This is a genomic window from Pseudomonas sp. LS2P72, from assembly GCF_054897865.1.
This window is the reverse complement of the sequence record NZ_CM142708.1, coordinates 5365646-5418871: the sequence shown is the minus strand read 5'-3', so window position 1 is coordinate 5418871 and position 53226 is coordinate 5365646. Positions and strand designations below refer to the sequence as shown.

The following is a 53226-nucleotide window of genomic DNA, read 5'->3' as shown; positions in this document are numbered from 1 at the left end:
AGCAGTTCGGCAATGACGGCCAACCGTTGTTGCGCGAAGGGCAAGAGGTCATGGTCGCGCCGCTGCCGCTGTACCACATCTATGCGTTCACGGCGAATTGCATGTGCATGATGGTGTCGGGCAACCACAACGTGCTGATCACCAATCCGCGAGACATCAAGGGCTTCATCAAGGAGTTGAAGAACTGGCGGTTCTCGGCCCTTTTGGGACTCAACACCCTGTTCGTCGCACTGATGGACCACCCGGATTTCAAGACCCTGGATTTCTCCAGCCTCAAACTCACCAACTCCGGCGGCACCGCGCTGGTCAAGGCTACGGCCGAGCGCTGGGAACAGCTCACCGGTTGCCGCATCACCGAAGGTTACGGCTTGACCGAAACCTCGCCGGTGGCCTGCACCAACCCGTACGGCGACAAGTCGCGGCTCGGCACGGTCGGTCTGCCGGTGCCGGGCACCACGCTGAAAGTCATCAACGATGAAGGCGTCGAGCAGCCGCTGGGCGAGCGCGGCGAACTGTGCATCAAGGGCCCGCAGATCATGAAGGGCTACTGGCAGAAACCCGAAGCCACCGCCGAAGTGCTGGATGCCGAGGGCTGGTTCAAGTCGGGCGACATCGCGGTGATCGACCCGGACGGTTTTGTACGCATCGTCGATCGCAAGAAAGACATGATCATCGTCTCGGGCTTCAATGTGTACCCGAACGAGATCGAAGACGTGGTCATGGCTCACCCGAAAGTCGCCAACTGCGCGGTGATCGGTGTGCCGGACGAGCGTTCGGGGGAGGCGGTGAAGCTGTTTGTGGTGGCTCGTGAATCGGGGGTCAGCCTTGAAGAGCTGAAGGCTTACTGCAAGGAAAATTTCACGGCATACAAAGTGCCCAAGCACATCGTCTTGCGTGAGTCGTTGCCGATGACGCCGGTGGGCAAGATATTGCGGCGGGAGTTGCGTGATATCGCCTGATCGTTGAATGGCCGCGCTTCGCACGGATCGCGAGCAGGCTCGCTCCCACAAGGTTCTCGGTGATCCTGTGGGAGCGAGCCTGCTCGCGATTTTTTTTGAAAGCCCCGAATTCAGGGGCTTTCAGCGATATATAGGTTTATTGCTCTAAAATGACTGCTTGTTATTCTCGAGTCATTAAAGTGACTGTAGAGGCTGCTTTTGGCTCTAGTCGGCCCTTGGCAAAGCTGCTACTCTCGGCGCGCTTTGTGACTTCTCGGCCTATGTAAAAAGCCAGACTCACCAACAAACACACACCAATAATAATCGCATCAAATGCGGTGATGAATTCGCGTTGCTGAGGAGTGGGCTTCCATGATCGAAGACTTTTGGAAGGATAAGTACCCTGCCGGGATTGCTGCCGACATCAATCCGGACGAGTATCCGAATATTCAGGCGGTGTTGAAGCAGTCCTGCCAACGCTTTGCCGACAAACCGGCATTCAGCAACCTGGGCAAGACAATCACCTACGGTGAACTGTACGAATTGTCCGGTGCCTTTGCCGCTTACCTGCAACAGCATACCGACTTGCAGCCGGGCGATCGAATCGCCGTGCAGCTGCCCAACGTGTTGCAGTACCCGGTCGCCGTCTTTGGTGCCATCCGCGCCGGGCTGATCGTGGTCAACACCAACCCGCTGTACACCGCGCGGGAAATGGAACACCAATTCAACGACTCCGGTGCCAAAGCCCTGGTCTGCCTGGCCAACATGGCGCACCTGGCCCAGCTCGTCGTGCCGAAAACCGGCGTCAGGCACGTGATCGTCACCGAAGTGGCCGACCTGCTGCCACCGCTCAAGCGCCTGCTGGTCAACAGCATCATCAAGTACGTGAAGAAGATGGTCCCGGCGTATCACTTGCCCAAGGCCATCAAGTTCAACGACGTACTGAGCAAGGGCCACGGCCAGCCAGTGGCTGAAGCCAACCCGGCCAGCAGCGACGTTGCCGTGCTGCAATACACCGGCGGCACCACCGGCGTGGCGAAGGGCGCGATGCTGACCCACCGCAACCTGGTGGCGAACATGTTGCAGTGCAAGGCGCTGATGGGTTCCAACCTCAATGAAGGTTGCGAGGTCCTGATCACGCCGCTGCCGCTGTACCACATCTATGCCTTCACCTTTCATTGCATGGCGATGATGCTGATCGGCAACCACAACATCCTGATCAGCAACCCGCGCGATTTGTCGGCGATGGTCAAGGAACTGTCGAAGTGGAAGTTCAGCGGTTTCGTCGGGCTGAACACGCTGTTTGTCGCCCTGTGCAACAACGAAGGCTTTCGCAAGCTGGATTTCTCGGCGCTGAAAGTCACCCTGTCCGGTGGCATGGCTCTGCAACTGGCCGCAGCCGAGCGCTGGAAAGCGGTCACCGGTTGCGCCATCTGCGAAGGTTACGGCATGACCGAAACCAGCCCGGTGGCCACCGTGAACCCGATTCAGCACATCCAGATCGGCACCATCGGGATTCCGGTGCCGTCGACCCTGTGCAAAGTCATCGACGATGCCGGCGTTGAACAGCCGTTGGGCGAAATCGGCGAGCTGTGTGTGAAAGGTCCGCAAGTGATGAAGGGCTACTGGCAGCGTCAGGACGCCACCGATGAAATCCTCGACAGCGAAGGCTGGTTGAAGACCGGTGACATCGCGCTGATCCAGCCTGACGGTTACATGCGCATCGTCGATCGCAAGAAAGACATGATCCTGGTCTCCGGTTTCAACGTGTACCCGAACGAACTGGAAGACGTGCTCGCGACCCTGCCGGGCGTGCTGCAATGCGCGGCCATCGGCGTGCCGGACGAGAAGTCGGGTGAGGCGATCAAGATCTTCATCGTCGCCAAACCGGGCGTGACGCTGACCAAGGAACAGGTGATGGAGCACATGCGCGCCAACGTCACCGGCTACAAAGTGCCGAAAGCCGTGGAATTCCGCGATGCGCTGCCGACCACCAACGTCGGCAAGATCCTGCGCCGCGAGTTGCGCGACGAAGAGCTGAAGAAGCTGGGTGTGAAGAAAGTCAGCGCCTAGTCAAACAAAAGCCCCGGTCGTTTTGGCCGGGGCTTTTGTTTATCTGACAGGTAAAGCTCAGCGCCTGTCAGACCGCTTTCGCGAGCAGGCTCGCTCCCACATGTGATCGCATTCTTTCTGAAGGAACTCGGTTAAATGTGGGAGCGAGCCTGCTCGCGATGCTTTTGGGTTACTGACGGAACTGCGCGAAATTGACGTTGGTACCCGCCGGGCGCATGTCCTGGAGGTAAGAGTCCTTGTCGGCGCTCAGTTCCAGGCTCAGGGCCGCTTTGCGTTTACCTTCGTTGCGCACCACCAGGCCTTCGAGCTTCTCGCGCAGGAATACCGTCGGCACTTTCAGGTGCAGCAGTTCGTCGGTATCCGGGGTGTGCATCAGCAGGTGAACCCACTCGTACTGACCAACGGCCAGGCGCGCGACCGGAATATCGAACCACCAGATGTTGCGGTTGCGGTTCAATTCGGTGAAATGGCAGTTGTTGACGCCAAGCACAGCACCACCAAGTTCCTGGTTTCTGCGGGCAATGGCCTGCTTTTTATCGAGTTTCATAACATTCCTACGGGATTGGATCTTCAGCGTCATGGCCTGAATACGTTGCGCATTCTCGGGGGTTGGTCGGCAAACATAAAGCCCAACCTGCACTGAACGATGAAATGTCGCCGTGAAAATAAATGAAACTCCGCGCAAACGCCTCCGGTCAATCCTTGTGTAACGACTTTTTTCCGTTGAATTGTTCACAGGAGAAACACCATGAGCAGCACTGGCGATAAAGTAAAAGGCATGGCCAACGAAGCCGCCGGCAACGTCAAGCAAGGCGTCGGCAAGGCCACCGGTAACGACAAAATGCGCAGCGAAGGCGTCGCTCAGGAAAGGAAAGGCGAAGCCCAGCAAGCGGTCGGCAAGGCCAAGGATGCGATCAAGAAAGGCGTCGACAAGGCTTGATTCGGCCTTTGATGAGCAACAGAAACGGCCATCCGCGGATGGCCGTTTTTGTGTCAGCCTGAACTTGCACAAGGAAATTGTTTCAAACTCGCCAAGTAGGCTACTTTGATGTAGAAAACGGCCCCTGAGTCGCCACGACTTCGAGCAAATTTGCGGCGAAAGGAGACGCTAATGTTTTTCCCACACATGAAAGGTCAGCGCCTGCACCGTGTCATGGTGCGCACGATCACCGAGTTCGTCGACGACGAGATGTCGACCTATGCCTCGGCGTTGGCCTATCAGATGCTGTTCTCACTGTTTCCCTTCATCCTGTTCCTGATCGCCCTGATCGGTTTTCTGCACCTGCCGGACTTCTTCTCCTGGCTGCGCCTGCAATCGGAACTGGTGCTGCCGCCCCAGGCGCTGGAACAGGTGAACCCGGTCATCGACCAGCTCCAGCAATCCAAGGGTGGCTTGCTGTCGATCGGTATCGTGATTGCCCTGTGGACCGCCTCCGCGGGTGTGCGGCTGATGATGAGCGCGATGAACGCCGCCTACGACGTGGTCGAAGGCCGACCGGCGTGGAAGCGTTTCCCGCTGTCGATTTTCTACACCATCGGCATCGCCGGCATGCTGCTGATCGCCGCCGCGCTGATGGTGCTCGGGCCGCAGGTGATGGGCTGGATCGCCGCGCAAGTCGGCCTGGAAGACTTCATCGTGACGCTCTGGACCATCGTGCGCTGGCCGGTGGTCGTGATTCTGTTGATGATGGCGGTGGCGCTGATTTATTACGTCATGCCCGACGTCAAACAAGAGTTTCGCTTCATCACCCCGGGTGCGGTGTTGTCCGTGGTGGTCTGGATCATCGCTTCGCTGGGCTTCGGTTTCTACGTCAAAACCTTCGCCAACTACAACGCCATGTATGGCAGTATCGGCGCGATCATCGTGTTGCTGCTGTACTTCTATATTTCCGCCGCCGTGCTGTTGCTCGGCGCGGAAATGAACGCGGTGATCGAGCACATGTCGCGCGAGGGGAAAGACCCTGGCGAGAAGGTCCCTGGCGAGCACGGCCCCGGCCCAGAAGAAAAACACCACGTTTCGGGACTGGGTCGGGATCACTCGATCAAGCCGAGCACTGACGAAGTCATCAAATGATCCGTGAAATTCTGAAAATGGGCGACGAACGCCTGCTGCGCATCGCCCCGCCGGTCCCGGCCGAAATGTTTGACAGCCCGGAGTTGTGGCAACTGATCGACGACATGTTCCAGACCATGGAAAGCGTTGGCGGCGTTGGCCTGGCTGCGCCGCAGATCGGCGTCGACCTGCAACTGGTGATCTTCGGTTTCGAGCACAGCGAACGCTACCCGGACGCCGAAGCGGTGCCGCAGACAATTCTGATCAACCCGCTGATTACACCGTTGAGCCCGACGCTGGAAGAGGGTTTCGAAGGCTGCCTGTCGGTGCCCGGCCTGCGCGGCGCGGTGGATCGCTATCAGCACATTCGGTATGAAGGTTTCGACCCCAAGGGCAATCCGATCGTGCGCGTTGCCGAGGGCTTCCATGCGCGCGTGGTGCAGCATGAATGCGATCACCTGATCGGCCGGTTATACCCGTCGCGCATCAGTGACTTCAGCAAATTCGGGTTTACCGAAGTGATGTTTCCGGATCTCGATCCCAGCGCAGACGATTGATTCGAAAACACCACAAACCCCTGTGGGAGCGAGCCTGCTCGCGATGAGGCCAGGTCAGCTAATATTGTTGGCGACTGACACACCGCCATCGCGAGCAGGCTCGCTCCCACATTAGATCTTCTTAAGGCTTTAGAGCGTTATCTGGCCGGTTCCAACCCCATGGCGATCATTGGTTTGCTCCGCGCATAACGGCTCAAACGTTCCGCCATGGAGTAGGGCAGTGGCGGGTCGAAGGTAAAACCGCGACGTTCATAAAACCCGCGCAAGTCCGGATGACAAAACAGCCACACCGGGCCTTCAAGCTCCTTGAGCGCCTCGGCGATCAACGCCGCAGCGATGCCCTGTTCACGGCAGGCCGGATCGACAAACAAACCCGTCAGCCAATGCCCGTCCGCCACCGGTCGCAAACACAGGGCGCCAATGATCTCTTCGCGCCTGGCCACCCAGAGTTGAGCGTCGCGGACGGCTTTCATCGACGATTGGTGCGCGCGATAAAACTTGTTCATCAAGGGCCATAAAGGCTCGGCGAGCAGGGTGTATTGGGTGTTGGGCATGGTCTTCGACTGTCGCTGCGCAAATCGGGCGATTATAAAAGAACGCGAGCGCGGGGATAGGTGTATACCTGAGCTCACATCCCGTATGAGTGGAGTACGTATCATGGCCAAAGGCATGAATTCAAAAAAAGCGGCAAAGAAAAAACCGGCAAAAACCGCCGATGAAAAGCGCGCGGACAAGAAGGCCAAGAAGGTGGATGTGTTCGGTCATTGATCCCGCGACAAGGGGGCCCGGCCCTCGGGCTCCCGCTGCTACTAACGAAATAACCAAATAATCTGCAAGAAAACCCTGCGCCATTGCACAGAAGGGGACTGGTCCCCGATCTGAGCAACGCCATGCCCCATTACTTCGATACCGCCCACCGTGAAGAAATCGAAACCCTGCGCCAACGCCTGACCGCTCGTACCGAGTGGCCGACCTGGCTGTTGCTGGTCGGCGTGTACGCTGGTTGGTTCAGCATTGTTTTGGGGAGCCATCGGCTGGGGCTCTGGTGGAGCACTGTGCTGTTGATTCCGCTGGTGGTGCTCTGGTTATCGGTGCAGCACGAATTGCTTCACGGTCACCCCACCCGCTGGACATCGCTGAACAAGTTCCTCGGCTACGCGCCGTTCGCCGTCTGGTATCCCTACACCCTGTATCGCGACAGCCATTTGCTGCATCACCGCGACGAAGACCTGACCCTCCCGGGTCGCGATCCGGAAAGCCGTTACCTGAGCGCCGAGCAGTGGCAGGGCAGTTCACTGTTCGAACAGAGTCTGCACTGGCTGAACAAAACCGTGCTCGGACGCTTCATGCTCGGCGCGCCCATGGCTCTGCTGGCGCTGGCGAAGGAAGAACTGCAGCGGCTGATCAACGGTGAGCGGCAGGCCTGGTTGATGTGGTTGAGCCACGGCACGCTGACCCTGCTGATGTTGCTGTTTATCGCCCGCTACAGCGTGTTGCCGGTGTGGCATTACCTGTTGCTGATCAGTGTGCCGGCGCTATCGATTGCGATGATTCGCTCCTACTATGAACACCGTCCCCACGCCGAGCCCGAGCAAAGGACGGTCATCAATGAAGCTGCCTGGCCGTGGCGCTGGCTGTTTCTCAACCTCAATCTGCATTTGGTGCATCACGACTTGCCAGGGCTGCCCTGGTACGACTTGCCCCGCGCCTACCACGCGCGTCGCGAGCAATGGCTGGCGCGCAGCGGCGGGTTTCTGGTGCAGGGTTATGGCCAGTTGTGGCGTCAGCATGGGGTGAAGGCCATCGACAGCCCTCGGCATCCATTTCACTGATTTTCATGATCGACACCACCCCCTGTGGGAGCGAGCCTGCTCGCGATAGCGGTGTGTCAGGCAACTTCAATGTTGAAGGTAATGGCCCCATCGCGAGCAACCTCGCTCCCACAGGGGAACTTCGTTGTATTGGGAAATTTTGATGACTGAACACATCGCTGAATTACTGATGTACGTCGCCCCGGAGCCGATCCGCGAAGCCAACGAGCGCTGGCTGACGCGAATGCTCGAGCGACTGGCCGCCACCCGCCGCAACGCCGAGGGCCTTTCGCTGATGGACCTCTGGCTGTCCCCGCACTTGCTGCTGACCCAAACCTGCGGCTACCCGCTGATGACGGCGTTGCGCGGTCGGGTCCGGGTCATCGGTCGTCCTCGCTATGAACTGCCGGACGCCAATGGTGGCAACCATTGCAGCCTGTTGTTGAGTCGCGTCGATGATCCACGGCGCAGCCTGACGGACTTTCGCGACACTCGTGGGGTGATCAATGGCGAAGACTCCAACAGCGGCATGAACCTGCTGCGTCACCGACTGGCACCGTTGCAGCGAGAGGGGCAGTTCTTCGCCAGTGTCGGTATCAGCGGCAGCCACCGCGAAAGCCTGCGCTGGTTGCGTGAAGAGACAGCAGACCTGGCGGCCATCGACAGCGTCACCTTCGCCTATCTGGCGCGGCACGCTGAAGAAGAAGTGGCCGGCCTGCGGGTCATTGCGCGAAGTGCGTTCAGTCCGACCTTACCGTTTATCACCGCTGCGACCGTCACCGATGAACAGGTCGAGGCGCTGCGGCAGTTGATGAATACGACGTTGCAGGAATTGCCCGACGTCGCTGAAGTCCTTGGGCTGCAAGAGGTGTTGCCGGCCGGCGAAAGCGTCTATCAGATTGTGCTCGACTATCAGCAAGAGGCTGAAGCGCTGGGGTATGGGCAATTGCGGTAGGCGGTGTGACAAGATCGCAGCCTCGTTTCACTCGACAGCTGCTACAGGAAATCGGTGTGCATCTGTAGCGGTTGTCGAGTGAAACGAGGCTGCGATCTTTTGATGTTTAATGCCCTAATAGAATATAAAAATGCTTTTTAAGTATTATTAATGAATAAGGCTCCTTGCTAGGATCGCGTCACCGGATCACCGGACATTCAGCGACCCCTAACCCTTGGAGCCTCTATGTCCGGCACCGACCTTTCCCATCGCAACGACGTGGGCGGATTGTTCCGCGCGCATTACCCCTGGCTGTGCGCACGCTTGCGCCAGCATCTGGGTGCCAGTTCCAGCGTCGAAGACATCGCTGCCGAAACCTTTTTACAGCTGCTCGAATCGCCGGGGCTGACCCCGATCCGCGAGCCTCGCGCCTTGCTCACCACCATTGCCCAGCGGTTGATCTATCAACTCTGGCGCCGCCGTGAGCTGGAGCGCCAACACCTCGATCAGTTGCAATACCTCGATCAGCCGCAAGCGATCTCGCCCGAAGAACGGGTGCAACTGACCCAGGCCTTGCATGGCCTCGACCGTACGCTTGAGCGCTTGCCGGGCAAGGTTCGCGCAACCTTCCTGTTGTCGCGAATCGACGGTCTGACCTACCCGCAAATCGCCGCTGAACTGGGCATTTCCCAACGTTCGGTCAGCGTTTACATGACGCGTACCCAAGCCCTGTGCGCCCGGCACAGCGCCAACCAATCCTTGAATTCCCTGACCCGGAGGTCCGCATGAGATCGATCAAAACCCTGCTCGGCAGTTCACTGCTGGCCCTGAGCCTTGTGGCTACCCACGTTCCCGCGGCAGAAAAAACTGCGCCGATCCACTTCGGTGACATCACTTGGGAAAGCGGCAGCCTGATCACAGAAATCCTGCGCTTAATAGTCGAGAAAGGTTACGGCTACCCGACCGATACCTTGCCGGGCAGCACCGTCAGCCTCGAAGCGGCCCTGGCCAGGAATGATATTCAAGTGATCGGCGAAGAGTGGGCCGGGCGCAGTCCGGCGTGGGTCAAAGCCGCCTCGGAAGGCAAAGTGTTTGGGTTGGGCGACACGGTCAAAGGCGCCACCGAAGGCTGGTGGGTGCCGGAATACGTGATCAAGGGCGATCCCGAACGCGGCATCAAACCTCTGGCGCCGGAGCTGAAATCCGTCGCCGACCTGGCGCGCTACAAGGACGTGTTCCGCGACCCGGAAGACCCGAGCCGAGGACGCTTCCTCAACAGCCCGACCGGCTGGACCTCGGAGATCGTCAACAGTCAAAAACTCAAGGCTTATGACCTGACCGACAGCTTCGTCAACTTCCGCACGGGTTCTGGCGCCGCACTGGATGCCGAGGTGGCTTCGTCGATCCGTCGTGGCAAACCGGTGCTGTTCTACTACTGGTCGCCGACGCCGCTGTTGGGGCGTTTCAAACTGGTGAAACTCGACGAGCCGGCCTTCGACGCCGAAGCCTGGAAGACCCTGGCCGACGCCAACAACCCGAATCCAAAAGGCACGCGTTCGATGCCGGCAAGCCTGGCAATCGGGGTGTCCGCGCCATTCAAGGCGCAGTACCCGGATCTGGTGGCGTTCTTCGAAAAGGTCGACCTGCCGATCGATCTGCTGAATCAGACGCTCGGCCAGATGAGCGAAAAGCGCCTGCAACCGCGTCAGGTGGCCGAAGCGTTTCTGCGTGATCAGCCACAGATCTGGAAGGGCTGGGTGCCCGGTGAAGTGGCCACCAAAGTGAGTGCAAGTTTGTAATTTTCCGTCTGATGTTTTGTAGCGATCAATAGATTGCTATCGCGGGCAAGCCTTGCTCCTACAGAGCGAACGACCTGAATCCTGTAGGAGCAAGGCTTGCCCGCGATTGATCTAACGCCCTACGCCATCTCCACCGCCAACGCAGCCTTCACGGCGGGCCGCTGATCAACCCGCGCCTGAAACCGCACCAACGCTGGCCACTGATTCAAACCGGTGCCAGCCAGGCCTTGGCGTTGATTGAGGAAACCCTGGGCGTTCAACTGTTCAGTCGGGAGAATCGCCAGACCTTGCCGACGGCAATCGGCCTGACTGTGATCGAACAGGCGAGAACCATGCTTGGTGCTCTGGAAACCATTCGCAGTACTGTCGATTCCACCAAAGACATTCAGCGCGGGACGATTCGCCTGGCCAGTTTCCCCATGGTATTGGCGACTTTCCTGCCGCCGCTGCTGCGTCAGTTCAATCGGCTTTATCCGGTATTCAGGTGGTCGCGCTGGAAGTCAGTGACGATGAAGTGGAAACACTGCTCGGCGCCGGTGCAGGCGCTGATGAGTCTGCTGGCCGAGAAATGACTCATACCGAAGCTGAACCGATTTTGTCCTCAATACTGGCCGACTAGTGGCCTTGCTTACCTGCCTCACCTGTCTATGCTGACTCCTGACTAACTATGTCGACCGCCATGAGAAGGCCGTCATACAGGTTAAAAGTGTGCGCAACCCAAGGCACCGACGCTGAACAACACGGAGCTGTCCGGTCAATGGAATGTCTTATCAGAACGTTAGGGCTGGCCCGATTCCGGGCTATCAAGAGAAGGATGTCTTGATAAGAGCGTTGCAGCATGGACTCTCCGATTAAACATCATTGATCACCTGACCAAGTCCTTCCTGTGGAGGGACGCGTGTGCCTGTTCCTTGGAACGTAGTGGTGGAGCTGTTGAAAGACCAAAGACCTTTCATCAAACAAAAGACCGCGCTGAAGGTGATATGACTATGTTTAACCGACGTCACAAGACCGACCTGCTGGAAATCGAACGATTCAGTTGCGCGCTGACCGAGGCTAACGCGAAGTTGGCGGCGGTCAGCCGCTCGATGGCGATGATTGAGTTCACCCCCGAAGGGATCGTGCTCGATGCCAACGACAACTTTTGCAGTGCCATGGGCTACAGCGCCGAAGAATTGCGCGGTAAGCATCACCGGATATTCTGCGAAGAAGCGTTTTATCGAAGCGAAGCCTACGCCAAGTTGTGGCGTGACCTGGCCCGTGGCGAACCGGTGAGCGGGACCTTTTTACGCTTGAACAGGAGCGGCAAGGAGATCTGGCTCGAAGCCAGCTATATGCCGGTGTTCGGCGCTGATCGTCAGGTTAGGAGTGTGATCAAAGTCGCCACTGACATCACAGCCAGGACTTACAAGGAACACGAAAACGAGAGCATGCTCGCGGCGATCGGTCGCTCCATGGCCGTGATCGAATTCACCCCGGATGGCAAAGTCATCACCGCCAACGACAACTTCTTGAAGACGATGCATTACTCGCTCAACGAAGTGGTTGGCCAGCACCACAGCCTGTTTTGTCATCGTGCCGACGCCGAATCTCAGGCCTACAAAGCGTTCTGGGCCTCGCTCAATCGCGGCGAATATCACTCGCACCGTTTCGAGCGCAAAGATAAGCACGGTCATACGGTTTTCCTTGAGGCCTCTTACAACCCGCTGTTCGACACCAAGGGTCGGTTGTACAAAGTGGTCAAGTTCGCCAGCGACATCACCCACCAAGTCACCACCCTGCAAACCGCCGCGGAATCGGCCCACAGCACTTCGGTACAAAACGACGCCTGCGCGCAGAAAGGTTCCCAAGTGGTTCAGCAAACGGTGCAGATCATCCAGGACATTTCCCGCGACCTCAACGAAGCGGCGCTGAGCATCGATGCGGTGAGCAAGCAGTCGGACATCATCGGCACCATCGTCCAGACCATTCGTGGCATTGCCGATCAAACCAACCTGCTGGCACTCAACGCCGCGATCGAAGCGGCCCGTGCCGGGGAGCATGGACGCGGGTTTGCGGTGGTTGCCGACGAGGTTCGCAGCCTGGCCGCACGCACCAGTCAGGCGACGCTGGAGATTGTCGATGTGGTGCGCAGGAACCATGACTTGTCGTTGAGTGCGGTGTCGAGCATGCAATCGAGTTTGAGTCGCACCGGGTTAGGCGTGGAACTGGCGAACGAAGCGGGGGAGGTGATTCTGGAGATTCAGCAAGGGTCGCGGCATGTGGTGGATGCGATCAGTCAGTTCAACTCGACCTTGCAGATTAGCTGACTACCCGTGAGATTTGCCCCTCGAGAAGTTCATGCTTCAGAGGGGCAGTCTTAAGACGAATCATCGACCTTCGATATTGAATATCCCTTCTACAATATTCAAAGTTTCTTTTTCGCCCCCGCTTGGTTGGTGAGTAGCCGTGAGGCTAAATGTGCCGCTGCAATTGCCGTCTTTGACGTTAATCATCAATTCTCCCTCATCGACAAAGAACCCACGCCGGCCATAAATGAAATTAGCATTACTATCGGTAAGTTGGATTGTATAAGTACCATCTCCGAGCTCAGGCTCGATGATGAGATTAAAATAGCGGCCGCCCTCGATGATGTCGTTGAAGTGAATGGAACTTATCTTTTTCGGAAAGAACGAGCGGTACTCAATTCGAAAGAACGAGCCATTGAAGGCTGGCGCCACTTCGTTACCATCCTTCATGAATTTTGCGGTGCAGGTTCCGCTAAAATTTTGTGGTGACTGGTTTTGGGTAGCGGTTGTAGTTGTAGTTGTAGACATGTGAGTCTCCATTCTCTTGATCGTTAGTGCGAGCAATGATTGCCGCAACAGGTTGATGATTTACCTGTCCCTAACGACTGTCTACTGTCAGAAATAACAGGTAAGAGGCTTTAATCAGGTAAAACCGATGAGCGGTCATCGAACCAAAAAAGAAAAGGGTCCCGAGAAGGGTAATGTCGATCAGTTAAGCCAAAACGCGATTCGTAGCAGCTGGCGAAGTTTGCGTTGCGGCTGAAATGGCTTAACCGATCGGCATTACCCGAGAAGGGACCCTTTTTGGGTGTATCGATCGCGTTAAGGCAAAGCGAGAAATTTATCGACCACCTGCGGGCCATTAGCCTTTTCAATGACGCCGTTTTCTTTGTCGGCCCAGTTGCCGAAGCCGAAAAAGCGCGGGAGCCGCTCAAGGCAGGCCGTTGCAGCCATGTTTCAAAAATCCCGGGCGTTGTGCCAATCGCTGAAAATACTCGTCGATGGCCGGGTAGTCGGGACGCTCCATCGGTGTCATCAGCCAGCGGTTGATCGACAGCCCGATGACGATGTCCGCCAGCGTGAAGTGCGGCCCGGCGACATACGCTTTGGTGGCTGCGAGCTGATGCTCGAGGATGCCCATTTTCTGATTCCAGCTGTGCACACCGGCTGCAATGTGATGCGGGTCCCGGAATTCCGGATCTTTGCGTACCAACGCCGTGAACGCGTAGCTCCAGGAGGCATTGAGCTCGGTCGATTGCCAATCCATCCACTGTTCCACCCGAGCGCGGGCCGCCGGTTCGTGGGGCAGCAGATCGGTGTTGTGGTGTTTACCGGCCAGATAGCGGCAGATGGTGTTGGACTCCCACAGCACGCCGGCCTCATCGATGATCACCGGCACCAGTGCGTTGGGATTGAGCCTGAGAAACTCCGGCGTGTGGGTCGACGCATAACCGCCACCCCAGTCTTCACGTTCGTAGGCAACACCCAGTTCCTCACAGGTCCACAGGACTTTTCTGACGTTGATGGAGGAGGCTTTACCCAGAATCTTCAGTGCATGTTCCATTGAGCTACTCCGTTAGCGATTCGACGCTTCAGGAATCTAACAGACACTCAGCGTTTTCAAACCGGATCCGGCAGCGCCGAAGTTGGCAAACCAAACGTGCGATCAAACAACCAGTTGAAGGCGAAGGTGTAGCACGGGATGAAAATGATCAGCGCCGCGTCCAGCAGGAAAGCTTGCACCAGGCTGATGTTCATCCACCAAGCGATCAACGGGATGAGGAACACTATCAAGGTTAGTTGAAAACCCACGGCATGGGCGATGCGCCGTTTAACGGTGCGCGTTCGTGAGGGTTGACGGCTTTCCCAGCGCTCGAACAGCGTGGTGTAGATGAAATTCCAGGTCACCGCGATGGTGGTGATGATCACGGCCAACGGGCCAGTGCTGCCGGGCGAGGTGCCGGACAGCAACGCCAGCCCGAGGGCAGAGAAGGTCATGCCGATGACCTCGTAAAGCGACACGTAGATCAGTTTTCGTTTAACGCCTTGCATGGGACTTTGCCTCTTTCTGCGAACTTGTAGCCAGGAGCACTGGCGAAGGCGGCGAAAGATAGCTTCAATAGGACTGACAGGAAAAGTCAGTAGCTTTCAGTTTTATTGATAGGACGACGGATGAATTTCAACAGTGACAGCATCGAGTTGTTCCTCGCGGTGATCGAGCGCGGCTCGTTTTCCGCTGCCGCTCGGGCGCTGGGTAAAGTGCCGTCGGCGGTGAGCATGGGCATCGCCAACCTGGAAGCCGAGCTCGGTTATCCACTGTTCGATCGCAGCCATCGCGAGCCGGTGCCGACGGCGATGGCCTGCGCATTGGTGCCTCACGCGCGATTGATCGCCGAGCAACTCAAACAGCTGCAAGTGCATGCGGTCGAGTTGTCGCTGGGGCTGGAAAGCAAGTTGTCGATCGGGGTCGTGGCGGACATCGACAAGGGCCGCGTGATGGCGGCGATCAAGGTCATCGCCGAGCGTCATCCTCTACTGGAAATCGAAATGCTCAGCGCGCCGCAGGATGATGTGCTGGCGATGCTCCACAGCGGCCGGGTCAGCGTTTGCCTGGCGTTCGCCGGGCTGAGCATGAACGTGCTGGAGCGGTTTCAGTTTGTTGGCACCGAACGGATGATCGCCACGCTGGCGGCGGACAATCCATTGTTTCAAGGCCAGGATTTGTTCCTGGAAGACTTGGTCCACGTACGGCAAATCATCCTCGCCAGCCGCGACCTGCCGATCAGCGAAACCCGGCCGCTGGTGGCTGAGTCTTACTGGCGCACCGACACGTTGGCCATGGCGCTGGAAATGGTCGAGGCCGGATTGGGCTGGGGCAATTTTCCGCTGTCGGTGGTCCAGCCGTTGCTGGAGGCCGGTAGGCTCAAACGCCTGAGCTTCCGCAACATCGAGAACGGATTGGTGCTGCCGGTGCATGCGGTGTGGCTCAAGAGTCAGCCATTGCAGAAAGGCGCGTTGGCGTTTGTGGAATTGATGGGGCGAACCTAGTCGAAAGGCCTGTCTACGTCAGTGAGGCAATAGGTGGGTCCAGATCGGGGTCGAGCAGGCACTAGGGATGGTCTGATCGAGGATCGGTTGCCTGAGAATCCAGCCTTGAAGCTGATGGTCGATGAGGACCGGGGTTGGTTCGATGCATTCACCCTCAGGAGCAACCGCGATTTGATCCACCGACACAAACAGCGGCCCCGGCAGATCGAATACCGTCTCGGACTGACGCAACAGGCCCGAATCTTTAGCGGCAAAACATGCGTTCCTGCGCCCGCTGAGATCGGTGGTCATGACGCCGACATCTTCCAGACTTGCATGCCAAACATTCATCACCACTGCCGGTCCCTGACCTTTTGGATGAACGGCGAGACAGCTTTTGATTGCGGGCATGAAGCGAGGGTCACTCAGAAAGTGCGTCCAGTCGTTTGACTCTGAGGCTTGCACTTGAATCGTCTGACCGAGCGAGGAGGCCAGCAGGAGGCCAAAGATGATGTTGCGCATGTGAGTGTCCGCCAGGAATGGAGTTTTCGGATTCTGCACTTAACCCTCATCGGGTGGAGGGTAAAAGTTATTTCGAAATACCGATAAACAAGCCCGGGCTGCTGCGTGTGGGGCTGATCAAACAGCGTCAGGTACTCTCGCGCACTTTCAACTCAAACCCCATGTCCTGCACTGGTTTCGCCACCGTATTACCCGCCATCAACGTCAACATCTGCTCCGCCGCGCGGCGTCCGATGGCTTCTCGCGGGGTGCTGATGCTGCTCAGACGCGGGACCATGTGCGCTGAGGCCGGCAGGTCGTTGAAGCCGAGGATCGCCACTTGTTCGGGGATCTTGATCCCGCAGCGCATGGCTTCGAGCAGTGCGCCTTGGGCCAGGTCGTCGTTGCCGAAGAAGATCGCATCGACATCGGGATGAGTGGCGAGCAGTTGCAGGAACAGTTCGCCACCGAGACCGACGGAGGACGAGCGAGGTGTCAGCACTTCCAGGTCCGGGTCATACAAACCGGCCTTTTGCAGGGCTTTGCGGAAACCTTCGCCGCGCAGCAACGTGCGTTGATCCAGTTGCGCGCCGATGTAGGCCAGGCGCTTACGGCCGCGTGACAGCAAATGCCCGGCCGCGGTCTCGCCAGCCGCGAGTTGCGAAAACCCCACGCAATTCAGGCCGGCGGCGCTGTCCAGTTCCATCATGTACACGCAGGGAATGTTGCTGGCCTCGATCATCCGGCGCGAGCTTTCGGTGCGGTCGAAACCGGTCAGCAGCAAACCGCGAGGCTGATACGCCATGTAGTTGCGCAGCAGGTTTTCTTCTTCATCACGTGAGTAGTGGAAGTTGCCGATCAGCACTTCGAAGCCTTTTGGGCGCAAAACCTGATGAATGGCTTCCAGCGTGTCGATGAACAACAAATTGGACAGCGATGGCACCAAAACCACCACCGAATGGCTCTGGGCCGAGGCTAACGCGCGGGCGGCAGGGTTAACCACGTAGTTGAGTTCAAGCGCCGCTTTCTGCACTTTTTCCACCAGTTCGGTGGCCACCGTGCTGACCCCGCGCAGGGCGCGAGAGGCGGTGATCGGGCTGACACCCGCCAGGCGCGCGACTTCGTTCAAAGTGGGGCGGCCAGTGGTGCGCGTATTTTTATCGTTTTTAGAGGAGATCATCGGACGGCTTGCCAAACAAAATTCGAGGCACTAAGGTAGCGCTGTCTCGACGCAGCTGCAAATGCGTGAGCGGGGTTTGCCTGATCCCCGTTTTTTGGCGTTGGGAACGAACATGCTGCAACCCACAAAAATGACAAGAAGGCGTCGGCAACTTCTGCTTTTTCTAGTGTCATAACTGGCAAAGGTAGCGCTGTCTGCGCGCTGAGGTGTTACATGAATCATCCCATCACCGCCCTGGTCATCATGGGCGTTGCCGGTTGCGGCAAGACTTGCGTCAGCGAGGCCTTGTGCCAACTCAGCGGCGCGACCGCCATTGAAGGCGACACTTTCCACCCTGCCGCCAATATCGAAAAGATGAGCGCGGGTATCCCCCTGAACGACGACGACCGTGCCGGCTGGCTCGACAGCCTGTGCGATGAATTACGCCGCATCGACGCCAAGGGCGAACGCCCGGTGCTGACCTGCTCGGCCCTCAAACACATTTACCGCGAACGTCTGCGCAGCGCCATGCCGGGCCTGGGCTTCGTGTTCCTGGAGCTGACCCCTGAAGTTGCCGCCGACCGTGTCTCCCATCGGCCGGGCCACTTCATGCCATCGACCCTGATCGACAGCCAGTTCGCCACCCTTGAATCGCCTGTTGGCGAGCCCTTGACCCTGGCTCTGGACGCTTCGAACCACAGCGTCGACCAATTGGCGAAGCAGGCTCATGACTGGTGGCAGGCTCATGGCCTGAAACACGCCGTATGAGTTTTGCCCGAAGAGATAGCGCTGTCCTGATGGCTTGCGAATTCCCCGTTTTAATAACAACAACAACCAGGAGACACCCCTAATGTTTGGCATGTCCCACGAGACGTTCCTGCTGCTCGATGCAGTGGTCACGGTGATCGGGCTTATTGTCCTGATCACCAAGTTCAAGTTTCACCCGTTCATTGCCCTGATCATCGCCGCAGCCTTTCTCGGGCTGACCTCCGGCATGCCGATCGGCACCATCATCAAGGCGTTCCAGGACGGCTTCGGTGGGGTGCTCGGTTTCGTCGGGATCATCCTCGCGCTGGGCACCATGCTCGGCAAAATGATGGCCGAGTCGGGCGGGGCGGATCAGATTGCCCAGACCCTGATTCGCGCGTTCGGCAAGGACAAGGTGCAGTGGGCGATGATGTTCGCGGCCTTCCTGGTCGGCATTCCGCTGTTCTTCGAAATCGGCTTCGTGCTGCTGATTCCGCTGGTGTTCATCGTGGCCCGGCGTACCGGCGTGTCGATCATCAAGATCGGTATCCCGCTGCTGGCCGGTCTGTCCGCCGTGCACGGTCTGGTTCCGCCGCACCCGGGCCCGCTGCTGGCCATCGGCGTGTTCGGTGCCGACATTGGTAAAACCATTCTGTACGGCCTGATCGTTGCGCTGCCGACGGCCATCATCGCCGGCCCGATCTACGGCACGTTCATTGCCAAGTACATCCCGGGTCATCCTAACCAGGAACTGGTCGACCAACTGGCGCGTGATAACGATTCTGCCGATCTCCCGAGCTTCTCCATCACCTTGATCACCGTGCTGTCGCCAGTGTTCCTGATGCTGCTCAAGACATTTGCCGATGTGGTGCTGCCAGAGGGCAACTTCTTCCGCACTTTCATGGACCTGATCGGTCATCCGATCTCGGCATTGCTGCTGGCGTTGCTGCTGTCGCTGTACACCTTCGGTTACAAGCAGGGCATCGGCTCCAACCAGATGCTCAAATGGCTGGATGCCAGCCTTGCGCCGACCGCCGCGATCATCCTGATCATCGGTGCCGGTGGTGGCTTCAAGCAGATGCTGGTGACCAGCGGCGTGGGTAATGTCATCGGCAACATGGCGGTGGAAGCGCAGATCTCGCCAATCCTTCTGGCGTGGCTGGTGGCGGCGGTGATCCGTATCGCGACCGGTTCGGCGACCGTGGCGACCATTACTGGCGCAGGCATTGTGGTGCCGGTGGTGGGGATGATTCCGGGTGTGAACCGTGAGTTGCTGGTGCTGGCGACCGGTGCGGGTTCGTTGATCTTGTCTCACGTCAACGACGCGGGTTTCTGGCTGGTGAAGCAGTACTTCAACATGACCGTGGCGGAAACCTTCAAGACCTGGACCGCGATGGAAACCATCCTGTCTATCGTTGCGCTGGGCTTCATCCTGCTGTTGTCGTTGTTCGTGTAAGCAGCACTGCAAAACACAGGTGGTGACACAGCTCTTGTGATCACCACGAAACAATGTGGGAGCGAGCCTGCTCGCGATGGCGGACTTACATTCAACATCTTCGTTGAATGTTAAGCCCTCATCGCGAGCAGGCTCGCTCCCACAGTGTTATGTGTCAGACATCAGGATTTGGTGACTAACCCATCCGCCCGGAACATCCCGCGAATCCCGCGTATGGCCTGACGAATCCGGTCCTGGTTTTCGATCAGCGCGAAGCGCACGTGATCGTCCCCGTACTCACCAAACCCCACGCCCGGCGAGACGCAAACCTTGGCCTCGGCCAGCAGTTTCTTGGCGAACTCCAGCGAGCCCAAGTGCGCATACGCCTCGGGAATCTTCGCCCAGACATACATCGACGCTTTTGGATTCTCGACCATCCAGCCCAGTTCATGCAGACCTTTGACCAGTACGTTGCGACGCTGACGATACTGCTCGGCGATGTCTTTGACACACTGCTGATCGCCTTCCAGCGCCGCAATGGCCGCGACTTGCAGCGGGGTGAACGTGCCGTAGTCGTGGTAGCTCTTGATCCGCGCCAGGGCGTTGACCAGTTCGGCATTGCCGACCATGAAACCGATGCGCCAGCCCGCCATGTTGTAGCTCTTGGACAGGGTGAAAAACTCAACCGCAATGTCCTTGGCGCCCGGCACCTGCATGATCGACGGAGCTTTCCAGCCGTCATAGACGATGTCGGCGTAAGCCAGGTCGTGCACCACCAAAACGTCGTACTGCTTGGCGAGGGCGATCACCCGCTCGAAGAAATCCAGCTCCACGCACTGGGCAGTGGGGTTGGACGGGAAGCCGAGGATCATCATTTTCGGTTTCGGAATCGAGCCGCGAATGGCGCTTTCCAGTTCGGCGAAGAAGTCCACGCCTGGAATCAACGGCACCGAACGCACCTGGGCGCCGGCGATCACTGCGCCGTAGATGTGAATCGGGTAGCTCGGGTTCGGCACCAGAACGGTATCGCCCTGGTCTAGGGTGGCCAGCATCAAATGCGCCAGGCCTTCCTTGGAACCGATGGTGACAATGGCTTCGCTTTCCGGGTCGATGTCGACCTCGTAGCGATCCTTGTACCAATTGGAAATCGCCCGGCGCAGACGCGGAATGCCCTTGGACGTCGAGTAACCGTGGGTGTCTTCGCGCTGGGCAACGGTCACCAGTTTTTCGACGATGTGCGGCGGAGTAGGGCCATCAGGGTTGCCCATGCTGAAGTCGATGATGTCTTCGCCACGACGACGGGCGGCCATCTTCAGCTCGGCAGTGATGTTGAATACGTAAGGGGGGAGTCGATCTATGCGCGCAAAGCGGCGCGGCGAACCTGGGTTAGCCATTGTTGCCTCGGATAACGTGAGCGCCCGGAACCGTCCGAGCGACGCTGGCCACTGCGGTGGCCTGTGGCGGAATGTAAGGGCTGATGTGGCAAACTGTCCAGCGACTATGTAAACAAATTTGTCCGAAGGAAGTGGTTCGATGGAATTTACCAGTGGCTTCTTGCTGAGCCTTTCGCTGTGCCTGGACATCGGCGTGGCCAACATCGCGATGATCACGCTGGCAATGCAGCGTGGCTATTTTCAAGGCTTTGCGCTGGGTTTGGGAACGTGTGTCGGCGACCTGATCTACGCCGTGCTGGCCTTGGCCGGGATGACCGTTTTGCTGCAATACGAAAGCGTGCGCTGGGTGCTCTGGATCGGAGGTTCGGCACTGTTGTTGTACTTCGCGGCGAAGATGATCTATTCGGCAATTCACCATGAGGCGGTACTGGCGCAGGCCGAAGACGTGGGGCAGAACTCTCACCGGAAGGAGTTTTTTCGCGGGATCTTCCTCGCCATGTCGTCACCCAGCGCCATTCTCTGGTTCGCGGCGGTGGGCGGCACTTTGATCGCTCGTTCCGGCGGCGGCGATGCCCTTGGCTCGGCGCTGTTTCTAGGCGGGTTTCTCTGCGCCGGTGTGCTCTGGTGCGTCGCCTTATGCTTCGCTGCGAGCCACGGCGGCAAGTTGCTGGGTGACAAACTGCTGCGTTACTCCTACATGGCATCGGCGGCGATCTTCTGCTATTTCGCGGTCTACGTGATCCTGTCGGGGTATAACGAGTTCGTCGGCGCAGGTGCTGTCGAGCCGTTGCATGCACTGTAACTGGGCGAATTCGGTTTGGGCTCTATACTCCCAGCCGAACCCACTTTTTTGTCCCAGGAGTTGAGTCATGGATGAGCAATCAGGCGTCGACACCGCCAAGCCACGCTTCGAGTACGGGCACTTCCTGCTCATTGCAGGGCTTGGCGGTCGATTTACCGCAGACACCACTAAAGGCATCCCCGATCTCTGGGACAAATTCATTCCCGAGATTGGCAAAATTCCCGGTCAAAAAAGCGAAGTGACCTACGGCATCTGCTGCAATCCGGATGGCAAGGGCGGCTTCGAATACATTGCCGGCGTTGAAATCAGCAAGCTCGACGACCTGCCGGATAAATACCGTTGGGTCGAGGTCCAGCCTCAGCATTACGCCGTGTTCGAGCACAAGGGCTCTCTCGATCAATTGCCCCAGACCTTCCAATACATCTGGAAAACCTGGCTGCCGCAGTCCGGTTATCAGGCGGCGGACGCGCCGGAATTCGAACGCTACAGCGAAGACTTCAACCCGAAGCTCAACACCGGTGTGCTGGAAATCTGGCTGCCGCTCAAGCCTTGATTACCTCGGGAGGCGGACGAGTCGTCCGCCTCCATCTCGTTACTTGCCTTGCTTCATCCGTCGCGCCCGCAACAGGTCAATCGTCAGCGTGATAAAGCCAAACGAGCTGATGCCCAACAGCATAAGAAGTCCGATCTGAACGCTGCTCATGGTGTGTTCCCCTTATTGATGGCCAGAGATAGGGCACATCAATAATCCGCACCGACGAGCAATGAAAGCGCCTATACGCAGGCTTTACGGCGCCTGCGGTGATCGATATGAACACCTTATTAATTTATGATCCCGAGCCTTCCTCTCGCTGATTTCGAGCTGCCATGAACACCGTCATCCGCCACGTCACACCTGCTGATCTGGACCGCTGCTACGCCATCGAAACCGTTGCCTACGAAGGCGACGAAGCCGCCACCCGCGAGAAAATCGCCACGCGCATTGCCACCTGGCCCGAAGGTTTCATCGTGGCCGAAGTCGACGGCGTTGTAGCCGGTTTCATCAATTCCGGTGCGGCGTTTCAGGTCGAGATGTCGGACGAGGCGTTCAAGGAACTGATCGGCCACGACCCGGCCGGCCCGCACGTGGTCATCATGTCGGTGGTGGTGCACCCGGATTTTCAGGGGAAGGGGCTGGCGAAACGGTTGATGGGCGAATTCATCGAGCGGATGCGCGCGCTGGGCAAGACCAGCATCCATCTGATGTGCAAGGAGCGGCACATTCCGCTGTATGCGGGGTTTGGGTTTGCCTACATCAAGCCTTCAGCGTCTGACCATGGCGGGATGGCGTGGCATGAGATGGTGTTGGAGTTGGGACAAGAGCAAATGAGTTCTTGAGATAAGTTTTTTAATGGCCTAAATTCAGACCTTGTTGCGGCGGCCATCCTGTTCGGATGGTGAACAGAGGAATGAATGATGCGAGTTGAAACAATCAGTTTTGTTAAAAAGAATGCGGCAGCGCTGGATCTATCTGAGCCGATGCTCGTCACTCAAAATGGTGTTCCGGCTTATGTGATCGAATCCTACGAGGAGCGTAAGCGGCGCGATGAGGCCATCGCGCTGATCAAACTTCTTTCGTTCTCCTCTCGCGACAAAGAGCAGGGGAAACTGATTTCTGCCGACACTTTGCTGGCCAGACTGGCGCAGCGGCGTCAATTGCAGCAAGACGATAACGATGCCTGAGGCCTTCAGGGTAGAGTTTGCGACGGCTGCGGAGCATGGGGTTATTTTGCTGGAGCACTATCTCACGCAGCAATGCGGTCGAAAAAAAGCGGCAGAGATGGTTGATCAGTTGGTGATGCAGATCGTTACAGCTCTGAGCAGTCAGGCCCATGTTTACGGTGTTTGTCAGGAAGCAGCGTTGCTTGGGGTCACTCATTTTCGTGAGTACTTGCCCATGGGGCAGCGGGTCTTGTATGAGGTGTTCCCGAGTGAAAATCTTGTAGTGGTCGCTTTGGTTATCGGCCAGCGTCAAAGTATCGAGAAACAGTTGCTCGATTACTGTCTTCTCCTCTAACAGCTAGCCAAATCTCAAAAGGGTTGCCTCAAGGCAACCCTTTTTCGTGTTTGATCAGTAGAGACTATCGCGCACCCTGGCCGGCGCTTCCCGGTCATACGTCTCGGCATCGAATTGCCCGTCATTCAATCGCTTGTGAAACGCACCCGCCGTCGGCAGCGCCGAGCGCTCCAGGTGCTTCTCAGGGTTCCATAAATCCGAACGAACGATGGCCTTGGAACAGTGGAAGTACGCCGCTTCGACCGTCACCAGCATCACCGTGCGCGCCGGTTTGCCATTCACCGCAAAGCTCTCCAGCAACCCAGGTTCGGCGCTGATCTTTGCCGTGCCGTTAACCCGCAATGTTTCGCCAATCCCGGGAATGATGAACAGCAGCGACACCCGCGAATCGAGTACGACGTTACGCAGCGTATCGATGCGGTTGTTGCCCGGCCGATCCGGGATCGCCAGGGTGCGCTCATCAATGATTCGCACGAAACCCGGCGTGTCACCCCGCGGCGAACCGTCCATCCCGTCAGGCCCCACCGAGCTGACGATCACCAGCGGCGAGGCGCGGACCATCGCCTGATAGTCCTCGTTCAGAAAAGGGATTTGCTTGCGCACGGCGCGGTCGTGGGGTTGGCCGTAGAGGGCTTCCAGTTCTTCGATGCTGTTGAGCATAACCACCTCAGAAAATCAGACCCATGCGCCGTTCGTAACCGATCCGGCCCCTGTAGGCTTCGCCGCTGTCGACCCAGCCGAATTTCGCGTAAAGCGCGATGGCCGATTCGTTGTCCGCATCCACTGACAATTCCAGCCCCCTTATTTCCGGAAACGCCTGACGCGCCACGTCGGGCAGGGCTTGCAGACAGGCCTTGCCATAGCCTTTGCCCTGAACCCGTTGATCGACTTGCAGTGCGTGAAGGGTGGCACTGTGTTCATTGGCCCACGCCGGCAACACGGGCGGGCGCTTGAGCAGCAGAAAGGCCACGGGAACATTCTCGACCAGTAGCGCGAATCCTTTGACGCCGGGGCCGGGTTTGGACAGCAAGGTGTGCAACGCACCGTGAATGTCGCCGGAGAACCTGATTTGCTCTTTATGAACTTCAATGGCCTCGACCTGCTGGCGCTGGAGCGCATTCAGGCTGTCGTAAGGCACGAGTCGGGCTGTCACTGGAGTGTCCTTTTTCCAACAAAATGTGTTTCGAATTCTAACGAGTTTGCGTCCATGGATTATTTTTATTTCTACTGTCGATTTGGCTTTTCGCCAGACGACTAAGGGTGTCTTCACAACAAAAACCACGGAGAACCACCATGAACGCTACCCACGAAATCCAGACCCTGATCGACACCTATCGTCAGGCGGTCATCGCCAAGGATGTCGAGAAACTCATGCCCCTGTATGCCGACGACATCGTCTCCTACGACGCGGTCAAGGCCCTGCAATTCCGGGGCAAGGCCGCCTACCGCGCGCATTGGCAGGAATGCATGGAAATGTGCCAGGGCGCGCACAAGTTTGATTTCGAGCATATGAACATCGTGGCAGACGAGCACATCGCCTTCGCCCATTGGCTGGCCCATTGCGGTGGCACCAACGAGAAGGGCGAAACCCAGGCCTGCTGGATGCGCGTGACTGCCTGCTATCGGCGCGATGATGGGCAATGGCGCATCGTCCACGAACATTGGTCGGCCCCGTTCGACATGATGAGCGGTACGACGCTGTTCAACCTGGAACCCTGAGCGTCAGGCCGATTCGTCGGGAATGTCGCGAAAGCGTCAATCAGCAGCCATAGTTGATCCGTTCGATTCAGGAGAGCCCCATGAAGTATTTATGCCTGGTCTATAGCAACGAGCACGAGTTGCACTCGCTGCCCGAAAGTCCGAATGACGCTGAATGCATGGCCTACGCCGAGGCGATCCAGGGCAGCGGCCGAATGGTCGCCGCCGAGGCGCTGGAATCGGTGCAGACCGCGACCACCGTGCGGATGCGCAACGGGAAGATGTCGATCACCGACGGCCCGTTCGCCGAAACCAAGGAGCAATTGGCCGGCTTCTACCTGATCGATGCCAAGGACCTCAATGAAGCCATCCAGGTCGCCGGCAACATTCCGGCGGCCCGGGTCGGCTGTGTCGAGGTGCGTCCCGTTCGCCAGTTGAATACCGGCACCTGATGTCGGCCGAGTCGGTACGGGCGCAGGTCGAGCAGGTTTACCGCGAAGAGTCACGGCGGATTCTGGCGACCCTGATCCGTTTGCTCGGCGATTTTGATCTCGCTGAAGAAGCCTTGCACGAGGCGTTTTTCGTCGCGGTCGAGCGCTGGCAGCGTGACGGTGTGCCGGACAATCCGCGTACCTGGCTTGTGTCCACCGGGCGCTTCAAGGCCATTGATGTGTTGCGTCGGCGCGCACGCTTCATTGCGTCGCAACCGATGTTGATCGCTCAACTGGAGGCGCTGGAGCAGGCCGACTGGAGTGACGAAGACGTGGAAGACGATCGCCTGCGCCTGATTTTCACTTGTTGCCACCCGGCACTTGCGGCGGACGCCCAGGTGCCGCTGACGCTGCGCGAAGTCTGCGACCTGACCACGGAAGAAATCGCCCGAGCCTTTCTGTCGGCGCCAGCGACCATCGCCCAGCGCATCGTGCGTGCCAAGGCGAAAATCCGTGACGCAAAAATTCCTTATCAAGTGCCGACCCTGGCGGAATTGCCCGAGCGCCTGGACAGCGTGCTGCGGGTGATTTACCTGGTGTTCAACGAAGGCTATTCCGCGTCCATGGGCGAGGAACTGACCCGTGAGGATTTGACCCGCGAGGCGATTCGGCTCGGTCGTTTGTTGATGGAACTGCTGCCGGAACCCGAGGTGATCGGGCTGCTGGCGCTGATGCTGCTGCACGAGTCCCGACGCCCGGCCCGGACGTCGGCGAGCGGGGAGTTGATCGTGCTGGATGAGCAGGACCGTTCGTTGTGGGACGCCGAGATGATCGCTGAAGGTTGCGCGTTGGTAGAGCGGGCGCTGACGACTCGGCAATTCGGGCCTTATTGCCTGCAAGCAGCGATAGCGGCGTCGCATGCCGAAGCGCCCACGGCGGCGGAAACGGACTGGCTGGAGATTGTGGGGCTGTATGACGTGCTGTTGCGGGCGGTGCCTTCGCCAGTGATCGAATTGAACCGTGCGGCGGCGATCTCCAAACGGGATGGACCGCTGTCTGGGCTGACGTTGGTTGAAGGGATTCTGGCGCGGGGTGATTTGCTGGATTACCACTTGGCGCACGCGGCGCGGGCGGAGTTTTGTCGGCAGTTGGGAAGGGTTGAGGAGGCGCGGGCGGCTTATGAGCGGGCGCTTGAGTTGACGCAGCAGGTGCCGGAGCGGCGGTTTATTGAGGCTCGGTTGCGGGAGCTGAAGTGATGATCAGGGCTTGCGAAGTTGGTTGTCTGTGCTGACGCCATCGCGGGCAAGCCTTGCTCCTACGGGCTCAGCGCATACCTGTAGGAGCAAGGCTTGCCCGCGATAAGGGCCGAAGGATCTTCACTCCAGCATTTTGCCAAGCAACCAACTCCCCGCCGGCCCCGGCGGATGCAGCCGCGACCACAGCGCATCGACGAACACCGGTTTCGGCCAGCCGCGCACATGCAGTTCCTGCAACGTCCCTGGGCCAAACCGCTCCACAAGCCACCGAGGCAACGGCGCCCAGCCGAATCCGCCTTGGGCCATTTCCAGCAGCATCAGATAACTCGGCGCCGACCAGACGCGCCCCTTTGCCCTGCTTTCATACGGATTAACGATCGTCGCCAGACGCAGCTCCCGGTGTTGTTGCAGCACGTCCTGATTGATGTGGTTCAGCGCCGCCAACGGATGTTCGCGGGAGACGAACAGGGCAATCTCCGTCCGTTCTTCCACGGTCGAACTGACCAGGTCCGACGGGTAACTGTCCTGTTTTTCGGCGAAGGCCACATGCGCCCGACCCCGTTGCACCAACGCCACCAGGTCATCGCATTCAGCGATCAGGCATTCAAGTTCCAGGTCCGGATAACGCTGCTCGAAGGCGCTGAGCGCCGCTTCGAATCGGTCGGACTGATACGTGTCGGAAATCGCCACGGTCAGTTTTGGCTCGACCCCTTGGGACAGTTGGCTGGCGGTCATTTCCAGTCGGCTGGTGGCGGCCAGGATGTCCTCGGCCCGTTGCAGCATCACGTGCCCGGCCGGGGTCAGGCTCGGTTTGCGGCTGCTGCGGTCGAACAGTGTCAGGTTCAAGTCGATTTCAAGGCTGGCTACGGCGGCGCTGATGGTCGACTGGCTGCGGCCCAGTTTGCGCGCCGCGGCGGAAAACGAGCCTTGAGTCGCTGCCTGAACGAAGGCCTGCAACACTTCTTGAGAGGCCATAAACTATCGCCTTGATCGATGGTTATTGGTTATGAAGTATCGGTGTGAAGAAGGATCATGGCAACCACAGTCACTCAGAGGAGTCTGGTCATGAGCGCCAACAAATCCATCACTGAACGTATTTTCCAGGCCATCGGTTTCGAATTGCTGGCCATCCTGATCTGTACCCCGTTGCTGGCCTGGATCATGGACAAACCGATGCTCGAGATGGGCGTCGTGACCATGGCTATCGCGGCACTTGCCCTGGCCTGGAACGTGGTCTTCAACGGATTGTTCGATCGTGCGCTCAAACACCACGGCATCGTGCGCAATGCGTGGGTACGGGTTGTCCATGCGCTGTTGTTCGAAGGCGGCCTGGTCGCGGTGGGTGTGCCGTTGATTGCCTGGTGGCTGAAGGTCAGCCTGTGGCAAGCGTTCCTGCTGGATATCGGTGTACTGCTGTTTTTCCTGCCGTACACCTACGTTTATCACTGGGCCTATGACGTAGTGCGCGAGCGGTTGGTGATGCGCCAGGTTGTCTCGGAATAATAGCCAAAGATCTTAATAATCCTGTCGCTTGCGAAACGCCCAACGCCCGGCGATCACGGTAAACGTCGCGACCAACGCTACCAGAATCCAGAACCCTTCCGGGTCGTCGGAAAGCGGCACTCCACCGACGTTCATGCCAAAGAACCCGGCGATGATGTTGATCGGCAACGCCAGCACCGTGACCACGGTCAGGGTGAACAGCGTGCGGTTGCTCTGTTCGTTGAGGTTGGCGGCGATTTCCTCCTGCAACAGCTTGATCCGTTCGCCCAGCGCCGTGAGGTCGTTGATGATCAGCGCGAACTCCTCGGTGGACTTGCGCAACTCCTTGACGTCTTCCTTCTGCAACCACTGCGGCGGGCGATTGAGCAGGCGCAGCAACGAGCCCGGTTCCAGCGCCAACAAACGTTGCAGGCGCACCAGCACCCGACGATTGGCGCCCAGTTCGGCGCGGTTGGTCGACAGCCGCGAGGACAGCAACTCATCTTCGATCTGATCAACGCTGAGGCTGGTCTTGCGCACGATCTGGGTCAGCACTTCGCCCTGATCGCGCAGCAGATGCACCAGCAATTCCAGCGGCGAGCGAAAACACTCACCGGCCTTCACCGACGAGCGCAGCTTGTCCACCGAATGCAGCGGTTGCAGCCGCGCGCTGATGATCAGCCGACTGCGGGCGCAGACCCACAGCGTCGAGACATCTGAAGAAACCATGCTGCTGAGGTTGAACACCACATCGTTGACCACCGCCAGCAACGCCGAATCCACATGCTCGATGCGCGTCGAACGGGAGCCCTCATGCAGCGCTTCGAAAAATTCGTCGGGCAACTCCAGATGGCTTTTCATCCAGCGTTCGCATGCGGCGTGGGCCAGATTCAGGTGCAGCCAAAGAAATTCGTCGCTATCGCCGGGTTGTTGCAGGCACTGCAATGCCTTGGCCGAATCGAGCTCCCGGCCGCGCTCGCCGGGGCGAAAACTGAAACCGTACAGCAGACCGAACAGGTCCGTGTCGCGATGACTTTGGTCGATGCTGTGGTTCATGAAGTCTCACTGTGAGGAGGCGCCTGCCGCGGGTTTCACAGGTTCACTTGAGCCGCATCATCGCAAGGATTTTTGACGGTTTTGTGACGGTTGGATGGCGGCAAAATAGTGGCCGTACCGATGGTCGGAATTAATTAAAGAACCGCTCTGGGACGCCGATTACGCTGACGTTAACTTGCACGGCTTTGGCCATGAACCAAGGTCGCAGACAGGGATGTCCGGACACCTTTCACGCCTTGTTGAGGCGTGCCTCATCCCTGTCATGAGAATCACTCGATGCTGCAAAAATCCCTGAGAGCACAAATCCTTGCCTTGTTGAGCGGCAGCCTGTTGGCCATGTTGCTGATCGCCCTGGCCTGCTTTCATTATCTGTCCAGCGGTGTTCAGAACTACGCGAATCTGATCGAAGGCCCCCTGCACACCTCGCAACTGATCGATGAAGCCAACCTGCAATTCAAAGTGCAGGTACAGGAGTGGAAAAACGTTCTGCTACGCGGCAAGCAGCCTGCGGACCTGGACAAATACTGGAAGCAATTCGAAGACCGCCAGCGCGACGTGCAGGGCATCCTCGGTGAACTGGCCGGGCAGAAGGGAATCGAGCCGCAGCTGAAAACCCGCATCGAACGCCTGCGGGACGAACATCGTCTGTTGGGCGCGGCCTATCAGAAGGGCCGTGACGCCTACGTGGCGGCAGGCGCTGACCCAACGGCTGGCGACACGGCGGTCAAAGGAGTGGACCGCGCGACCAGCGATCAGATGAGTGAGTTGGTCAGCGAACTGCGCAAGCAGGGTGCCGAGCAATCGAAGCTGATCAGCACCGACGCTGACCGCACCGTGTTGCTGGGGATCATTGTGATGCTCGCCTCGGGTCTGTTGATCGGGTTGCTGAGCCTGTGGCTGGTCAACCGCAACCTGGTCGAACCGATTCGCAAACTGATCGAGTACGTGGCGCAACTCAGCCAGGGTCGTTTCGCCGAACGCGTGGCCAGCACCCGTCAGGATGAGCTGGGCAAACTGGCGATGGCCGCCAATACCCTGCGCGATTTTCTTGCCGAAACCTTCAACCGTTTGCAGCGCAGCGCCTCGGATCTGGACAGCGCCAGCGGTGAGCTCAATTCCATCGCCACCCTGATGGCCAGCGGCACCAACGAGCAGTTCAACCGCACCGATCAGGTGGCCACGGCAATGAACGAAATGTCCGCTACCGCGCAAGAAGTCGCGCGTCACGCAGCCGATGCAGCACGTGCCGCCGACGATGCCGACCAGTCCGCCCAGCAGGGCGAAAAGGTCATGCAGGGCACCATTCACACCATCACCCAAATGCGCGGCGAAATCGCCAATACCGCCACAGTCATCCGTCGTCTGGAAACCGACAGCGGGCGTATCGGCAAGGTACTGGAAGTGATTCGCGGCATCGCCGAGCAGACCAATCTGTTGGCGCTCAACGCCGCCATTGAAGCAGCCCGTGCCGGTGAAGCCGGGCGTGGTTTTGCGGTGGTGGCCGATGAAGTCCGCAGTCTGGCCCAGCGCACGGCGGCGTCGATCATCGAGATCAACCAGATCATTCAAACGGTGCAAACCGGCGCGGTGGACGCCGCTCAGGCGATTGAAAGCGGTCAGTCGCGCAGTGAGGAAAGTGTCGAGCAAGTGACTCAGGCCGGCGCCATGCTGGAGCGCATCACCCTTGCCGTGGAAGCCATCCGCGACATGAACCGCCAGATCGCAACCGCCGCGGAAGAGCAGACGTCGGTGGCCGAAGACATCTCGCGCAACCTCACCGAGATCACCAGCATCGCCAGCACCAATCTGGATAACGTGCAGCGCACGGAAGCGGCCAGTCACAACCTGCACGGGTTGTCGGGGCAGTTGAATGAAGTGACGGCGCGTTTAAGCGCGTAACGGGAAGGGCTGTGTACCGGTTTGCTTACCGGGTCGGTACACAGTCGATCTCAGTCACGGCAACCGCTGAGGCGTCCAGCGACACCTCTCTGGTCAGCACTTCGGCCTGATATCCCGTTCAGTAGGCATGACCGCTGGTCGGATTCGATCTTTCAAACCCGTTGATTTAGAGGGTACCTGTTATTTCTGACAGTAGACGGGACGCATTCCTGACGGCTTGATGATCGGGTCAGCGCAATGGCGCGATTATCCCGATAAGGAGTGTTCCCATGTCTACGCTTGAAGTGTTGGAAAAACTGACGATCCCGAGCATGATGCCGGTCGAAGGTCAGGAGTATGAGGGTGAGGTGTCTTTACTCTCGGCTCCCGGTCTGCGGGCGTTTGTCCCTGGCGAACAGGGTTTGAGCGAAGGGGATCATCTTGAGGTGGTATGGATCACCAACGCAGGCACTGAAACAGTTTTTACGCATGAGATCACCGTGATTGAAGAAGTAAACCCTGTGCATTTCTATGTGAAGGAAACCTTCATCACACCGGGTTTGGTGACTACCTTTTATGAGGTTGTCAGAGACGAGCGAATCTGGCGCTCCAAGCCGTTGATCATTATGGTCAAGTGATTCGAGCCTGGCAGATTACACCGGCAAGCTGAAAGTAAACGTCGTGCCCTGTTGCCCGGTCGAGACCACGTCCAGTTTTCCGCCATGGGACTGCGCAATCTGACTGGCAATGTACAACCCCAACCCGAGGCCGGTCTGCGGTGTTGCGCTGGCCGGTCGCGAGTAGGGCCGGAACAGATGGGGCAGCGCATCCTCGGCAATCAGCCCCTGATTTTTCACGCTCAGCACGAACTGTCCTTCATTGATCTGCGCGTTGATTTCGATCGGGCCGTCGGGATCGCCATGAGTAACTGCGTTCGCCACCAGATTGGAGAGTAACTGCGCGACCCGCTCGCGATCGCAATGAACGCTGCGCAGGTCACCGATGGACGATTGAATGGTGCGGTCGGGATGGATGCTCTGGACTTCAGAAATCACATGCCGCAATGCATCCTCAAGATCCGGGCACGGCTCGATGTTCACGGGAATGCCACGGCCTAAAGAGCCGCGAGCGTAATCCAGAACGTCATCCACCAGTTTGGTCGCACGACGGGCGCTGGTGAGGATGTGCCGGGCCCGCTTCTGATTCGCCGGATCGGGTAGTTTGCGCAGGAGCATTTCGGCACCGGCGCTGATGGCGAACAAGGGGTTGCGCAGATCATGTCCGAGCACGGCAATGAACTGTTCGCGCATTTCGGTTGTTTCCCGTTCTTGCTTCAGCGCTATTTCGGTCTTTTGCAGGTTTTCTTCGGCTTCGATCTGCAGCGCCAGCATCCGGGCGAAGGATTCCATGGTGCTCTGGATCGTGCTGGATTTGAGGGGCGCAGGGTTGGGATCCAGGGCGCAGAGAGTGCCGAAAAAGCGTCCGTCGGTGCGGAAAATCGGCACGGAGATGTAGCTTTCGAACTGATAGAGGCGAGGGGTGTGGTGATCGCGGTAAAGCGGGTCTTCACTGGCCTTGTCGATGACCACCGAGCGATGCGCCTGACGAATTTCGTGGCACAGGGTCGTGACAAGATCCAGCTCACCGCCGACCTGCAAACCGAAATTCAGTTGATCAAGCACCGCACACGCCGTCCACGACTCTTCGGTGACCCGGGCCACGGCGGCGAAGCGCAGGCCCGTCAGTTCACGGATCACTTGAAGAATCGCCGGCACCGCACTGATCCGACCGATCGTGACGATGTCTGCTGCCGCTGTTTGCCCCATTTCAATCCATCCCTGCATGATCCGTGTGGTGGAATTCTAGCGGGCTGATGCTGAGTTGGTGCGATTTGATTGTTTGAATTTGACGTGCAAAAAAGCCGCACGATCCGAAGATCGTGCGGCTTGGTGTTTCTGCATCAGGTGTCTTGCTTGTTGCTCAGTACTTTGCCCGTGGTGGCATCGAAATCCACGTCAAATTCTTTGCCGTCAGCGGTTTTCAGTTCGACTTCGTACTCGTAGCCGTTGAAGTGATTATCCAGATCCGTGTCGGTGATGGTCGCACCCGGATGCAGTTTCAGCGCAGCCTGGTTCATTTCTTCCAATGGCTTGATCTTGCCGCTTTTGACCAGCTCAGGGATCTGGTCGACGCGAACATCAGCCTGGGCCAGGCCAGCGGTGAGGGTCAGGGCAGCAGCAGTGAACAGGGCAGTCAGGGTTTTCATGAGGTTCTTTCCTTGGATGAACTGTTTAAGTGGGATCAGGTTATCCGGCGCAACTTAATCCACCCTTAATTCTCCGAATGCGTCGTTAATAGCGCTTCGCGGGCAACTCGGCATATCGTCAGACGCGGGTCAGTAACCGTTGTTCTGCAGCAATTGCGCAACACTGGCCGCCGCCGGGCGTTTGTAGAACTTGAGCAGTTCGCTGGCGCGATTGGTGAAGATGCCGTCGACGCCGGCGTCCATGACTTTCTGGTAATCCACGGCATCGTCGACGGTGTAGACGTGCACTAACAAGCCCTGATCGTGGGTGTATTGGTTCATCCACGGTTGCACCAGGTCCGAGTAACTCTGATCACCACCCTTGGTCAGCGCCGCAGATGGGCCGGTGCCGATCGCGCCCTGGGCTTTGGCGTACTCGACCCATTGCTGGAATTCGGCTTTGTCTTTCGGTTGCTGTTTGGCGTAGTAAGTGGCTTTGTCCTTGTCGCCGGACTCGGCAAACGTCACCTTGGATTTCGGCTCGATGCTGCCTTCGCCGACCCACAGCAGGAGGATTTTCGGCACTTTCGGCATTTCCTTTTCGAGCAGTTCGAGGCTGCTCTTCTCGAAAGTTTGCAGCACGACTTTGCCTTTGCCCTGGCCAACCGCCAGATTGCTCTTCGCCAGTTTCGAACCGGCCGGACTCAACCAGCCGCGGTCCTGAAGTTTTTCCTTGAGGTCGCGCTCGATCCCGGGAAACTGTTTCGGCTCTTTGGTTTCGATGTACAGGCCAGGCTTGTGCAGCGGATTGCCCTGGGCAATATCGATGATTTCATCGAGGGTCAGAACTTTCAGACCCGCGTACGCAGGACGCGCGCGATCCGGGTAGGCAGCGTTGAACCAGCTGCCGGCATCGAGGGTTTTCAGCTCGGCGATAGTGAACTCGTTGGCCGGGCGGTCCTTGCGCTCAGGGAATTTACTGGCGACGTCGGTGGTGCGTTGCAGGTTGTCGTCATGCAGGGCGAACAGCACGCCATCCTTGCTGCGTTGCAGGTCCAGTTCCAGGTAGTCGGCCCCCAGATCGCGGGCCAGTTTGTAGGCGGCGGCGGTGGATTCCGGTGCATCGAAGGACGCGCCACGGTGAGCGATCACGGCCGGATGCGGGATGCCCGTGCGGGTTGCCAATGCGGTGGGGCTTGGCTCGCTGGCGGCCTGTGCCTGGCCGAGACCCAGCATCAGACTCAGCAACAGGGCGCTCTTGGTAAAGGTAACAGGCATGGTCGAGGTCCTTTCGCAGATTTTCAAAGACGTCTCTTTTAACAACTGAGCGCCGCTGGCGCTATCGCCAGACCGACATAAACGTGTTTAAAGCAGATTTTTTCAGCGCTTTTGTGCGCTTCTTTGCAGTACTCTTGGCCCCGGCAGTTACCCCGGCAGAGGGAACGCCTATCCGCTTGCCCTGCGTGTAAACCATCAATCACCGGTCCTTTACGACCTTTTGTGAGGTTTATCATGCGCATCACTTCCGAGCTCATCTGCCAGGCCGCCGACCAACTTAAAGGCTTCGTCGGCCTCAATCGCAAGACCGGCCAGTACATCGTTCGTTTCAGCGAAGACTCTTTCGGCATGGACGTGGCTGACGACGGCATTATTCCCACCAGCGAATTCGTCTGGGCCCCAGGTTCCGCCCAGGCCATGACGCTCAAGCGTGAGTTGATTCAGTTGTTGCTGGATCAGAACATCGATGACCGGATCAACATCACCGAGCCGTTGCGGGTGTACATGAATCGGCGGGAAGTGCCGGAGATTTCGGCGGTTCGCAGTTTGGTGCAGAGCTGAGTTTTGTGGTGACTGTGCGGGCCCTATCGCGAGCAGGCTCACTCCCACATTGGTCTTGTGATCGACACATTACCCATGTGGGAGCGAGCCTGCTCGCGATGGCATTCTTCAGAGCGCCCAATAGTCACTGATCAAACCGATACGCCCGCTCAACCTTGCACACCCGCGTATGGCAAAACGAATACCAGGTCGACCGCCCGCGTTCGCGAATTTCACTGTGCTCGGGATGATGTTTCCACGCCAGAATCGCCGCTTCGCTGGCCCAGTAGGACACCGTAATCCCGAGCCCGTCTTCACCCCGAGCCGATTCCACACCCAGGAAACCGGGTTGCTCACGGGCCAGTTCGAGCATGCGCGTGGCGGCCTGCTCGTAACCGTGATCACCGTCGGTGCGCAGGGAGGTAAAAATCACCGCGTAGTAAGGTGCTGGCGGCCTCTTGGCGATCATGACTTCTGCCTCTTACAGGCTGCGATCAACGCACGGACCAGCGGCGGCAGCTTGCCCTTGAGTGCTGCGCGTTCAGGTTGGAACAGCGTCGCGACGAAGAACGGATGACCTTTGAGTTCCACCGCCCGCAAGTCGCCGGTTGAGTCGTGTCCAACGGCGCACAGCTGTTGGCTCAACAACTCACGTTCGAACGCTGGATTAACGCCGTAGCGGCAGCGATATCCCTCGACAATCTCAGCGCTTTCGTACGCCTGGGCGATCAACGAGCCTTCCACCAGATGAATGCTGTCGACAGCCTCCACCAGCGAGCAGGTCAGTAACGTGAGCAACGCTCGCGCCGCATCCGGCGATGTCTCGCCATGTTCGGCATCGTCCCAACCCAGAACGTTTCGGGCGTATTCGAGTACGGCGTGTTGAAAACCGCCACAGGTGCCAAGGAAGGGTCGTTGCTGTTCACGGGCAAAACGAATCGCCCGCAACGCACCGTCTCTATCGCGGTAAGGGCTGGCGGGCACGCACCAGAACCCGTCGAAATCAGCCAATGGCGCATCGGCGCCGATGCGGTCGGTGGCCAACCATTGGAACTGCACGTCTGTGTTTGCATGTTCAGCGGCCATGCCGAGGGCGACGGGAATGGCCTGGTGAGCGGTGACGTACGGGTCGTAATCGCCGACCAGAGCGATGCGGATTGGGCGGGTTTCCATGAGTGCGCTCCACGCTTGTTGATTCCTGGCACCCACTATAGATTGGCGTTCACGCACTCAATATTGGCGTTACCCCAATTGATCAATGCACCGACGCACTATCGACTGGATTACCCCGACCTGTCCCTGATCCTCGCGCTGGTGCGCGGCGGCTCTCTGGCCCGGGCGTCGACGCTGTTGAAGGTCGACGTCTCGACCGTATTCCGCGCCGTGCGCCGACTGGAAGCCGCGCTGGGCCAGCAACTGTTCGAAAAGAGCCGCGCCGGCTACTTGCCCACCACCTTGGCGCAGACCCTGGCCGAGCAGGCTGAACGGGCCGAACAGGCGCTGGAGGCAGCGCGCATTGGCGTGGAGCAGGGCGGTGAAGTCATCAGCGGCACGGTGCGCCTGACCTGCACCGATTCGGTCTTGCAAGGCTTGCTGTTGCCGGCGTTGGCGAAGTTCATGCCCGGCTACCCGGCGCTGACCATCGAGTTGAGTACCTCCAACGACTTCGCCAACCTCAGCCGCCGGGATGCGGATATCGCCTTGCGCCTGACCCGCACACCGCCCGAGCACTTGGTTGGCCGGCGATTAGCGGAGGTTTCCTATCGAGTCTGTGCCAGTGAGGCGTATCTGAAATCGGTCGATTCCGAAGACCTGGCCTCGCTGACCTGGATCGCCCCGGACGACTTCCTCCCCGACCACCCCACCGTCGTGTGGCGCCGTCAGCAGTTGCCTGGCGTCACACCGGGTTATCGCTGCAACAGCATGTTGTCGGTGACTGAACTGGTGCGGGCCGGGCTCGGTGTCGCGGCATTGCCGGACTTCCTCATCGGTAACGGCCTGCAACCATTGAGTGAGCCGTTACACGGTTACGACACGGCGCTCTGGTTGCTGACCCGCCCAGACTGCCGCGCCTTGCGCTCGGTGGTGACGTTGTTCGATGAGTTGGGGCGGGCGCTTCGATTGCCTTGACCGAGCGCTAAACCTTCGGCTGATCCTTGCGCACGAAGTGTTGATGCATATCCGAGGTCAGGCTCTCGATGCGTTCGGTGAGGGCCTTGGTCATTTCGGTGAGCCGGGTGTTTTGCTCCAGCAGCTCCAGCAGTTGCGCGGTGTTCTGCGCCGCTTGCGCCTGACGTTCACTGTTGGCGACGGCGAGGGATTCGCGGTGCAGGGCGTCGGCGTCGGACTGGGCTTTATCGCGCGCCGCCTGACGGGTCTGGGCCAGCAGAATCAACGGCGCGGCATACGCCGATTGCAGGCTGAACGCCAGGTTGAGCAGGATGAACGGGTAGAGATCGAAGTGCGCCACGCCAAACAGATTGAGGCAAACCCATATCACCACGATCAGCGTCTGCGCGCCGAGAAAGGTCGGTGTGCCGAAGAACCGCGCGAAGGCCTCGGCGCGCAGGGCAAACTTGTCATTGCCAAAGGTAGGCGCCAAGTGTGCATGGGCACGATGAAAACGCAGATGGTCGACGGGGAGGGCGGGTTGAGGGTTGGAAGTCGTGGTGGTCATGGTGCTCTCTGCATGGCGCTGGGACTGAGGCTCACTATAGCCCCAGCGCCAGTTTCATTCTGAAACACATTGCGGTGTTTTATTCAGCGCTACCGATCACTGCTAAAGCAGCGGACATTGTCATTTATTGCAGCTGATAGCAGGCCAGAAACATGTCCAGTGCCGACTCCACCACCGTGGTCTGCATCTCGGCTGACAGGCCGGGCAGGCCCATGGAAATCTGTGGCCAGAACGCAAAGGATTTGAGCATTCCCTGAATCTGCTGTGCAGCGAATTCGGGGGCGACCGGTTTCAAGCGGCCATCGGCCTGAGCAGCGCGGATCCACACGGTCAGGCCTTCTTCGCGCTCCCCCATTCGGGCAACCATGTTCTGGGCGCGCTCGGGGGAATGGATCGTGGCGGCGATGGCCACCCGCGCCAGGTCGAGAAAATTGTCATCGCCCAGCATCTGCAATTTCGCCATCAACATCCGGCGCATCTGATCGCGCAGCGGCAGGTCAGGGCGGTAGGGCGTTTCCTGTTCTGACGTCACCCGCGCCCACAATTGATTGAGGATTTCGGCGAACAACTCTTCCTTGCTGGGGAAGTGGTTGTACACCGTGCGCTTAGACACGCCGGCGGTAGCAGCGATCTTGTCCATGCTGGTGATGTCGAAACCGTTGGCACGGAATTCGGCGATCGCCGCCTGAATGATGGCTTCGCGTTTTCGGTCGGTGAGGCGCTGTGGAGCTGTCATAAGTACGCTTCGGCAGAAAGTAGTGAGAATTACACTTGGCAGTTTACTTGTGATCAGGTTTGATGCAACCTTGAAACTACACTGTGCAGTGTAATGTTTTGTTAATCCTGCGCAGTGAACAATAGATCTCCGGCTGATGCGTGCGTGCCTTGGCCATTTATCGTCCCAAGCGGAAAACCGCGAATCAGTGGTTTTCCTGGAGTCATTCAGTCATGGCCACTTCAACTTCCCCTGCGGACAACGCCTCCACGCCTGAAGCATCCCATCAGGCAGAAGGGCACTTCCGAAATCATGCGCCCGTGCAACGTGAAGGCTTTCGCAAAATGGTGCGCATCATGTGGAACATGATCTTCCACAAACCGCGTAACACCCGGCCGACGGCGCCTGTCCCTGTGCAAACCCTGACTCAGGCAGCCTTGATCGCCGCCCCCAATCACAGCGTTTACCGCCTCGGCCATTCCACTGTACTGCTGAAACTGCGGGACAAATTCTGGATCACCGACCCGGTCTTCGCCGAGCGCGCCTCACCGGTGCAATGGGCCGGCCCCAAGCGTTTTCACCAGCCGCCGATCAGCCTTGAAGAGTTGCCGCCGATTGAAGCGGTGATCCTGTCCCACGATCACTACGACCACCTCGATTATCAAGCGGTGCTCAAACTGGCGGACAAGGCCAAGTACTTTCTGACGCCGCTGGGCGTGGGCGACACCCTGATCAAATGGGGCATCGACGCCAGCAAAGTGCGCCAGCTGGACTGGTGGAAGGGCACCGAGGTTGATGGCATCCAGTTTATTGCCACACCTTCGCAACACTTTTCCGGCCGCGGTTTGTTCGATGGCAACAGCACGCTGTGGGCCTCGTGGGTGATGATCGACGGTGACACACGAATCTTCTTCAGCGGCGACAGCGGTTATTTCGACGGCTTCAAACGCATCGGCGAACAGTACGGTCCATTCGACCTGACACTCATGGAAACCGGTGCCTACAACGTCGAGTGGCCACATGTTCATATGCAGCCGGAGCAAACCCTGCAAGCACACATCGACCTTAAAGGCCGCTGGTTATTGCCGATTCACAACGGCACCTTCGATTTGTCGATGCACGCCTGGTTCGAGCCCTTCGACCGGATTCTGGCGTTGGCCTGGGAGCGGAATGTTTCGATTACCACGCCGCAGATGGGTCAGGCGTTCAATGTGATGTATCCGCAACGGGGTGGAGCCTGGTGGTCGGAGATGGAAAACGTTGGCGATCAGGTGGAACCTCAGAACGCTTGATAACGTGCCGCCGGGCCGACCCACGGGAGCGGCCCGAATTTCACAACTAAACTAGCTGCGTTCATCCAGTAGCAGGTTTAGATATTCCGAGATCTTCGCTACGGTCAAATCGGAGGGTGTCCTAGATTTTGTGTAAACGGGATTTTTATTAAACCGTTAACAGCCGATCTTCGAACTGGATACTGAAGCGATTCAAGGCCGCTTTCCAGTCCCGGATCGGCATCGTCCACTTCTTGCTGATGTTGTTCAGCGCCAGATAAAACAGTTTCATCACCGCGTCATCGGTCGGAAATGAGGCGCGCGTTTTGATCACTTTGCGCAGGCTCATGTTGATCGATTCGATGGCATTGGTGGTGTAAATCACCTTGCGAATTTCGGCTGGATAGTCAAAAAACGGGATCACCCGAGCCCAGTTTCGCCGCCATGACAGGCTGATCGACTGGTACTCGGCATCCCATTTGGCTTCAAATTCGCAGAGTCGTTGTTCGGCCAATTCGGCGGTTGCCGAGGTGTAAATCAGTTTGAGATCAGCCGCCACCTCTCGCTGCTTTTTCCACGACACGAAGTTCAAGCTGTTGCGCACCATGTGCACGATGCACAGCTGAACGACGGCTTTTGGGTAGACGGCTTCAATGGCTTCAGGGAAACCTTTGAGACCGTCCACGCAGGCGATGAAGATGTCCTGCACGCCCCGATTCTTGAGTTCGGTCACCACTTGCAGCCAGAACTTCGCGCCTTCGGTTTGAGCGATCCACAGACCCAGCACTTCCTTGTGACCGGCCATATTGACGCCGATAGCCAGGTAAACCGCCTTGTTGCGCACGGCGCCAGCGTCACGCACTTTGACGTGAATGCAGTCCAGATAGAGGATCGGGTACAGCGCGTCCAGTGGTCTGGCTTGCCACAGCTTGACCTCGTCACTCACCGCGTCGGTAATCGCCGAGATCAGGCTGGGAGAGACCTCTGTGCCGTACATTTCCTGTAAGTGAGCCTGGATTTCTCTGACACTCAAACCGCGAGCGTAGAGAGAGATGACTTTGTCATCGAAGCCCGTCCAGCGGGTTTGATGCTTGGCCACCAACTGCGGCTCGAAGGACGCCTGCCGGTCGCGAGGGATGTCGAGCGGCAGTTCGCCGAAGTCGCCCTTCAGGGTTTTACCGCTGTGACCGTTGCGCGCATTGGCGGCGGTGTTGGTGATCGCTGCGCTTTTGTCGTGCCCCAAGTGTTCGGTCATCTCGGTTTCAAGGGCCCGCTCCACCAGCATCTTGGTGAGCTGTTTGAGCAGGCCGTTTTCGCCGATCAGATCTTCGGGCTTTTTGTAGTTGGCCAGCAGACTGTCGGCCAGTTTAACCAGTTCAGGATCAGGCTTGACTCGTTTGGCGCGCTTGGGTTTTGGCTCGGTCATTGGATTTCCTTGGGGTAGGCAGTCTCCTGCCAAATGACCGTTTACACAAAACTAATTACACCCTCTCAAATCGCGAAATTTTCCGCGGAGCATTTCATTCAGCTCCTCCTGAGACAGTCCGAGCTTTTGTGCCGCCTCAGTCTTACTCAGCCGACCGGTCTCGAGAAGTATGCCAATCTTCATAACGTACTCAGATTTGGCCCGCATCTCACCCGCATCGGGATTTCCCAGCGCCTCATAAACACAGCTGTCGCTTCCATTGACTTCAATCATTCGCTGGCACCTCACTCAACCATCGCATAATCCGCCCGCCCCACCGGATCAGGCGTAGACCCTTTCACATTCATCCCTCGACCCGGCGCAAACCCCGGGAAGAACACCAACCCCTCCGATTCAAACCGATAAGCCAGCGCCAGCCGCGTAACATCCAGCACATCGCGTTCATCCTCAAATCGCTGAATAGCGTCCACCGAAACCCCGGATTCCCGAGACAGTTTCTCCACACTCCAACCCAGCATCGCTCGGGCCTGAACGCTATGCGTGGGGGTGAATTGGAAAAGGGCGATACGTTCCAGGGTGATTTTTATCGCATGAGAGGCCATGGTGTTCTCCGGGCTCAAGAGTGCTGATTCAAAATATACTGTGTTTTTGTACAGTTGTTTTGAGCCCGGATCAACCTCATTTTTTGATCGGTTCTATTCTTTCTCTCAGGCAGGAGCGTCGGAGCGGCTACGCTATTTCTATGCGGGATCCTGAAAGCTCAGTGGCTTTCAGCCCCCGTCAACAGCAATGTTTGAATGTCAGCTTTCTGATTTTCAACACAAGGAAAGGTGGCGTTTCAAAGGCAAGCAGGTGGTGTGTGTCACAGGGAAGGCAATCATGAAAAGATTACGTCTGCTGTGTGCCCTGATCGGTTTTGCAAGTCTGCCGGTCCTGGCGGATATGGAATCGTCAAACAAAGATGCCTTTGTCACCCACCTGATAAATCAGATGACCCTGGAGGAAAAAATCGGCCAACTGCGGCTGATCGCTATCGATGAAAAGATGACGCCCGAAAAGATACGCGAAGAGATCGCCGCCGGGCGAATCGGTGGTACCTACGGCTCTGTAAGCCGTTACGTAAACCGACCCATGCAGGACGCGGCTCAACAAAGCCGCCTGAAAATACCGATGTTTTTCGGCTGGGACGTGATACACGGCCATCGAACCATTTTTCCCATTGGCCTGGCGCTGGCCTCGAGCTGGGACATGGACGCCATTGAGTTGAGCGGTCGAACGGCGGCGAAAGAAGCCAGTGCGGACGGTATCGATTTGACCTTTGCACCGATGATAGATATCGCCCGTGATCCTCGTTGGGGGCGTACATCCGAAGGCTTCGGTGAAGACACCTATCTGGTTTCGCGCATTGCCAAAGTGATGGTTCAGGCCTACCAGGGCAAAAGCCTGAAAGCACCCGACAGCATCATGGCCAGCGCCAAACACTTCGCGTTGTATGGTGCTGTCGAGGGTGGACGCGACTACAACAGCGTCGACATGGGCCTGGCCAGAATGCACCAGGACTACCTGCCACCTTATCGTTCGGCGATTGAGGGTGGCGCGGGAGCGGTGATGGTGGCGCTTAACTCGATAAATGGCGTGCCAGCCGCATCCAATGCATGGTTGATGCAAGACCTGCTTCGCAAAGCATGGGGCTTCAAGGGGTTGGTCATCAGCGACCACAATGGGATAAACGATCTGGTTCAGCATGGTGTTGCGAAGAATCACCGCGAAGCGGCCAGGCTCGCGATCAGGGCCGGTGTTGATATGAGCATGAACGACTTCTCCTATGGTCCGGAGCTACCCGGGCTGCTTGAGTCTGGCGCTGTTTCCCAGAGCAATATCGATAACGCAGTACGGGAAGTCCTGGGGGCCAAGTATGACATGGGGCTGTTCGAAGACCCTTACCGACGCATCGGCGTTGCCAGTGAAGACCCTGCTGATAACAATGCCGAAAACCGTCTGCACAGAGCGCAGGCCCGTGAGGTGGCACGCAAGACATTGGTGCTGCTGAAGAATGAAAACGGGCTCTTGCCGCTAAAAAAAGAGGGCGTGATTGCGCTCATAGGTCCGTTGGCAAAAAGTACCATCGACATCATGGGCAGTTGGTCTGCAAGCGGCGTGGCCGCGCAATCGGTGACGATCTACGACGGGCTGAAAAACGCGATGAACCAGGGCTCGCTGATCTATGCCCGAGGCGCCAATCTTGAGGAGGATAAGGAGGTTGTTAAATACCTGGAGTACCAGGGAGTGTCCGAAATTGCGAACGACGCTCGTCCGGCAGCAGAAATGATCGACGAAGCGGTCAAGGCTGCACAACAAGCCGATGTTGTGATTGCAGTAGTGGGTGAGCCCCGCAGTATGTCTCATGAAGCGGCCAGTCGAACCAGCCTCGATCTGCCTGGGCGCCAGAGTGAATTGATCACCGCCCTGAAAGCCACCGGCAAGCCGCTGGTACTGGTATTGATGAACGGTCGGCCACTTTCCATCGGCAAGGAGCACAAACAGGCCGATGCGATTCTGGAAACCTGGTACAGCGGCTCCGAAGGAGGCAACGCCGTTGCCGATGTCTTGTTCGGTGACTACAACCCGTCCGGCAAATTACCCATCACCTTTCCACGCTCCGTGGGGCAGATCCCGAATTACTACAGTCACTTGAACACCGGTCGCCCCTACCTGCCAGGTGGGCTTCGCAACTACACGTCTCAATATTTCGATCAATCCCATGGTCCGCTTTATCCCTTCGGCTATGGGCTGAGTTATACCGATTTCAGCCTGACCGACATGGCCCTGTCTTCGACCACACTGAACAAGACCGACAAGCTCGTCGCCAGCGTCATAGTGAAGAATACCGGCCAGCGCGACGGCGAAACGGTGGTTCAGCTGTATATCCGCGATGTCGTTGGCTCCCTCAGCCGTCCGGTCAAAGAACTGAAGAACTTTCAAAAAATCATGCTCAAGGCCGGAGAAGAGAAAGCGGTCCACTTCAGCATTGATGAGAACGACTTGAAGTTCTTCAACGCTCAGTTGGAATACGCCGCCGAGCCGGGCGAGTTCCAGGTGCAGATCGGTCTGGATTCTCAGGATGTGAAGGCGCAGAGTTTTGAGTTGCTGTAAAAGTGAAGGCGCGTCGGACACAAGACCTGTGGCGAGGGGGCTTGCCCCGTTCGGCTGGGAAGCAGTCGCAAGGTGCCGCCGTTTTAGCGAGCAAGCCCGCACACATGGATTGCGCTTAACTGACTGGCATTAGCGGCTGCCGCCTCCCTGTTTCGCCCCCTCCAGCCAGGTCGTTGGCGCCTGTCCCAGTACGCGGCGGAACATCGTTGAGAACGCCGCCGGGCTGTCATAGCCAAAATCCAGGGCAATCCGCGTCACCGGTTCGCCCACCACCAGCCGCGCCAGAGCCAGCACAACACAAGCCCGCTGCCGCCATTGGCTGAAACTCAGACCCGTCTGTTGGCGGAACAGGCGATTGAAGGTGCGCAGACTGATGTGCAACTGATCGGCCCATTGCTGTGGCGACTGATGAGCGTCGGGCCGCTGCACAAAGTCCCGGCACAACGCGAGCAACCGCGCATCGACGGGCAGCGGAATGTGTAACGGCAGGTGAGTGCTGCGCGCCAGTTCATGCAACAGCAAGTCGATCAGCGCTGCGTCACGCCCGCGCTCGTCATACGCCAGCGGGATCTCCACCGCCTCCATCAGCAAATGCCGCATCAATGGTGAAACGCTAATCACCTGGCAGCGATTCCCCAGATCCACCGCGCCCGGCTCGATATACAAACTGCGAGTACTCACCCCCAGCATCAGCACCTCATGCGCCACTCCCGCCGGAATCCATACCGCCCGCTGAGGCGGCACCACCCAATTGCCGTCGTGCGTGCTGACATGCATCACCCCGGTGGCGCCGTACAACAATTGCGCCCGCCGATGTGTATGACGAGGCAACAAATGGCCGTGGGAATAATCCGTACCGATGGCCACCACCGGCCGTGGCGTGTGGTCCAGCAGATCAATCGAAACATTGCGCATCGAGCAGCCCCAGCGGTTGGCGTAAACGCGAACATTATTGGCTAACTTGCGGAAGCAGGCCAAGGCGCATCGCTCTATCGTCGACCGCTCTCAACTAACGGACGACACCGATGTTCTATCTCCTGCTGGCACTCTTCGGCTGCATGACCGGCATTACCGCGGTGCTGTTCGGCTTCGGCGGCGGCTTCGTCGTCGTGCCATTGCTCTACCGCCTGCTCATGACCAGCCACGGCGCAGACGACCCCGTCAGCCAATCGGCGATGCACATTGCTGTGGCAACCTCGACCTGCGTGATGATCGTCAACGCAACGATCGCCACCGGAAAACACCGGCGCGCCGGTAATCTCATTCGCCATTACCTGTGGCCGTTGGGCGGGTTTATCGGCGTGGGCGCGGTAGTCGGCGCCGTAGCGGCGATGTGGGCAAGTGGCGAGGTGATTCGCTATGCCTTCATCGCGTACCTGGGCGTGACCATCGCGGATTGCCTGTTGCGACGCGGCTTTCTTACAGCGTCCGACACCGCCATCCCACGGCGATTGGGAAGGGCAGAAGTGTCTGGCGGGGGCGTAGGAATCGGCACCATCGCCACGTTTCTCGGCGTAGGCGGCAGCGTCATGACCGTGCCGTTGTTGCGGCGTTGTGGGTTGAGCATGTCCCAGGCGACGTCCATGGCCAATCCGCTCAGTTTGCCCGTGGCGCTGGCCGGGACGCTGACTTACATGGCCATGTCTGGTTTCACCGAGTTTGATCTTGGGCCTTGGTTTGTCGGTTATGTGGATCTGCTGGCGTTTGCGGTGTTGACGGTGGGGTCGCTGGTGGGGATTCGGCTAGCCACGCCGTGGATTGGGCGGATACCGGATCGAACCCATGCGCGGGTTTACATCGGTTTGCTGGTGCTGGTGATGATCAGCCTGTGCCTGAGTTGACTGCTGGCGACGTAGTTTTTCATCGATTCTCGGAGGATGCTTCGCCATAATCCGCGGCTCTTTACCGCGAGCAGGCGCTCGTTTCATTCAAGGATGATGTGATGTTCAAAGGACTGTTTCGTCTGACCGGCGTTGTCGTGCTGGTGTGCACAACATTTTCTACCGCGCTGTGGGCTGAAAACGGTACTCGGGTCTACACCGGAACCGTGGGCAAAACCCCGATTGTGCTGGAGGTGAGCGCCAACGGCAGTGAGGGCCGCTATTTCTACCAAAAGTACCGCGGCGATCTGGTGCTCACCGGCAAAAAAAGAAGGCGAAACCCTGATACTCGACGAGGGAAACCCGCCTGACGAAGAGGGTAAGCCTCTCCCGCAATTTCGCTTGCAGCCCAAGCCCGATGGTTGGTCTGGCGAGTGGACCAACTCACAAGGCAAAGTCCTCAAGGTCGAGTTGCAGCCAGCCAAACTCCCGCCGGTGTCCGCCGATACGTTGCCCTATCTCGTCAGACTCCATGACAAGGCTCCGTACGAATTCCTACGTCTGCAAGGCCTGAAACTCAAACAAGGACGGACCGAAACCTTCATGGGTTACACGCTGCAATGGTGGAGCGAACCGCAGACAAAAACAGAGGGGTTTGAAGTGGTTTCGGGTTACACCGCTGAGGCGCGACAGCGCATCAATCAGCAGTTGATGGCGCGGTTGTGGCAAGGCGTGGTGGGGCATTTCGGCTGCTACGTCGATGGCCAAGAGAGTTACTACAGCCAGACGATGCAGCCGTCGTGGCTGACGCCCTCCGTGATGAGCACGACTATTTCATTCGAGTACTACTGCGGTGGTGCTTACCCGGATCAGTACAACGAGGCGCTCAATCTTGATACCCGCACCGGCAAAGCCCTGACGCTTGATGACGTGCTGTGGGTGGGGCAGGGCAAGCCACTGCATTTCGAGCAATCCTACGACTACGATGAACCTTCATCCGAGTCTTCCGATGCCTATTTCGACTACCGCTCCAAGGAGCTGGCGCCCTGGCTGGTGTCGCAACTGCTTAAGCTCTATCCCAATGAAATGACGACAACTCCAGAGGGTGAGAACGGCTGCGGCTACAACGAAGATGATCCTTGGCAATTTCCGGACTGGTACTTCACCGAAAAAGGCATCCGGTTAGAGCCTTCCTTCCCTCACGTGGCTGCCGTGTGCCGAAACATAGGCTGGAGCGTTCTGCCCTACAACCTCGTCAAACAACACCCCGGCGGCGTAGCACTGCAACTGCCCTAGGCTGCATACGGAAACATTTACCCAAGGAAGATTTGATGTTCAAAGGATTGTGTCGTTTGACCGGCGTTGTCGTGCTGGTGTGCTCAACGGTTTCTACTGCGCTGGGGGCCGACAGTGGCAAGCAGGTCTACACCGGAACGTTAGGCAATTCGCCAATTGTGTTGGAGGTGAACTCCGATAATGGCAAGAACGTGAGCGGGCGCTACTTCTACCAGAAGTACCGCAAGGACTTAATACTCAGTGGCGAAAAGGACGGTGAGGCGCTGAGATTTGATGAGGGCAACTACCGCGATCGCGAGGGTGAACCGCGCCCCAACATTCGTCTTCAGCCCACACCCAACGGCTTGTCCGGGGAATGGACCAGCCCCCAAGGCAAAGTCCTGAAGATAGAACTGCTGCGAGCCAAACTACCACCGGTTCCAGTGGGTACTTTGCCTTATCTCGCTACGCTCCATGACGTGACGCCTTATGAATACTTGCGCCTGCAAGGTATGAAACTCAAACAAGGCAAGACCGAAACCTTCATGGGCTACACGCTGCAATGGTGGAGCGAACCGCAATCCGGGATGTCGTTGTTTGAAGTGGTTTCGGGTTACAGCGCCGGAGAACTTCAGCGCATCAATCAACAATTAATGGGGCGATTGTGGCAGCAAGTCGTCAGCTTTCACGATTGCCTCACCCAGCCCGGCATGTACGTCTACAGCCAAACGGCCGATCCGTTGTGGATGTCACCCTTGGTGATCAGCGTGAACATCATGGCCGAGGACAACTGTGGCGGGTCTTACTCGGATGAGAGGGACATGCCGTTCAATCTCGATACCAAGACCGGCAAGACCCTGGCGCTGGAAGATGTGCTTTGGATAGGACTGGGCGAACCGCAGCACTACGAACTAAGCCAGCTCGACGACAAGGCATCCTATGATGCTTATCGCGCCTATTCCGAATACCGCACCAAAGAACTGGCGCCGTGGCTGGTAGGTCAATTGCGCTCGCTCTATCCCGAGGAAGTCACCACCACGACTGACCGCAATGATGGCTGCGTCTACGGTGAAGAACAGTCGTGGAAATTCCCTTCCTGGTACTTCACCGACCAAGGCATCAAATTGCTGCCTTCCTTTGCTCACAACCAAGCCATGTGTCGAAGCGTTGAATGGAGCGTCCTGCCGTACAACCTGATCAAACAACACCCCGGCCACGTAGCATTGAAGTTGCCCTGATGCTGGATTACTTATCCGCCAACCCCGGCGCTTCCCGAACAATAAAGTGATCCAGGTTCTCAATATTCGCACTGAACACCCCGAACGTTTGCTCGGGGTTTTTCTTGCTCGGCACCTGCTTCAACTCCGGCGTCACGCCATAAAAGAAGCAATACAACTCTTTCCCGCTCTCGCTGGCGTGCTTGATCTCTTCCAGAAACGCTTTGCGCTTGCGGTAGTTGTCGATCAGCTTTTTGCTCAAGTAAACGTTGACTGAATAAGGCTTCTTCTTCGCCTCGTCCGGTTGTTTGAACCAGACCTTCTGTTCGAAATCGATGCGAAAGCTCTGCGTGTAATCCTTGATCTCCTTGATCTTGCCCCAGTAAATCAGCCCCTTGTTGTCCTGCAGATACTCGATCTTCTTGAAGAACGACCCATAAGGCGCCGTGTGCTCGCCAATCTTCAGCGGCATGCGCTTGAGCAACTCCTTGTCCTCGAAGTTCGACACAAAACACTCCACCGGGTGGGCGAAGACACTGGTCTTGTCCGGTGCTGATTCGCGGCTCGGGTGCTCGACGTCACTGGCCGCTGAAGAGGGTTTCGGATCGTCCCGCATCACATCTGCCGCCACCGCCGGGATCGACGGCTTACGCACATACTCACGCCGAGTCAGCAACAACTCCGACGGGAAATGCTCCTCGCGACTGTCATCCGTTTCCGCACCGTCCGAGTCCACACCTGACGCCGACGCCTTGAGACTGACATAAGGACAATCCGCCACATGCCGAGTGCTGGGTGTGTTCTTGAAGTGCGGGGTGCGAACGTAATTCACGTTCTTGGCGTTGAACGTCGTCAACACATTCGCCGCATCGAAGGCCAAACGGCAGGCATCGTTTGGGCATTGGAAGTGTTCCTTGGCGGAATCGAAATCCATGGTTTCGTCGAAATTCAAATCGCGCACGTCATAGATCGACAGCTTGTCGTCGAGGCTGAGGCAGTAGGCGAGGTCGAATTTCATGATGGGCTCGGGTCCTTGAGTGGGGAAGGGTATTAATAGCGGGAGGTGGACTGCAGCGCACTTATTCTTTTGAAATTCTGCCTACCATGTCGCCATAATCTAGGTTTGCCTCTACTCATGCCAATAATCGGAAAGGATCTACGCTTATGTCTGATGGTAATCACATCAATATTGGTTCGATGGGCGATGCCAACCATATCAATATTTCGCAACATCAATCGTTGCCGCCGAGCACCATTCAGTTCGATATTGACCCGAACAGCTTTGAGCGGCTGAGTCGCACTAACGTTAATAAGGCTGCTGTGGGTTTTTTTCTGTCGCTGCCGTTACTCGCTCTCTCGTTCATGTCCATAGTGGCCGATGCTTCGGCATTCTTTCTTATTTCAACATCGGTTCGAGAATCCCGGCCTACGTGATCATGGCTATTGCGATGCTGGGTTTGTTGTTTTTTAACCTCAAACGAAAAATTGCCACGACAACCATCCCGCAAGATCAGGCGCGATTTATCGATGGTCGTTGGGTTGAGCGAGATGAAAATGGCGACTATCTGCTCTACCGAAAAGCTGCCCCATGCAACTATAAAGACTGTCGTGGAACCGTACGCATTCAAACTCCACCGCCTCGCGAACTCCATAACCATGACTTGATTGGCGTTTGCGACATAGGTGGAAAACAGCATACCTATCGCGTCGACTTCAATGGTATTGGCGAGCGACAACACTTTGATTGGAGGCCAGCCGAGCAGAACAACCCTTGAATGCAGGGATGTACACGTTGAATAGGATGAGCATCCGCGCAGCGGTTCAAGCTTTCACTCAACAACAAGCCGTTTTACCCTACTGTAAAGCGACAATTTGAAGTCATCCCTGTCGCTTGATAGGTGGCAGCGGCGGTGACAGTTTGGGCAGAGCGCTACGGCATTGGTGATGCCGTCAGATCCTTTTTCAGCCAAATGCTTAACGTGATGAACCTCAAGAAACGGCAAACCGTCGACTTCGAACGGTGCGTTCTGACCGCAGCCTTCACAAATCCCTTTAGCCAAGTCAGCCACCCAAGCCCGGATTTTTGGATCTCGGACGTAGGACGTGGTGGTAACGCTAACTTGTTTTGGATTCGGGTTACCTGAAGGTTCGATGTTCAGTCCCTTCTTTTGTAATCTGGAGGCCCGGCTGATCAGCGTCTGGTGATCAGAGGTCGGAGCGGATTCGCCCGCGCCGGGCACAACTTTGTTGGCCAATATATTGCGGATCCGTTGACCAATTCCCGCGCCGAAGTTCTTGGCGGGCATGTAGCCTTCAATCCGCGGAAAGTCCATTTGCTCCAGCACCGCAGAGATGTTTTGCATGCGGTACTCAATCGAAGACCCACTGCGTTTGCTTAGCGGTCCTTCACGCAAAAGCTGGTTTTCAACCGACTTTTTGAAGGTCTCCCCATTTTGTTCACGGCCCATCATCTTCAGATAAGCATCGACCGAAGCCTCAAGCTCCAGATCACTCCAGCCAGTTTTTTCTTTTGGGGTATCCATACAATCGCCGAGGGTTGAAAACCCTCGGACGATACTGAGTGGCCACTACGACTGTCTACGAAAATTCCTACAGAAAAGACCGACGAATCGCTCAATCGATCCTACAAAGACACCGCCGCACTAACCCACCGAATGCTTCGACGACTGAAACACATCCCAAACCTTCCGCCACCAAGGCTTAACCGCCGGCACCCGCCGTCGCGTGCGATTCAGCAACAGATAAGGCATGTCCCGCAGCCGTATCCAGCCTTCATCCTGCCAATGCAACAGACTCAACGACATCTCCGGCCAATCCAACAAACTCAACATCGGCCGATCCGCATGCTTCGACGGCCCCGCATCGCGCAAGGCTGGCACCACTTGATGAGTCAGCCACTCGCGCAACAGCCGATTCCCCGGCGCGTAGTGATAGACCAGCAACGCATACACGCCTGATTCGCTGAGCATCAGCCGCTTTTCCGGTTGGCCGTGGTAGTCGATCAGTAACGTGTGCCGTTGATCTTCGTCGAGTTTACTGACCACCCGATCACTCAGATGAAAACCCATCAATCGACCAAAATCGCGGGCGCAGAACCAAGTTTGGTTTTCCAGGAGAAGGGCGTGGAGGACAAGGTTGTGGCGGGAGAAGGCCATTACCGAGAAGGGATCAGACATAGCTGATCTCCAGAGTTTCGAGAGTGTGGGGTCGATCATGTTTAGGCATATCCATTACCTCTACGTTTAGATTTTGGAGGGCCTGAACCCAACGTAGAGTGGACTTAAGAAATCCCAACGAGCAAAGTCATCACACACCTGAACGACAAACACCTAAAAGTGATTGCGGATCTGAATGATTGGCCAAGCTTTCTACGTTGGGCGTTTCTTAGGCACCTGCAATGGAGCTTAGAGGTGCTTTGACAGGGCATCAATGCGGACGGAGCTGTAAGTGCTGTAGGAGTTTTAGCGTCGTAGCGTAGGGAAGGAAAAAAGGTTTTCATTCCCCAATAAAAAAGCCCCGATCAGATCGGGGCTTTTGCTTTTCGATTTTTCGATTCAGAGTGCAATCGTCAAATCACGGTTAGCTAGGGAATCAATCCCAGCTAAGCGCACCGCCGGTTTGGTATTCAATAACCCGAGTCTCAAAGAAGTTCTTCTCTTTCTTCAAGTCCATAATCTCGCTCATCCAAGGGAACGGGTTCGTAGTCCCCGGATACTCTTCTTTCAAACCGATCTGCGACAGACGACGGTTAGCGATGAACTTCAGGTAGTCCTCCATCATCGCCGCGTTCATGCCCAACACGCCGCGAGGCATGGTGTCGCGAGCGTATTCGATTTCCAGCTGAGTGCCTTGCAGAATCATCTGCGAAGCTTCTTCCTTCATTTCAGCGTCCCACAGGTGTGGGTTTTCGATTTTGATCTGGTTGATCACGTCGATGCCGAAGTTCAGGTGCATGGATTCGTCGCGCAGGATGTACTGGAACTGCTCGGCGACGCCGGTCATTTTGTTGCGGCGGCCCATGGAGAGGATCTGGGTGAAGCCGCAGTAGAAGAAGATGCCTTCCAGAACGCAGTAGTAGGCGATCAGGTTGCGCAGCAATTCCTTGTCTGTTTCGACGGTGCCGGTTTCGAACTTCGGATCGGAGATCGAGCGGGTGTATTTCAGGCCCCAGGTGGCTTTTTTCGCGACCGATGGGATCTCGTGGTACATGTTG

General features: G+C 57.6%; 62 protein-coding genes and 3 pseudogenes (2 of these 65 only partly in view). 36 read left to right on the top strand and 29 right to left on the bottom strand.

The genetic code is table 11. The features are described from left to right. Together fadD2 and fadD1 are read left to right on the top strand one after the other, a co-directional pair. Positions 1-959, top strand: partial view of a long-chain-fatty-acid--CoA ligase FadD2 gene (fadD2, locus tag ACYZUA_RS24995; protein ID WP_461961018.1) — the 3' portion only. It extends 730 nt beyond the left edge of the window; only the last 959 of its 1689 coding nucleotides appear in the window; its start codon lies off the left edge, out of view; the stop codon is at positions 957-959. Positions 960-1310: 351 nt separating this feature from the next. After that, positions 1311-3011, top strand: coding sequence for a long-chain-fatty-acid--CoA ligase FadD1 (fadD1, locus tag ACYZUA_RS24990; RefSeq protein WP_461961017.1), 1701 nt, complete (start codon positions 1311-1313; stop codon positions 3009-3011). A 169-nt stretch (positions 3012-3180) separates the two neighbouring features. Here fadD1 and ACYZUA_RS24985 read toward each other — a convergent pair whose 3' ends face one another. Further along, entirely contained in the window at positions 3181-3558 is a 378-nt protein-coding gene (locus ACYZUA_RS24985) for a hypothetical protein (RefSeq protein ID WP_461961016.1), read from the bottom strand. Between the two features lie 201 nt (positions 3559-3759). Here ACYZUA_RS24985 and ACYZUA_RS24980 point away from each other — a divergent pair, with 201 nt between their 5' ends. The 3 genes from ACYZUA_RS24980 to def all read left to right on the top strand — a co-directional run bounded on the left by ACYZUA_RS24980 (position 3760) and on the right by def (position 5621). Then, on the top strand, positions 3760-3951 hold the full coding sequence (locus ACYZUA_RS24980) for a CsbD family protein (protein WP_461961015.1): 192 nt from the start codon (positions 3760-3762) through the stop codon (positions 3949-3951). Between the two features lie 171 nt (positions 3952-4122). Beyond that, the gene (locus ACYZUA_RS24975) at positions 4123-5085 is read left to right on the top strand and encodes a YihY/virulence factor BrkB family protein (RefSeq protein ID WP_461961014.1); all 963 of its coding nucleotides are present in this window, start codon (positions 4123-4125) and stop codon (positions 5083-5085) included. Beyond that, positions 5082-5621 carry a peptide deformylase gene (gene def, locus ACYZUA_RS24970; protein ID WP_461961013.1) on the top strand — a complete coding sequence of 180 codons (540 nt, stop codon included), beginning with the start codon at positions 5082-5084 and terminating at the stop codon, positions 5619-5621. Before ACYZUA_RS24975 ends, def begins: the two co-directional genes overlap by 4 nt. A gap of 137 nt (positions 5622-5758) precedes the next feature. On the opposite strand, the gene ACYZUA_RS24965 is transcribed toward def, so the two are convergent. After that, positions 5759-6175: a GNAT family N-acetyltransferase gene (locus ACYZUA_RS24965; RefSeq protein ID WP_461961012.1), complete on the bottom strand. Its 417-nt coding sequence runs from the start codon at positions 6173-6175 to the stop codon at positions 5759-5761. Positions 6176-6511: 336 nt separating this feature from the next. Between ACYZUA_RS24965 and ACYZUA_RS24960 the strand changes: the two genes are divergently transcribed. The 4 genes from ACYZUA_RS24960 (at position 6512) to ACYZUA_RS24945 (ending at position 10165) form a co-directional block, all read left to right on the top strand. Next, the gene (locus ACYZUA_RS24960) at positions 6512-7453 is read left to right on the top strand and encodes a fatty acid desaturase (RefSeq protein WP_461961011.1); all 942 of its coding nucleotides are present in this window, start codon (positions 6512-6514) and stop codon (positions 7451-7453) included. 142 nt (positions 7454-7595) lie between these two features. Then, positions 7596-8387, top strand: coding sequence for a phosphate/phosphite/phosphonate ABC transporter substrate-binding protein (locus ACYZUA_RS24955; protein WP_461961010.1), 792 nt, complete (start codon positions 7596-7598; stop codon positions 8385-8387). 225 nt (positions 8388-8612) lie between these two features. Further along, the gene (locus tag ACYZUA_RS24950; protein ID WP_461961009.1) at positions 8613-9155 is read left to right on the top strand and encodes a sigma-70 family RNA polymerase sigma factor; all 543 of its coding nucleotides are present in this window, start codon (positions 8613-8615) and stop codon (positions 9153-9155) included. Then, on the top strand, positions 9152-10165 hold the full coding sequence (locus ACYZUA_RS24945; RefSeq protein ID WP_461961008.1) for an ABC transporter substrate-binding protein: 1014 nt from the start codon (positions 9152-9154) through the stop codon (positions 10163-10165). The genes ACYZUA_RS24950 and ACYZUA_RS24945 overlap by 4 nt, the downstream gene beginning before the upstream one ends. 119 nt (positions 10166-10284) lie before the next feature. On the opposite strand, the pseudogene ACYZUA_RS24940 reads toward ACYZUA_RS24945, so the two are convergent. Next, positions 10285-10374, bottom strand: a pseudogene (locus tag ACYZUA_RS24940) (glutathione transferase GstA); the annotation flags it as partial. On the opposite strand from ACYZUA_RS24940, the pseudogene ACYZUA_RS24935 reads away from it, so the two are divergent. From ACYZUA_RS24935 to ACYZUA_RS24925, 3 genes and pseudogenes are all read left to right on the top strand, one after another. Further along, a pseudogene (locus ACYZUA_RS24935) lies at positions 10372-10703 on the top strand (LysR family transcriptional regulator); the annotation flags it as partial. The pseudogenes ACYZUA_RS24940 and ACYZUA_RS24935 overlap by 3 nt on opposite strands. A 445-nt stretch (positions 10704-11148) precedes the next feature. Continuing rightward, positions 11149-11883, top strand: a pseudogene (locus tag ACYZUA_RS24930) (PAS domain-containing protein); the annotation flags it as partial. Positions 11884-11901: 18 nt separating this feature from the next. Further along, positions 11902-12474 carry a methyl-accepting chemotaxis protein gene (locus tag ACYZUA_RS24925; RefSeq protein ID WP_461964111.1) on the top strand — a complete coding sequence of 191 codons (573 nt, stop codon included), beginning with the start codon at positions 11902-11904 and terminating at the stop codon, positions 12472-12474. A 60-nt stretch (positions 12475-12534) separates the two neighbouring features. Here ACYZUA_RS24925 and ACYZUA_RS24920 read toward each other — a convergent pair whose 3' ends face one another. The 4 genes from ACYZUA_RS24920 to ACYZUA_RS24905 form a co-directional block, all read right to left on the bottom strand. Continuing rightward, positions 12535-12981 (bottom strand): hypothetical protein, encoded by a 447-nt coding sequence (locus ACYZUA_RS24920; RefSeq protein ID WP_461961007.1) that lies wholly within the window; start codon positions 12979-12981, stop codon positions 12535-12537. 294 nt (positions 12982-13275) lie between these two features. Beyond that, positions 13276-13407 carry a hypothetical protein gene (locus ACYZUA_RS24915; RefSeq protein ID WP_461961006.1) on the bottom strand — a complete coding sequence of 44 codons (132 nt, stop codon included), beginning with the start codon at positions 13405-13407 and terminating at the stop codon, positions 13276-13278. Continuing rightward, the gene (locus tag ACYZUA_RS24910; protein ID WP_461961005.1) at positions 13385-14017 is read right to left on the bottom strand and encodes a glutathione S-transferase family protein; all 633 of its coding nucleotides are present in this window, start codon (positions 14015-14017) and stop codon (positions 13385-13387) included. Before ACYZUA_RS24910 ends, ACYZUA_RS24915 begins: the two co-directional genes overlap by 23 nt. A 56-nt stretch (positions 14018-14073) precedes the next feature. Further along, on the bottom strand, positions 14074-14505 hold the full coding sequence (locus ACYZUA_RS24905) for a PACE efflux transporter (protein WP_415766739.1): 432 nt from the start codon (positions 14503-14505) through the stop codon (positions 14074-14076). A gap of 120 nt (positions 14506-14625) precedes the next feature. Here ACYZUA_RS24905 and ACYZUA_RS24900 point away from each other — a divergent pair, with 120 nt between their 5' ends. Next, entirely contained in the window at positions 14626-15501 is an 876-nt protein-coding gene (locus tag ACYZUA_RS24900; protein WP_461961004.1) for a LysR family transcriptional regulator, read from the top strand. A gap of 18 nt (positions 15502-15519) precedes the next feature. Here ACYZUA_RS24900 and ACYZUA_RS24895 read toward each other — a convergent pair whose 3' ends face one another. Together ACYZUA_RS24895 and gntR are read right to left on the bottom strand one after the other, a co-directional pair. Beyond that, positions 15520-16002, bottom strand: a complete 483-nt coding sequence (locus tag ACYZUA_RS24895; RefSeq protein WP_461961003.1) for a hypothetical protein — start codon at positions 16000-16002, stop codon at positions 15520-15522. Positions 16003-16129: 127 nt separating this feature from the next. Continuing rightward, a complete protein-coding gene (gene gntR / locus ACYZUA_RS24890; RefSeq protein WP_403145563.1) occupies positions 16130-17161 on the bottom strand; it encodes an HTH-type transcriptional regulator GntR in 1032 nt (343 codons plus the stop codon). Between the two features lie 213 nt (positions 17162-17374). Here gntR and ACYZUA_RS24885 point away from each other — a divergent pair, with 213 nt between their 5' ends. Together ACYZUA_RS24885 and ACYZUA_RS24880 are read left to right on the top strand one after the other, a co-directional pair. After that, positions 17375-17908, top strand: coding sequence for a gluconokinase (locus ACYZUA_RS24885; RefSeq protein ID WP_461961002.1), 534 nt, complete (start codon positions 17375-17377; stop codon positions 17906-17908). Between the two features lie 82 nt (positions 17909-17990). Further along, on the top strand, positions 17991-19343 hold the full coding sequence (locus ACYZUA_RS24880) for a GntP family permease (RefSeq protein WP_461961001.1): 1353 nt from the start codon (positions 17991-17993) through the stop codon (positions 19341-19343). A 161-nt stretch (positions 19344-19504) separates the two neighbouring features. On the opposite strand, the gene alaC is transcribed toward ACYZUA_RS24880, so the two are convergent. After that, on the bottom strand, positions 19505-20716 hold the full coding sequence (gene alaC / locus ACYZUA_RS24875; RefSeq protein ID WP_461961000.1) for an alanine transaminase: 1212 nt from the start codon (positions 20714-20716) through the stop codon (positions 19505-19507). Positions 20717-20855: 139 nt separating this feature from the next. Between alaC and ACYZUA_RS24870 the strand changes: the two genes are divergently transcribed. The 5 genes from ACYZUA_RS24870 to ACYZUA_RS24850 all read left to right on the top strand — a co-directional run bounded on the left by ACYZUA_RS24870 (position 20856) and on the right by ACYZUA_RS24850 (position 23574). After that, positions 20856-21518 (top strand): LysE family translocator, encoded by a 663-nt coding sequence (locus ACYZUA_RS24870; protein WP_461960999.1) that lies wholly within the window; start codon positions 20856-20858, stop codon positions 21516-21518. 67 nt (positions 21519-21585) lie between these two features. Next, positions 21586-22071: a GyrI-like domain-containing protein gene (locus ACYZUA_RS24865; protein WP_461960998.1), complete on the top strand. Its 486-nt coding sequence runs from the start codon at positions 21586-21588 to the stop codon at positions 22069-22071. Between the two features lie 314 nt (positions 22072-22385). Beyond that, positions 22386-22895 carry a GNAT family N-acetyltransferase gene (locus ACYZUA_RS24860; RefSeq protein WP_461960997.1) on the top strand — a complete coding sequence of 170 codons (510 nt, stop codon included), beginning with the start codon at positions 22386-22388 and terminating at the stop codon, positions 22893-22895. Positions 22896-22973: 78 nt separating this feature from the next. Continuing rightward, positions 22974-23240 (top strand): type II toxin-antitoxin system Phd/YefM family antitoxin, encoded by a 267-nt coding sequence (locus ACYZUA_RS24855; RefSeq protein WP_461964109.1) that lies wholly within the window; start codon positions 22974-22976, stop codon positions 23238-23240. After that, positions 23233-23574 carry a type II toxin-antitoxin system RelE/ParE family toxin gene (locus tag ACYZUA_RS24850; RefSeq protein ID WP_461960996.1) on the top strand — a complete coding sequence of 114 codons (342 nt, stop codon included), beginning with the start codon at positions 23233-23235 and terminating at the stop codon, positions 23572-23574. Before ACYZUA_RS24855 ends, ACYZUA_RS24850 begins: the two co-directional genes overlap by 8 nt. 54 nt (positions 23575-23628) lie before the next feature. On the opposite strand, the gene ACYZUA_RS24845 is transcribed toward ACYZUA_RS24850, so the two are convergent. Together ACYZUA_RS24845 and ACYZUA_RS24840 are read right to left on the bottom strand one after the other, a co-directional pair. Beyond that, entirely contained in the window at positions 23629-24234 is a 606-nt protein-coding gene (locus tag ACYZUA_RS24845; RefSeq protein ID WP_461960995.1) for a pyridoxamine 5'-phosphate oxidase family protein, read from the bottom strand. Positions 24235-24241: 7 nt separating this feature from the next. Continuing rightward, positions 24242-24727 carry a GNAT family N-acetyltransferase gene (locus ACYZUA_RS24840; RefSeq protein ID WP_461960994.1) on the bottom strand — a complete coding sequence of 162 codons (486 nt, stop codon included), beginning with the start codon at positions 24725-24727 and terminating at the stop codon, positions 24242-24244. 140 nt (positions 24728-24867) lie between these two features. On the opposite strand from ACYZUA_RS24840, the gene ACYZUA_RS24835 reads away from it, so the two are divergent. The 3 genes from ACYZUA_RS24835 to ACYZUA_RS24825 all read left to right on the top strand — a co-directional run bounded on the left by ACYZUA_RS24835 (position 24868) and on the right by ACYZUA_RS24825 (position 26959). Further along, on the top strand, positions 24868-25293 hold the full coding sequence (locus ACYZUA_RS24835; protein WP_461960993.1) for a YybH family protein: 426 nt from the start codon (positions 24868-24870) through the stop codon (positions 25291-25293). A gap of 80 nt (positions 25294-25373) precedes the next feature. Continuing rightward, complete coding sequence (locus ACYZUA_RS24830; RefSeq protein WP_201182845.1) at positions 25374-25724, top strand: YciI family protein; 351 nt, start codon at positions 25374-25376, stop codon at positions 25722-25724. Beyond that, the gene (locus ACYZUA_RS24825) at positions 25724-26959 is read left to right on the top strand and encodes an RNA polymerase sigma factor (protein WP_461960992.1); all 1236 of its coding nucleotides are present in this window, start codon (positions 25724-25726) and stop codon (positions 26957-26959) included. Before ACYZUA_RS24830 ends, ACYZUA_RS24825 begins: the two co-directional genes overlap by 1 nt. A gap of 120 nt (positions 26960-27079) precedes the next feature. Here the strand turns inward: ACYZUA_RS24825 and ACYZUA_RS24820 are convergent, their stop codons facing one another. After that, positions 27080-27934, bottom strand: coding sequence for a LysR family transcriptional regulator (locus ACYZUA_RS24820; RefSeq protein WP_461960991.1), 855 nt, complete (start codon positions 27932-27934; stop codon positions 27080-27082). Positions 27935-28024: 90 nt separating this feature from the next. Here ACYZUA_RS24820 and ACYZUA_RS24815 point away from each other — a divergent pair, with 90 nt between their 5' ends. Then, the gene (locus tag ACYZUA_RS24815) at positions 28025-28462 is read left to right on the top strand and encodes a multidrug/biocide efflux PACE transporter (protein ID WP_461960990.1); all 438 of its coding nucleotides are present in this window, start codon (positions 28025-28027) and stop codon (positions 28460-28462) included. 12 nt (positions 28463-28474) lie between these two features. Here ACYZUA_RS24815 and ACYZUA_RS24810 read toward each other — a convergent pair whose 3' ends face one another. Then, positions 28475-29497, bottom strand: coding sequence for a transporter (locus ACYZUA_RS24810; RefSeq protein ID WP_461960989.1), 1023 nt, complete (start codon positions 29495-29497; stop codon positions 28475-28477). 276 nt (positions 29498-29773) lie between these two features. On the opposite strand from ACYZUA_RS24810, the gene ACYZUA_RS24805 reads away from it, so the two are divergent. Both ACYZUA_RS24805 and ACYZUA_RS24800 read left to right on the top strand, forming a co-directional pair. After that, positions 29774-31396, top strand: coding sequence for a methyl-accepting chemotaxis protein (locus ACYZUA_RS24805; RefSeq protein WP_461960988.1), 1623 nt, complete (start codon positions 29774-29776; stop codon positions 31394-31396). A gap of 269 nt (positions 31397-31665) precedes the next feature. Then, complete coding sequence (locus tag ACYZUA_RS24800; RefSeq protein ID WP_461960987.1) at positions 31666-32013, top strand: hypothetical protein; 348 nt, start codon at positions 31666-31668, stop codon at positions 32011-32013. A 15-nt stretch (positions 32014-32028) separates the two neighbouring features. Here ACYZUA_RS24800 and ACYZUA_RS24795 read toward each other — a convergent pair whose 3' ends face one another. The 3 genes from ACYZUA_RS24795 to ACYZUA_RS24785 all read right to left on the bottom strand — a co-directional run bounded on the left by ACYZUA_RS24795 (position 32029) and on the right by ACYZUA_RS24785 (position 34898). Then, positions 32029-33201, bottom strand: coding sequence for a GAF domain-containing sensor histidine kinase (locus ACYZUA_RS24795; protein WP_461960986.1), 1173 nt, complete (start codon positions 33199-33201; stop codon positions 32029-32031). 134 nt (positions 33202-33335) lie between these two features. Then, positions 33336-33641 carry a PepSY domain-containing protein gene (locus tag ACYZUA_RS24790; protein ID WP_109785111.1) on the bottom strand — a complete coding sequence of 102 codons (306 nt, stop codon included), beginning with the start codon at positions 33639-33641 and terminating at the stop codon, positions 33336-33338. 129 nt (positions 33642-33770) lie between these two features. Then, entirely contained in the window at positions 33771-34898 is a 1128-nt protein-coding gene (locus ACYZUA_RS24785) for a glycerophosphodiester phosphodiesterase (protein WP_461960985.1), read from the bottom strand. Between the two features lie 234 nt (positions 34899-35132). On the opposite strand from ACYZUA_RS24785, the gene ACYZUA_RS24780 reads away from it, so the two are divergent. Then, positions 35133-35459 carry a DUF2025 family protein gene (locus tag ACYZUA_RS24780; protein WP_076028337.1) on the top strand — a complete coding sequence of 109 codons (327 nt, stop codon included), beginning with the start codon at positions 35133-35135 and terminating at the stop codon, positions 35457-35459. Positions 35460-35583: 124 nt separating this feature from the next. Here the strand turns inward: ACYZUA_RS24780 and ACYZUA_RS24775 are convergent, their stop codons facing one another. Together ACYZUA_RS24775 and ACYZUA_RS24770 are read right to left on the bottom strand one after the other, a co-directional pair. Beyond that, on the bottom strand, positions 35584-35907 hold the full coding sequence (locus ACYZUA_RS24775) for an antibiotic biosynthesis monooxygenase family protein (RefSeq protein WP_461960984.1): 324 nt from the start codon (positions 35905-35907) through the stop codon (positions 35584-35586). Continuing rightward, on the bottom strand, positions 35904-36611 hold the full coding sequence (locus ACYZUA_RS24770) for a CTP synthase C-terminal region-related (seleno)protein (protein ID WP_461960983.1): 708 nt from the start codon (positions 36609-36611) through the stop codon (positions 35904-35906). The genes ACYZUA_RS24775 and ACYZUA_RS24770 overlap by 4 nt, the downstream gene beginning before the upstream one ends. A gap of 15 nt (positions 36612-36626) precedes the next feature. On the opposite strand from ACYZUA_RS24770, the gene ACYZUA_RS24765 reads away from it, so the two are divergent. Further along, positions 36627-37568: a LysR family transcriptional regulator gene (locus tag ACYZUA_RS24765; RefSeq protein WP_461960982.1), complete on the top strand. Its 942-nt coding sequence runs from the start codon at positions 36627-36629 to the stop codon at positions 37566-37568. Between the two features lie 7 nt (positions 37569-37575). Here ACYZUA_RS24765 and ACYZUA_RS24760 read toward each other — a convergent pair whose 3' ends face one another. Together ACYZUA_RS24760 and ACYZUA_RS24755 are read right to left on the bottom strand one after the other, a co-directional pair. Then, positions 37576-38115, bottom strand: coding sequence for a DUF1003 domain-containing protein (locus ACYZUA_RS24760; protein WP_461960981.1), 540 nt, complete (start codon positions 38113-38115; stop codon positions 37576-37578). A gap of 124 nt (positions 38116-38239) precedes the next feature. After that, positions 38240-38851 carry a TetR/AcrR family transcriptional regulator gene (locus ACYZUA_RS24755; protein ID WP_461960980.1) on the bottom strand — a complete coding sequence of 204 codons (612 nt, stop codon included), beginning with the start codon at positions 38849-38851 and terminating at the stop codon, positions 38240-38242. Between the two features lie 212 nt (positions 38852-39063). On the opposite strand from ACYZUA_RS24755, the gene ACYZUA_RS24750 reads away from it, so the two are divergent. Next, a complete protein-coding gene (locus ACYZUA_RS24750; RefSeq protein WP_461960979.1) occupies positions 39064-40122 on the top strand; it encodes an MBL fold metallo-hydrolase in 1059 nt (352 codons plus the stop codon). A 148-nt stretch (positions 40123-40270) separates the two neighbouring features. On the opposite strand, the gene ACYZUA_RS24745 is transcribed toward ACYZUA_RS24750, so the two are convergent. Genes ACYZUA_RS24745 through ACYZUA_RS24735 form a run of 3 tightly spaced genes read right to left on the bottom strand, consistent with a single transcriptional unit; the run spans position 40271 to position 42129 of the window. Beyond that, positions 40271-41527 (bottom strand): IS256 family transposase, encoded by a 1257-nt coding sequence (locus tag ACYZUA_RS24745; protein WP_240890573.1) that lies wholly within the window; start codon positions 41525-41527, stop codon positions 40271-40273. A gap of 51 nt (positions 41528-41578) precedes the next feature. Further along, complete coding sequence (locus tag ACYZUA_RS24740) at positions 41579-41800, bottom strand: XRE family transcriptional regulator (RefSeq protein ID WP_461960978.1); 222 nt, start codon at positions 41798-41800, stop codon at positions 41579-41581. A gap of 11 nt (positions 41801-41811) precedes the next feature. Continuing rightward, entirely contained in the window at positions 41812-42129 is a 318-nt protein-coding gene (locus ACYZUA_RS24735) for a helix-turn-helix domain-containing protein (RefSeq protein WP_461960977.1), read from the bottom strand. A 277-nt stretch (positions 42130-42406) separates the two neighbouring features. Between ACYZUA_RS24735 and bglX the strand changes: the two genes are divergently transcribed. Continuing rightward, on the top strand, positions 42407-44680 hold the full coding sequence (gene bglX / locus ACYZUA_RS24730) for a beta-glucosidase BglX (RefSeq protein ID WP_461960976.1): 2274 nt from the start codon (positions 42407-42409) through the stop codon (positions 44678-44680). Between the two features lie 129 nt (positions 44681-44809). On the opposite strand, the gene ACYZUA_RS24725 is transcribed toward bglX, so the two are convergent. Then, the gene (locus ACYZUA_RS24725) at positions 44810-45595 is read right to left on the bottom strand and encodes an AraC family transcriptional regulator (protein WP_461960975.1); all 786 of its coding nucleotides are present in this window, start codon (positions 45593-45595) and stop codon (positions 44810-44812) included. Between the two features lie 110 nt (positions 45596-45705). Between ACYZUA_RS24725 and ACYZUA_RS24720 the strand changes: the two genes are divergently transcribed. From ACYZUA_RS24720 to ACYZUA_RS24705, 4 genes are all read left to right on the top strand, one after another. Beyond that, positions 45706-46521 carry a sulfite exporter TauE/SafE family protein gene (locus ACYZUA_RS24720; protein ID WP_461960974.1) on the top strand — a complete coding sequence of 272 codons (816 nt, stop codon included), beginning with the start codon at positions 45706-45708 and terminating at the stop codon, positions 46519-46521. A gap of 101 nt (positions 46522-46622) precedes the next feature. Continuing rightward, complete coding sequence (locus tag ACYZUA_RS24715) at positions 46623-46871, top strand: hypothetical protein (RefSeq protein WP_461960973.1); 249 nt, start codon at positions 46623-46625, stop codon at positions 46869-46871. A 31-nt stretch (positions 46872-46902) separates the two neighbouring features. Further along, positions 46903-47796 (top strand): hypothetical protein, encoded by an 894-nt coding sequence (locus ACYZUA_RS24710; protein WP_461960972.1) that lies wholly within the window; start codon positions 46903-46905, stop codon positions 47794-47796. A 35-nt stretch (positions 47797-47831) separates the two neighbouring features. Continuing rightward, positions 47832-49013 (top strand): hypothetical protein, encoded by a 1182-nt coding sequence (locus ACYZUA_RS24705; RefSeq protein ID WP_461960971.1) that lies wholly within the window; start codon positions 47832-47834, stop codon positions 49011-49013. Positions 49014-49020: 7 nt separating this feature from the next. Here ACYZUA_RS24705 and ACYZUA_RS24700 read toward each other — a convergent pair whose 3' ends face one another. Continuing rightward, positions 49021-50010 carry a hypothetical protein gene (locus ACYZUA_RS24700; protein WP_461960970.1) on the bottom strand — a complete coding sequence of 330 codons (990 nt, stop codon included), beginning with the start codon at positions 50008-50010 and terminating at the stop codon, positions 49021-49023. 146 nt (positions 50011-50156) lie between these two features. Here ACYZUA_RS24700 and ACYZUA_RS24695 point away from each other — a divergent pair, with 146 nt between their 5' ends. Then, positions 50157-50426 carry a hypothetical protein gene (locus ACYZUA_RS24695; protein ID WP_461960969.1) on the top strand — a complete coding sequence of 90 codons (270 nt, stop codon included), beginning with the start codon at positions 50157-50159 and terminating at the stop codon, positions 50424-50426. Positions 50427-50428: 2 nt separating this feature from the next. Continuing rightward, a complete protein-coding gene (locus tag ACYZUA_RS24690; protein WP_461960968.1) occupies positions 50429-50767 on the top strand; it encodes a hypothetical protein in 339 nt (112 codons plus the stop codon). Between the two features lie 54 nt (positions 50768-50821). Here ACYZUA_RS24690 and ACYZUA_RS24685 read toward each other — a convergent pair whose 3' ends face one another. The 3 genes from ACYZUA_RS24685 to ACYZUA_RS24675 all read right to left on the bottom strand — a co-directional run. Further along, positions 50822-51535, bottom strand: coding sequence for an HNH endonuclease (locus ACYZUA_RS24685; protein WP_461960967.1), 714 nt, complete (start codon positions 51533-51535; stop codon positions 50822-50824). 120 nt (positions 51536-51655) lie between these two features. Then, the gene (locus ACYZUA_RS24680) at positions 51656-52189 is read right to left on the bottom strand and encodes a BRO-N domain-containing protein (RefSeq protein WP_461960966.1); all 534 of its coding nucleotides are present in this window, start codon (positions 52187-52189) and stop codon (positions 51656-51658) included. Between the two features lie 415 nt (positions 52190-52604). Beyond that, positions 52605-53226, bottom strand: partial view of a ribonucleotide-diphosphate reductase subunit beta gene (locus ACYZUA_RS24675; RefSeq protein ID WP_008034875.1) — the 3' end only. It continues 629 nt past the right edge of the window; 622 of the gene's 1251 nt are visible here — the last part of the coding sequence; the start codon falls outside the window, past its right edge — the gene reads right to left on this strand; the stop codon is at positions 52605-52607.

Coding starts and splice junctions, on each gene's coding strand:
- fadD1 (WP_461961017.1), top strand. CDS start 1,311: ATGATCGAAGACTTTTGGAAGGATAAGTACCCTGCCGGGATTGCTGCC.
- ACYZUA_RS24985 (WP_461961016.1), bottom strand. CDS start 3,558: ATGAAACTCGATAAAAAGCAGGCCATTGCCCGCAGAAACCAGGAACTT.
- ACYZUA_RS24980 (WP_461961015.1), top strand. CDS start 3,760: ATGAGCAGCACTGGCGATAAAGTAAAAGGCATGGCCAACGAAGCCGCC.
- ACYZUA_RS24975 (WP_461961014.1), top strand. CDS start 4,123: ATGTTTTTCCCACACATGAAAGGTCAGCGCCTGCACCGTGTCATGGTG.
- def (WP_461961013.1), top strand. CDS start 5,082: ATGATCCGTGAAATTCTGAAAATGGGCGACGAACGCCTGCTGCGCATC.
- ACYZUA_RS24965 (WP_461961012.1), bottom strand. CDS start 6,175: ATGCCCAACACCCAATACACCCTGCTCGCCGAGCCTTTATGGCCCTTG.
- ACYZUA_RS24960 (WP_461961011.1), top strand. CDS start 6,512: ATGCCCCATTACTTCGATACCGCCCACCGTGAAGAAATCGAAACCCTG.
- ACYZUA_RS24955 (WP_461961010.1), top strand. CDS start 7,596: ATGACTGAACACATCGCTGAATTACTGATGTACGTCGCCCCGGAGCCG.
- ACYZUA_RS24950 (WP_461961009.1), top strand. CDS start 8,613: ATGTCCGGCACCGACCTTTCCCATCGCAACGACGTGGGCGGATTGTTC.
- ACYZUA_RS24945 (WP_461961008.1), top strand. CDS start 9,152: ATGAGATCGATCAAAACCCTGCTCGGCAGTTCACTGCTGGCCCTGAGC.
- ACYZUA_RS24920 (WP_461961007.1), bottom strand. CDS start 12,981: ATGTCTACAACTACAACTACAACCGCTACCCAAAACCAGTCACCACAA.
- ACYZUA_RS24915 (WP_461961006.1), bottom strand. CDS start 13,407: ATGGCTGCAACGGCCTGCCTTGAGCGGCTCCCGCGCTTTTTCGGCTTC.
- ACYZUA_RS24910 (WP_461961005.1), bottom strand. CDS start 14,017: ATGGAACATGCACTGAAGATTCTGGGTAAAGCCTCCTCCATCAACGTC.
- ACYZUA_RS24905 (WP_415766739.1), bottom strand. CDS start 14,505: ATGCAAGGCGTTAAACGAAAACTGATCTACGTGTCGCTTTACGAGGTC.
- ACYZUA_RS24900 (WP_461961004.1), top strand. CDS start 14,626: ATGAATTTCAACAGTGACAGCATCGAGTTGTTCCTCGCGGTGATCGAG.
- ACYZUA_RS24895 (WP_461961003.1), bottom strand. CDS start 16,002: ATGCGCAACATCATCTTTGGCCTCCTGCTGGCCTCCTCGCTCGGTCAG.
- gntR (WP_403145563.1), bottom strand. CDS start 17,161: ATGATCTCCTCTAAAAACGATAAAAATACGCGCACCACTGGCCGCCCC.
- ACYZUA_RS24885 (WP_461961002.1), top strand. CDS start 17,375: ATGAATCATCCCATCACCGCCCTGGTCATCATGGGCGTTGCCGGTTGC.
- ACYZUA_RS24880 (WP_461961001.1), top strand. CDS start 17,991: ATGTTTGGCATGTCCCACGAGACGTTCCTGCTGCTCGATGCAGTGGTC.
- alaC (WP_461961000.1), bottom strand. CDS start 20,716: ATGGCTAACCCAGGTTCGCCGCGCCGCTTTGCGCGCATAGATCGACTC.
- ACYZUA_RS24870 (WP_461960999.1), top strand. CDS start 20,856: ATGGAATTTACCAGTGGCTTCTTGCTGAGCCTTTCGCTGTGCCTGGAC.
- ACYZUA_RS24865 (WP_461960998.1), top strand. CDS start 21,586: ATGGATGAGCAATCAGGCGTCGACACCGCCAAGCCACGCTTCGAGTAC.
- ACYZUA_RS24860 (WP_461960997.1), top strand. CDS start 22,386: ATGAACACCGTCATCCGCCACGTCACACCTGCTGATCTGGACCGCTGC.
- ACYZUA_RS24855 (WP_461964109.1), top strand. CDS start 22,974: ATGCGAGTTGAAACAATCAGTTTTGTTAAAAAGAATGCGGCAGCGCTG.
- ACYZUA_RS24850 (WP_461960996.1), top strand. CDS start 23,233: ATGCCTGAGGCCTTCAGGGTAGAGTTTGCGACGGCTGCGGAGCATGGG.
- ACYZUA_RS24845 (WP_461960995.1), bottom strand. CDS start 24,234: ATGCTCAACAGCATCGAAGAACTGGAAGCCCTCTACGGCCAACCCCAC.
- ACYZUA_RS24835 (WP_461960993.1), top strand. CDS start 24,868: ATGAACGCTACCCACGAAATCCAGACCCTGATCGACACCTATCGTCAG.
- ACYZUA_RS24830 (WP_201182845.1), top strand. CDS start 25,374: ATGAAGTATTTATGCCTGGTCTATAGCAACGAGCACGAGTTGCACTCG.
- ACYZUA_RS24825 (WP_461960992.1), top strand. CDS start 25,724: ATGTCGGCCGAGTCGGTACGGGCGCAGGTCGAGCAGGTTTACCGCGAA.
- ACYZUA_RS24820 (WP_461960991.1), bottom strand. CDS start 27,934: ATGGCCTCTCAAGAAGTGTTGCAGGCCTTCGTTCAGGCAGCGACTCAA.
- ACYZUA_RS24815 (WP_461960990.1), top strand. CDS start 28,025: ATGAGCGCCAACAAATCCATCACTGAACGTATTTTCCAGGCCATCGGT.
- ACYZUA_RS24810 (WP_461960989.1), bottom strand. CDS start 29,497: ATGAACCACAGCATCGACCAAAGTCATCGCGACACGGACCTGTTCGGT.
- ACYZUA_RS24805 (WP_461960988.1), top strand. CDS start 29,774: ATGCTGCAAAAATCCCTGAGAGCACAAATCCTTGCCTTGTTGAGCGGC.
- ACYZUA_RS24800 (WP_461960987.1), top strand. CDS start 31,666: ATGTCTACGCTTGAAGTGTTGGAAAAACTGACGATCCCGAGCATGATG.
- ACYZUA_RS24795 (WP_461960986.1), bottom strand. CDS start 33,201: ATGGGGCAAACAGCGGCAGCAGACATCGTCACGATCGGTCGGATCAGT.
- ACYZUA_RS24790 (WP_109785111.1), bottom strand. CDS start 33,641: ATGAAAACCCTGACTGCCCTGTTCACTGCTGCTGCCCTGACCCTCACC.
- ACYZUA_RS24785 (WP_461960985.1), bottom strand. CDS start 34,898: ATGCCTGTTACCTTTACCAAGAGCGCCCTGTTGCTGAGTCTGATGCTG.
- ACYZUA_RS24780 (WP_076028337.1), top strand. CDS start 35,133: ATGCGCATCACTTCCGAGCTCATCTGCCAGGCCGCCGACCAACTTAAA.
- ACYZUA_RS24775 (WP_461960984.1), bottom strand. CDS start 35,907: ATGATCGCCAAGAGGCCGCCAGCACCTTACTACGCGGTGATTTTTACC.
- ACYZUA_RS24770 (WP_461960983.1), bottom strand. CDS start 36,611: ATGGAAACCCGCCCAATCCGCATCGCTCTGGTCGGCGATTACGACCCG.
- ACYZUA_RS24760 (WP_461960981.1), bottom strand. CDS start 38,115: ATGACCACCACGACTTCCAACCCTCAACCCGCCCTCCCCGTCGACCAT.
- ACYZUA_RS24755 (WP_461960980.1), bottom strand. CDS start 38,851: ATGACAGCTCCACAGCGCCTCACCGACCGAAAACGCGAAGCCATCATT.
- ACYZUA_RS24750 (WP_461960979.1), top strand. CDS start 39,064: ATGGCCACTTCAACTTCCCCTGCGGACAACGCCTCCACGCCTGAAGCA.
- ACYZUA_RS24745 (WP_240890573.1), bottom strand. CDS start 41,527: ATGACCGAGCCAAAACCCAAGCGCGCCAAACGAGTCAAGCCTGATCCT.
- ACYZUA_RS24740 (WP_461960978.1), bottom strand. CDS start 41,800: ATGATTGAAGTCAATGGAAGCGACAGCTGTGTTTATGAGGCGCTGGGA.
- ACYZUA_RS24735 (WP_461960977.1), bottom strand. CDS start 42,129: ATGGCCTCTCATGCGATAAAAATCACCCTGGAACGTATCGCCCTTTTC.
- bglX (WP_461960976.1), top strand. CDS start 42,407: ATGAAAAGATTACGTCTGCTGTGTGCCCTGATCGGTTTTGCAAGTCTG.
- ACYZUA_RS24725 (WP_461960975.1), bottom strand. CDS start 45,595: ATGCGCAATGTTTCGATTGATCTGCTGGACCACACGCCACGGCCGGTG.
- ACYZUA_RS24720 (WP_461960974.1), top strand. CDS start 45,706: ATGTTCTATCTCCTGCTGGCACTCTTCGGCTGCATGACCGGCATTACC.
- ACYZUA_RS24715 (WP_461960973.1), top strand. CDS start 46,623: ATGTTCAAAGGACTGTTTCGTCTGACCGGCGTTGTCGTGCTGGTGTGC.
- ACYZUA_RS24705 (WP_461960971.1), top strand. CDS start 47,832: ATGTTCAAAGGATTGTGTCGTTTGACCGGCGTTGTCGTGCTGGTGTGC.
- ACYZUA_RS24700 (WP_461960970.1), bottom strand. CDS start 50,010: ATGAAATTCGACCTCGCCTACTGCCTCAGCCTCGACGACAAGCTGTCG.
- ACYZUA_RS24695 (WP_461960969.1), top strand. CDS start 50,157: ATGTCTGATGGTAATCACATCAATATTGGTTCGATGGGCGATGCCAAC.
- ACYZUA_RS24690 (WP_461960968.1), top strand. CDS start 50,429: ATGGCTATTGCGATGCTGGGTTTGTTGTTTTTTAACCTCAAACGAAAA.
- ACYZUA_RS24685 (WP_461960967.1), bottom strand. CDS start 51,535: ATGGATACCCCAAAAGAAAAAACTGGCTGGAGTGATCTGGAGCTTGAG.
- ACYZUA_RS24680 (WP_461960966.1), bottom strand. CDS start 52,189: ATGTCTGATCCCTTCTCGGTAATGGCCTTCTCCCGCCACAACCTTGTC.